46 protein-coding genes, 5 tRNA genes, 1 pseudogene and 1 riboswitch (1 of these 53 running past the window's edge) are annotated in these 56,579 nt (G+C 73.8%); of the genes and pseudogenes, 24 read left to right on the forward strand and 28 right to left on the reverse strand.

Annotated elements, in window-relative coordinates:
• The coding region (locus tag ACFVVA_RS13095) for a hypothetical protein (RefSeq protein ID WP_387688775.1) at positions 1–1,220 on the forward strand (1,220 nt) is incomplete at its 5' end.
• Between the two features lie 94 nt (positions 1,221–1,314).
• On the opposite strand, the gene ACFVVA_RS13100 is transcribed toward ACFVVA_RS13095, so the two are convergent.
• Together ACFVVA_RS13100 and ACFVVA_RS13105 are read right to left on the reverse strand one after the other, a co-directional pair.
• Positions 1,315–2,814, reverse strand: a complete 1,500-nt coding sequence (locus tag ACFVVA_RS13100) for an aminopeptidase P family protein (RefSeq protein WP_387688777.1) — start codon at positions 2,812–2,814, stop codon at positions 1,315–1,317.
• Between the two features lie 126 nt (positions 2,815–2,940).
• A complete protein-coding gene (locus tag ACFVVA_RS13105; protein WP_387688779.1) occupies positions 2,941–4,392 on the reverse strand; it encodes a PP2C family protein-serine/threonine phosphatase in 1,452 nt (483 codons plus the stop codon).
• A 605-nt stretch (positions 4,393–4,997) separates the two neighbouring features.
• Between ACFVVA_RS13105 and ACFVVA_RS13110 the strand changes: the two genes are divergently transcribed.
• Positions 4,998–5,642, forward strand: a complete 645-nt coding sequence (locus ACFVVA_RS13110) for a bifunctional DNA primase/polymerase (RefSeq protein ID WP_387688781.1) — start codon at positions 4,998–5,000, stop codon at positions 5,640–5,642.
• A 275-nt stretch (positions 5,643–5,917) separates the two neighbouring features.
• Here the strand turns inward: ACFVVA_RS13110 and ACFVVA_RS13115 are convergent, their stop codons facing one another.
• The 4 genes from ACFVVA_RS13115 to ACFVVA_RS13130 form a co-directional block, all read right to left on the reverse strand.
• Positions 5,918–6,901, reverse strand: coding sequence for a DUF5926 family protein (locus tag ACFVVA_RS13115; protein ID WP_387688783.1), 984 nt, complete (start codon positions 6,899–6,901; stop codon positions 5,918–5,920).
• Between the two features lie 69 nt (positions 6,902–6,970).
• The gene (locus ACFVVA_RS13120) at positions 6,971–7,546 is read right to left on the reverse strand and encodes an ATP-binding protein (RefSeq protein WP_387688785.1); all 576 of its coding nucleotides are present in this window, start codon (positions 7,544–7,546) and stop codon (positions 6,971–6,973) included.
• Positions 7,547–7,921: 375 nt separating this feature from the next.
• Entirely contained in the window at positions 7,922–8,746 is an 825-nt protein-coding gene (locus tag ACFVVA_RS13125; RefSeq protein WP_387688787.1) for a glycerophosphodiester phosphodiesterase, read from the reverse strand.
• Positions 8,747–8,888: 142 nt separating this feature from the next.
• Positions 8,889–10,307 (reverse strand): purine-cytosine permease family protein, encoded by a 1,419-nt coding sequence (locus ACFVVA_RS13130; protein WP_387688789.1) that lies wholly within the window; start codon positions 10,305–10,307, stop codon positions 8,889–8,891.
• Positions 10,300–10,444: riboswitch (TPP riboswitch) on the reverse strand. It overlaps the preceding gene by 8 nt.
• Positions 10,445–10,700: 256 nt before the next feature.
• On the opposite strand from ACFVVA_RS13130, the gene ACFVVA_RS13135 reads away from it, so the two are divergent.
• The 5 genes from ACFVVA_RS13135 (at position 10,701) to ACFVVA_RS13155 (ending at position 16,641) form a co-directional block, all read left to right on the forward strand.
• Positions 10,701–12,581 (forward strand): S1C family serine protease, encoded by a 1,881-nt coding sequence (locus ACFVVA_RS13135; RefSeq protein WP_387688791.1) that lies wholly within the window; start codon positions 10,701–10,703, stop codon positions 12,579–12,581.
• Between the two features lie 63 nt (positions 12,582–12,644).
• Positions 12,645–12,732: transfer RNA gene (locus tag ACFVVA_RS13140), tRNA-Ser, on the forward strand.
• 163 nt (positions 12,733–12,895) lie between these two features.
• Positions 12,896–13,723: a MerR family transcriptional regulator gene (locus ACFVVA_RS13145; RefSeq protein ID WP_387688793.1), complete on the forward strand. Its 828-nt coding sequence runs from the start codon at positions 12,896–12,898 to the stop codon at positions 13,721–13,723.
• 209 nt (positions 13,724–13,932) lie between these two features.
• Entirely contained in the window at positions 13,933–15,150 is a 1,218-nt protein-coding gene (locus ACFVVA_RS13150) for an MFS transporter (protein WP_387688795.1), read from the forward strand.
• Between the two features lie 126 nt (positions 15,151–15,276).
• Complete coding sequence (locus tag ACFVVA_RS13155; protein ID WP_387688797.1) at positions 15,277–16,641, forward strand: FAD-binding oxidoreductase; 1,365 nt, start codon at positions 15,277–15,279, stop codon at positions 16,639–16,641.
• A 304-nt stretch (positions 16,642–16,945) separates the two neighbouring features.
• On the opposite strand, the gene ACFVVA_RS13160 is transcribed toward ACFVVA_RS13155, so the two are convergent.
• Positions 16,946–17,101, reverse strand: coding sequence for a hypothetical protein (locus ACFVVA_RS13160; RefSeq protein ID WP_387688799.1), 156 nt, complete (start codon positions 17,099–17,101; stop codon positions 16,946–16,948).
• Between ACFVVA_RS13160 and ACFVVA_RS13165 the strand changes: the two genes are divergently transcribed.
• Together ACFVVA_RS13165 and ACFVVA_RS13170 are read left to right on the forward strand one after the other, a co-directional pair.
• Positions 17,100–17,429, forward strand: coding sequence for a hypothetical protein (locus ACFVVA_RS13165; RefSeq protein ID WP_387688801.1), 330 nt, complete (start codon positions 17,100–17,102; stop codon positions 17,427–17,429). The genes ACFVVA_RS13160 and ACFVVA_RS13165 overlap by 2 nt on opposite strands.
• Positions 17,430–17,873: 444 nt before the next feature.
• Positions 17,874–18,662 (forward strand): pyridoxal 5'-phosphate synthase, encoded by a 789-nt coding sequence (locus ACFVVA_RS13170; RefSeq protein WP_387688802.1) that lies wholly within the window; start codon positions 17,874–17,876, stop codon positions 18,660–18,662.
• Between the two features lie 81 nt (positions 18,663–18,743).
• On the opposite strand, the gene ACFVVA_RS13175 is transcribed toward ACFVVA_RS13170, so the two are convergent.
• Positions 18,744–19,811, reverse strand: coding sequence for a DMT family transporter (locus ACFVVA_RS13175; protein WP_387688804.1), 1,068 nt, complete (start codon positions 19,809–19,811; stop codon positions 18,744–18,746).
• 152 nt (positions 19,812–19,963) lie between these two features.
• Between ACFVVA_RS13175 and ACFVVA_RS13180 the strand changes: the two genes are divergently transcribed.
• The 6 genes from ACFVVA_RS13180 (at position 19,964) to ACFVVA_RS13205 (ending at position 26,183) form a co-directional block, all read left to right on the forward strand.
• On the forward strand, positions 19,964–20,836 hold the full coding sequence (locus ACFVVA_RS13180) for a glycoside hydrolase domain-containing protein (RefSeq protein WP_387688806.1): 873 nt from the start codon (positions 19,964–19,966) through the stop codon (positions 20,834–20,836).
• A 44-nt stretch (positions 20,837–20,880) separates the two neighbouring features.
• A complete protein-coding gene (locus tag ACFVVA_RS13185; RefSeq protein ID WP_387688808.1) occupies positions 20,881–22,131 on the forward strand; it encodes a hypothetical protein in 1,251 nt (416 codons plus the stop codon).
• A gap of 119 nt (positions 22,132–22,250) precedes the next feature.
• On the forward strand, positions 22,251–22,649 hold the full coding sequence (locus tag ACFVVA_RS13190; protein ID WP_387688810.1) for a hypothetical protein: 399 nt from the start codon (positions 22,251–22,253) through the stop codon (positions 22,647–22,649).
• A gap of 2 nt (positions 22,650–22,651) precedes the next feature.
• Positions 22,652–23,833 carry a hypothetical protein gene (locus ACFVVA_RS13195; protein WP_387688812.1) on the forward strand — a complete coding sequence of 394 codons (1,182 nt, stop codon included), beginning with the start codon at positions 22,652–22,654 and terminating at the stop codon, positions 23,831–23,833.
• Complete coding sequence (locus ACFVVA_RS13200; protein WP_387688814.1) at positions 23,830–24,393, forward strand: hypothetical protein; 564 nt, start codon at positions 23,830–23,832, stop codon at positions 24,391–24,393. Before ACFVVA_RS13195 ends, ACFVVA_RS13200 begins: the two co-directional genes overlap by 4 nt.
• A 128-nt stretch (positions 24,394–24,521) precedes the next feature.
• On the forward strand, positions 24,522–26,183 hold the full coding sequence (locus ACFVVA_RS13205; RefSeq protein WP_387688816.1) for a long-chain fatty acid--CoA ligase: 1,662 nt from the start codon (positions 24,522–24,524) through the stop codon (positions 26,181–26,183).
• Positions 26,184–26,283: 100 nt separating this feature from the next.
• Here the strand turns inward: ACFVVA_RS13205 and ACFVVA_RS13210 are convergent, their stop codons facing one another.
• Positions 26,284–29,832 carry a PAS domain-containing protein gene (locus tag ACFVVA_RS13210; RefSeq protein WP_387688818.1) on the reverse strand — a complete coding sequence of 1,183 codons (3,549 nt, stop codon included), beginning with the start codon at positions 29,830–29,832 and terminating at the stop codon, positions 26,284–26,286.
• Positions 29,833–30,009: 177 nt separating this feature from the next.
• Between ACFVVA_RS13210 and ACFVVA_RS13215 the strand changes: the two genes are divergently transcribed.
• The 6 genes from ACFVVA_RS13215 to ACFVVA_RS13240 all read left to right on the forward strand — a co-directional run bounded on the left by ACFVVA_RS13215 (position 30,010) and on the right by ACFVVA_RS13240 (position 36,439).
• Positions 30,010–30,103: transfer RNA gene (locus ACFVVA_RS13215), tRNA-Ser, on the forward strand.
• 232 nt (positions 30,104–30,335) lie between these two features.
• Positions 30,336–30,411 (forward strand) — tRNA-Arg (locus ACFVVA_RS13220).
• A gap of 31 nt (positions 30,412–30,442) precedes the next feature.
• A tRNA-Arg gene (locus tag ACFVVA_RS13225) sits at positions 30,443–30,518 on the forward strand.
• Positions 30,519–30,879: 361 nt separating this feature from the next.
• Positions 30,880–33,954, forward strand: a complete 3,075-nt coding sequence (locus ACFVVA_RS13230) for an Ig-like domain-containing protein (protein ID WP_387688820.1) — start codon at positions 30,880–30,882, stop codon at positions 33,952–33,954.
• A gap of 257 nt (positions 33,955–34,211) precedes the next feature.
• Complete coding sequence (locus ACFVVA_RS13235) at positions 34,212–35,423, forward strand: SPFH domain-containing protein (RefSeq protein WP_387688822.1); 1,212 nt, start codon at positions 34,212–34,214, stop codon at positions 35,421–35,423.
• Positions 35,420–36,439 (forward strand): C40 family peptidase, encoded by a 1,020-nt coding sequence (locus ACFVVA_RS13240; RefSeq protein WP_387688824.1) that lies wholly within the window; start codon positions 35,420–35,422, stop codon positions 36,437–36,439. Before ACFVVA_RS13235 ends, ACFVVA_RS13240 begins: the two co-directional genes overlap by 4 nt.
• Before the next feature lie 100 nt (positions 36,440–36,539).
• Here ACFVVA_RS13240 and ACFVVA_RS13245 read toward each other — a convergent pair whose 3' ends face one another.
• Positions 36,540–37,493 (reverse strand): aldo/keto reductase, encoded by a 954-nt coding sequence (locus tag ACFVVA_RS13245; protein ID WP_387688826.1) that lies wholly within the window; start codon positions 37,491–37,493, stop codon positions 36,540–36,542.
• A gap of 154 nt (positions 37,494–37,647) precedes the next feature.
• Between ACFVVA_RS13245 and ACFVVA_RS13250 the strand changes: the two genes are divergently transcribed.
• Complete coding sequence (locus ACFVVA_RS13250) at positions 37,648–37,848, forward strand: hypothetical protein (protein WP_359913925.1); 201 nt, start codon at positions 37,648–37,650, stop codon at positions 37,846–37,848.
• Between the two features lie 54 nt (positions 37,849–37,902).
• Here the strand turns inward: ACFVVA_RS13250 and ACFVVA_RS13255 are convergent, their stop codons facing one another.
• The 8 genes and pseudogenes from ACFVVA_RS13255 to ACFVVA_RS13290 form a co-directional block, all read right to left on the reverse strand.
• Entirely contained in the window at positions 37,903–38,934 is a 1,032-nt protein-coding gene (locus ACFVVA_RS13255; protein WP_387688828.1) for an endo alpha-1,4 polygalactosaminidase, read from the reverse strand.
• A 22-nt stretch (positions 38,935–38,956) separates the two neighbouring features.
• Entirely contained in the window at positions 38,957–39,652 is a 696-nt protein-coding gene (locus ACFVVA_RS13260) for a spherulation-specific family 4 protein (RefSeq protein ID WP_387688830.1), read from the reverse strand.
• The gene (locus tag ACFVVA_RS13265; protein ID WP_387688832.1) at positions 39,649–40,566 is read right to left on the reverse strand and encodes an NAD-dependent epimerase/dehydratase family protein; all 918 of its coding nucleotides are present in this window, start codon (positions 40,564–40,566) and stop codon (positions 39,649–39,651) included. The genes ACFVVA_RS13260 and ACFVVA_RS13265 overlap by 4 nt, the downstream gene beginning before the upstream one ends.
• Before the next feature lie 125 nt (positions 40,567–40,691).
• Positions 40,692–41,393 (reverse strand): annotated as a pseudogene (locus ACFVVA_RS13270) (NDP-sugar synthase); the annotation flags it as partial.
• A 75-nt stretch (positions 41,394–41,468) separates the two neighbouring features.
• On the reverse strand, positions 41,469–42,461 hold the full coding sequence (locus tag ACFVVA_RS13275; protein WP_380547479.1) for an SDR family NAD(P)-dependent oxidoreductase: 993 nt from the start codon (positions 42,459–42,461) through the stop codon (positions 41,469–41,471).
• A 136-nt stretch (positions 42,462–42,597) separates the two neighbouring features.
• The gene (locus ACFVVA_RS13280; protein ID WP_387688834.1) at positions 42,598–44,124 is read right to left on the reverse strand and encodes a hypothetical protein; all 1,527 of its coding nucleotides are present in this window, start codon (positions 44,122–44,124) and stop codon (positions 42,598–42,600) included.
• Between the two features lie 100 nt (positions 44,125–44,224).
• A complete protein-coding gene (gene pelF / locus ACFVVA_RS13285) occupies positions 44,225–45,742 on the reverse strand; it encodes a GT4 family glycosyltransferase PelF (protein WP_387688836.1) in 1,518 nt (505 codons plus the stop codon).
• A gap of 121 nt (positions 45,743–45,863) precedes the next feature.
• Positions 45,864–48,230 carry a hypothetical protein gene (locus tag ACFVVA_RS13290; protein ID WP_387688838.1) on the reverse strand — a complete coding sequence of 789 codons (2,367 nt, stop codon included), beginning with the start codon at positions 48,228–48,230 and terminating at the stop codon, positions 45,864–45,866.
• A 353-nt stretch (positions 48,231–48,583) separates the two neighbouring features.
• Between ACFVVA_RS13290 and ACFVVA_RS13295 the strand changes: the two genes are divergently transcribed.
• Positions 48,584–49,570 (forward strand): tyrosine-protein phosphatase, encoded by a 987-nt coding sequence (locus ACFVVA_RS13295; protein ID WP_387689143.1) that lies wholly within the window; start codon positions 48,584–48,586, stop codon positions 49,568–49,570.
• On the opposite strand, the gene ACFVVA_RS13300 is transcribed toward ACFVVA_RS13295, so the two are convergent.
• The 8 genes from ACFVVA_RS13300 to ACFVVA_RS13335 all read right to left on the reverse strand — a co-directional run bounded on the left by ACFVVA_RS13300 (position 49,557) and on the right by ACFVVA_RS13335 (position 54,593).
• Positions 49,557–50,462 carry an RNA polymerase sigma factor SigF gene (locus ACFVVA_RS13300; RefSeq protein ID WP_380550902.1) on the reverse strand — a complete coding sequence of 302 codons (906 nt, stop codon included), beginning with the start codon at positions 50,460–50,462 and terminating at the stop codon, positions 49,557–49,559. The genes ACFVVA_RS13295 and ACFVVA_RS13300 overlap by 14 nt on opposite strands.
• A gap of 144 nt (positions 50,463–50,606) precedes the next feature.
• Positions 50,607–51,524: an RNA polymerase sigma factor SigF gene (locus ACFVVA_RS13305; RefSeq protein ID WP_380358919.1), complete on the reverse strand. Its 918-nt coding sequence runs from the start codon at positions 51,522–51,524 to the stop codon at positions 50,607–50,609.
• 255 nt (positions 51,525–51,779) lie between these two features.
• Positions 51,780–52,073, reverse strand: coding sequence for a Dabb family protein (locus ACFVVA_RS13310; protein ID WP_360351558.1), 294 nt, complete (start codon positions 52,071–52,073; stop codon positions 51,780–51,782).
• A 79-nt stretch (positions 52,074–52,152) separates the two neighbouring features.
• Entirely contained in the window at positions 52,153–52,293 is a 141-nt protein-coding gene (locus ACFVVA_RS13315) for a hypothetical protein (RefSeq protein ID WP_359913966.1), read from the reverse strand.
• 478 nt (positions 52,294–52,771) lie between these two features.
• A tRNA-Ser gene (locus ACFVVA_RS13320) sits at positions 52,772–52,858 on the reverse strand.
• Positions 52,859–52,938: 80 nt separating this feature from the next.
• A complete protein-coding gene (gene tadA / locus ACFVVA_RS13325) occupies positions 52,939–53,466 on the reverse strand; it encodes a tRNA adenosine(34) deaminase TadA (RefSeq protein ID WP_387688843.1) in 528 nt (175 codons plus the stop codon).
• Between the two features lie 50 nt (positions 53,467–53,516).
• Positions 53,517–54,074, reverse strand: coding sequence for a tRNA adenosine deaminase-associated protein (locus tag ACFVVA_RS13330; protein WP_387688845.1), 558 nt, complete (start codon positions 54,072–54,074; stop codon positions 53,517–53,519).
• Positions 54,075–54,389: 315 nt separating this feature from the next.
• Complete coding sequence (locus tag ACFVVA_RS13335; RefSeq protein ID WP_387689145.1) at positions 54,390–54,593, reverse strand: hypothetical protein; 204 nt, start codon at positions 54,591–54,593, stop codon at positions 54,390–54,392.
• A gap of 196 nt (positions 54,594–54,789) precedes the next feature.
• On the opposite strand from ACFVVA_RS13335, the gene upp reads away from it, so the two are divergent.
• Entirely contained in the window at positions 54,790–55,425 is a 636-nt protein-coding gene (gene upp, locus ACFVVA_RS13340; RefSeq protein ID WP_049650159.1) for a uracil phosphoribosyltransferase, read from the forward strand.
• Between the two features lie 99 nt (positions 55,426–55,524).
• On the opposite strand, the gene ACFVVA_RS13345 is transcribed toward upp, so the two are convergent.
• Both ACFVVA_RS13345 and ACFVVA_RS13350 read right to left on the reverse strand, forming a co-directional pair.
• Positions 55,525–56,199, reverse strand: a complete 675-nt coding sequence (locus tag ACFVVA_RS13345) for a LytR C-terminal domain-containing protein (RefSeq protein ID WP_387689148.1) — start codon at positions 56,197–56,199, stop codon at positions 55,525–55,527.
• Between the two features lie 270 nt (positions 56,200–56,469).
• Positions 56,470–56,579: the 3' portion of a type II toxin-antitoxin system VapB family antitoxin gene (locus tag ACFVVA_RS13350; RefSeq protein ID WP_030061387.1), read on the reverse strand. It continues 187 nt past the right edge of the window; the window shows 110 of its 297 coding nt (coding positions 188–297); its start codon lies beyond the right edge, outside the window; it ends in the stop codon at positions 56,470–56,472.

Consider the following 56,579-nt stretch of genomic DNA (forward strand, 5'->3'; position numbering starts at 1 on the left):
GTCACATGAACGCGTCCGTTATCGCCCGTATTGCGAAGATTGTCCCGCTGGCCGTCGTCGCCGCCGTCGGTGTCGCCGCCTGCGGCCCGACGAACAGCGGAGCGTCCGTCGCCGCCTCCGCTCCCGCCTCCACCCCGGCCGTCACCTCCTCGGCCACCCCCGGCGCGGGCGCCGTCCCGACCACCCCCGCCCCGGCCGCGCCGACCACCGAGGCGGCTCCGCCCGCCGCCGCACCCGCCGCCGACGCCCCCGCGGCACAGGCCCCCGCCGCCGGGACCAAGCCGGCCGCGAAGGCCCCGGCCAAGCCGGTCGCCGCCAAGCCGGCGCCCGCCAAGCCGGCCAAGCCCGCCGCCCCGAAGGGCGCCCAGCCCGGCGGAAGCGGTGTCGGCATCACCTTCGGCGGCCTGAAGGAGAACCAGCAGATCGAGCTGAACGACCTGGTGTCCTTCTCCGTGACCTGGAAGAACAACGACGCCACCGGCACCCGCAACGTGGCCCCGGTGGTGTCGACCCAGCTGTACGAGGGCGCGCCCTGCTCGATGATCGCGATGGCGGAGGGCACCCTGGAGCGCAAGGACGCCTCGGGCTGGAAGAAGCTGGACAACCTCAGCGCGGGCACCGGGATGGACTACGTGATCAACCGGAAGGACGGGGCCTTCACGCTCGCCGCCGGTGAGAGCCGGACCATCGAGTACCGGATGCAGCTGTCCTCGGCCAACCGTCCGGGCCGGATCACGATCGAGGCGGACGCCCCCGTGCCGAACTCCGCGGACTACCGCGACATGGCGAAGGCCGAGCTGAACGCCGTGGTCGTCGACCGCCACGCCCCGGAGGTGACCGGTGTGTCGGCGTCGAGCCTCAAGGTCGGTACGACCCCCGCCGAGTTCGGCTTCGTGGTCGCCGCGCCCGACGGCACCGCGAACCTGCACCCCGTGGTGGGCCTGTCGAGCGCCAACTGGCTGACCCCGGACGACGTCACGCTGGAGGTGATGGCCGGCGGCGCCTGGAAGCCGGTCGAGGTGCGCGAGGACTGCAACGGTCTGACCGCGGTCACCCCGACCGGGCTGGAGGCCAACCGCTGGGGCGACTCGGTCGAGTACTCCTTCCGGATCACCATGAAGCAGGCCCCGCAGTTCGACGTGGACGTCCAGGTGGGTGCCGAGGCGAACGGCCACCAGGCCGCCCGCCGGCACGCTTTCGACCCCCAGGGCCGCCGGTAACAGCCGCCCGCACCGAAGCCGAAGGGCCCGGCCTCCCACTGCTCGGGAGGCCGGGCCCTTCACCGTGACCTCGTCACGGCCGTCGTGCGGCGGCTCAGGCGAGCGAGGCCATCCAGGCCTCGACGTCCTCGGCGCTGCGGGGCAGGCCGGCCGAGAGGTTCTCGTTGCCGTCGGCGGTGACCAGGATGTCGTCCTCGATCCGGACGCCGATGCCGCGGTACTCCTCCGGCACGGTCAGGTCGTCCTGCTGGAAGTACAGGCCGGGCTCGACGGTCAGCACCATGCCGGGGACCAGCAGCGCGTCGACGTGCTCCTCGCGGCGCGAGTGGGCGCAGTCGTGGACGTCCAGGCCGAGCATGTGGCCGGTGCCGTGCAGGGTCCAGCGGCGCTGGAGGCCGAGCTCCAGGACCTTCTCGACGTCGTACACCGAGGCGTCCAGCAGGCCCCAGGCGAGCAGCCGCTCGGCCAGGACGCGCTGCGAGGCCTCGTGGAAGTCGCGGAACCGGGCGCCGGGCCGCACCGCGGCGATGCCGGCCTCCTGGGCGTCGTACACGGCGTCGTAGATCCGGCGCTGGAGCCCGGTGAAGCGGCCGTTGATCGGCAGGCTGCGGGTGACGTCGGCGGTGTAGAGGGTGCTGGTCTCCACGCCCGCGTCCAGCAGCAGCAGCTCGCCGGGGCGCACGTCGCCGTCGTTGCGCACCCAGTGCAGGGTGGTGGCGTGCGGGCCGGCCGCGGCGATGGTGCCGTAGCCGACGTCGTTGCCCTCGACCCGGGCGCGGCGCCAGAAGGTGCCCTCGATCCAGCGCTCCGAGGTGGCGACGGCCTGGCCCAGCTCGCGGACCACGTCGGTGAAGCCCTTGACGGTGGCGTCGCAGGCGGCGCGCAGCTCGCCGATCTCCCACGCGTCCTTGACCAGCCGCAGGCCGCTCAGGAACTCCTTGAAGCCGGCGTCCTTGTCCTCGTCCAGGGCGTCGGCGAGCGCGGCCTCCAGGCCGGCGTCGTAGCCGCGGACGATCCGGGTCGGCACGGCGGGGTCCGCGGCCTTCGCGGCCAGCTCCTCGGCGGCCTGGCGCACGTCGCGGGCGGGCAGGCCGAGCAGCTGCTCCTGCTCGCTCAGGCTGTGCCGGCGGCCGACCCACAGCTCGCCGTTGCCGTCCAGCCAGAACTCGCCGTTCTCGCGGTTCGAGCGGGGCAGCAGGTAGAGCACGAACGCGTGGCCCGCGTCGCCGGTCGGCTCGCCGACCAGCACCGCGTCCTCGGTCTGGTCACCGGTGAGGTGGACGTACTCGCTGGAGGCGCGGAACGCGTAGTCGGTGTCGTTGGAGCGGACCCGCAGGTTGCCGGCCGGGACGACCAGGCGCTCGCCGGGGAAGGCGGCGGAGAGCGCGGCGCGGCGCTCGGCCGCGTACGGGGCCTGGGCGACCGGGGAGAGGCCGTGCAGCTCGGTGTCGGCCCAGCCGGACTTCATCGAGGCGGCCAGCTCGTCGGAGATCTCGCCGTAGAGACCGTTCTTGCGGCCCTTGTGCTGCTCGGGCTCCTCGCCGCCCTCGGCCTCGGGGTTCTCGGCCACCGCGGGGGTACGGTCCTCGGTCACGTGCAACGCCTCCTTGGGGGGTGGTACCGCCGCCCCTCGGGGGAGGTGTCGGATCGCGACACGCGCGGGCGGCCGTGCGTCCATGGTACGGACGCCGGGCCGCCCGCCCCTTTCGGGTCCGAACCTTCACTCGAAGCGGGCCGCCAGCAGCATCAGGTCGTCGGTGGCGGTGCCCGCGGCCGGCGGGGCCGGGCAGACGGCCAGCAGGTGGGCGCAGAGCCGGTCCGGGTCGATCCGCACGTCGCGCGGGGCGTCGGCGGCGGCGCGGCGCAGGTTGGCCTGCCCGGCGTGCAGGGTCGGGCCGAAGCGGCGGGCCAGGCCCTCGGTGTAGAGCAGCAGGGTGTCTCCGCGCTCGGCGGTGAACTCGACCCCGGGGGCCTCCCAGCAGGCCAGCATGCCGAGCGGGGCGGAGAGCGAGGTCTCGACGAACTCGGCGCCGTGCCGGCCGACCAGGACCGGCGGGCAGTGCCCGGCGCCGGCCAGGGTGACCCGGCGCTCCTCGGGCTCGACCCAGGCGTAGACGGCGGTGGCGGAGCGGCTCGGCTCGGTGGTCTTGAGCAGCAGTTCCAGGTCCCCCAGGACGGAGACCGGGTCCTCGCCCTCCAGCACCGCGTACGCCCGCAGCGCGGCCCGGACCCGGCCCATCGCGGCGGCCGCGCCGGGGGCGGAGCCGGGGCCCGCGCCGGGGCCGTCGCCGGAGACGGAACCGACGGTGAGGCCGATGGTGCCGTCCGGCAGCGGGATCGCGTCGTACCAGTCGCTGCCGGCGGAGCGCTCCAGCCCGGCGGGGACGAGCCGGGCGGCCAGCCGCAGCCCGGCGGCCTGGGGGAGGCGGTCCGGCAGCAGGCCGCGGCGCAGCGCCTCGGTGGTGCGCGCGATCCGGTCCGCCTCCAACTGCTTGGCGAGCAGCGGGGCGGCGATCTCGCAGTAGTGGCGGGCCAGTTCGCGCTGGCATTCGGTCGGTTCGGCGGGCTCGTCGTAGAACCAGAGGGCGGCGGCGAGCGGGCCGTCCTCGGCGGTGGCGAGCGGCAGGCCGTAGGCGCCGCCGAGGCCGAGGTGGACGGCGAGTTCGCGCAGCCGGGCGCCGATGGCCGGGTCCTCGGCGAGGTCGCGGGAGTGCAGCCGGGCGGGCCGGTCCCGTTCGCGCAGCAGCCGGGCCAGCAGGCTCTGCTCGGTCGGGACGGTCTCCAGGGCGCCGAGGCTGGCGCGGTCGAGGCCGAAGCCGACCGGCTGTCCGGGACCGCCGCCGGGCCGCCTGGTGACCAGCACGCCGCGCCGGGCGCCGAGCAGGGCGGCGCCGGAGGCGAGGACGGTGTCCAGGGTGGCGGCCAGGCCGCGGGTGCGGGCGAGCCGCTCGGTGTGCTCGTGCAGGCTGGTGATTTCGGACAGGCGTCCGGCCAAACGGTCCTGCACGGCGGCGGACGGCGCCGTGCGGGCGTCCGTGGTGCCGTCCAGGGCGTCGACGGGGCCGGGCAGGTCCGGCAGGTCGAGGACGGTGAGCCCGCCTGCGCAGCCGGGTTCGCCCGGCTCGGCGGTCGTCGTCGACGGGAGGGCCGTCGACGGGTGGGACTCGTTCATGCCGTCACTCCTGACGCGGTGCTACGTGCCATGCGAAACCCCCAGATACGGCCAATGTGGAGCGAGCACGGCCTTAGGGCGCGTTTCGCCTCGATTCGCTACTACTCGTCATTGATCGACAGCAATGCCACCACTTCTACACAGGCCATTCGGGGCATGTCCAGATCCAGGACGACGCGGTGGCCTGTTCCACATCCATCGCGACCCGGTCGGGGGGCGCGCGGGGTTGGTACGCGCGCCGGTCGGGCCGGGAGGCATGGAGCGGGCCGCGAACGGGCAGAACCGGGAGGACGGCCCGGGCGGCCGTCCGGATCGTATGTCCGTGCCGCCCGTGAGCCGGGCTGGCCGGAACTCTCTCACTCGTACGGTGGAACCAAGCGTGCCCGGGCGGCGTCCATCCGTCGCGTACGGGATTCTCGTTCCAAGGGCTGTGCCGGTGCGCGGCCCTTTCATGTCGTGCTCCACACCCGCTCCACGTCGAAGCCGCGCCGCCCGCCCCGCGCCGCGCCGCCCGGGAACCGTGCCGCGGCGGGCCCGCACGGAGGATCCCGACGGACGCCGGCGGGGCGGAGCGAACCGAGCGGTCAGGGAAAGGAACGAGCGCCATGCGTGAGAATCCGAAGGACCGGTCGGAGGAGCGTTCCGCCCGGCTCGCCGCGGCCCTGGCGGCCGCCGTCGACCACCGCTGGCCCGTGGTGCCGGGCGCCGTGCTGCGCGACGGCCGGTGCTCCTGCGGCGACCTGGACTGCACCGTCCCCGGCGCGCACCCCCATGACCCCTCGCTGCTGGCCGCCACCACGGACGCCCGGATGGTGCGCTGGTGGTGGGAGCGGCAGAGCCCGGACGCGCCGGTGCTGGCCGCCACCGGCTCCACGGTCTCGGCGGTCAGCCTGCCCGCGGCGGCCGGCGCCCGGGCGCTGGTCTACCTGGGCGCGCTGCGGCTGCCGCTCGGACCGGTGCTGGCGATGCCGGGCCGCTACGCGCTGTTGGTGGCCCCGTACTCGCTGGACGTGCTCGGTGAGATGCTCGCCCAACTCCCTTGGGTGCCTGGCTCGTTGCGCTATCACGGGCCGGGTGGCTTCCTGGCGCTGCCGCCCGGCGGCGCGGCCGGGGGCCGGGGGAGGGTGCGCTGGGTGCTGGCACCGCGGCCGGGCGCCGGCGGCGGGGTCTGGCTGCCGCAGGTCGGGCCGCTGCTGGGGGAGTTGGTGGAGGCGGCGGTCCGGTTGGACAGCGGACGCTCGGCCTACTGAGGACCGCGGGCGCCGGGCGGGGCGCCGGGGTCGTCCGCGGGGCGGGTCCGGGGCCTGTGCGAGGGCTCGCGCCGGGGCCTCCGTCGGGGCCTTCACCGGGGCGTTCCGGAAAAACAAAAGATCCGGCCGCTGGCGACGGGGGATGCACCAGCGGCCGGACTCTTTAGACAGTAACAAGGATCTGCGCCCGCGCCAATTTCCAAGACGCCCTCCACGCCCGGAAATTGCGCGTTCACCGCGACAATGTGACGCGTATCACGCGGATCCTGCGCGCTTTAGTTCAGGGTGACCTGACGGTTCACCAGGTTCGCGCGGGCGCGCCGCTCCTCGGCGGTCAGCGGGGTCCCGTCGGCGAGCACGGCGGCGAGCCGCTCGGCGAACTCGGCGGCCGGCTTCTCGCAGTCGTCGGCGGTCATCGCGAGCGGGAGGTCCCACACCGGGACGGTCAGGCCGTGCGCGCGGAACGAGCCCACCAGGCGGGTGTCCGCGCCGAGCGAGGCCTCGCCGGCCGCGTTCAGCCGGGCCAGCGCGTCCAGCAGCTGCTCCTCCGGCACGGTCATCACCCAGCGCAGGTGGTTCTTGTCCGGAGTACCGCACCAGTAGGCGGAGTCCACGCCGGCGAGCTTCTCGGTCGGGATGGCCGAGGCGTTGGCGCGCTCCAGGGAGGCGGCGACCTCGCCGGTGGCGGCCTCGGCGTCCTCCAGCCAGAACTCGAAGCCGGTGTGCACGGTGGGCGTGAACGCGGCCCCGGCGTCCAGCAGGTCCTGCAGGCGGCGCCCGCCCGGGACGGTCCGGCGGGCCGGCACCGGGCTGCCCGGCTCGGTGGCCAGGGCCAGCTCCAGGGCGTCCGCGAGGTCGCGGCTGAGGTCGCCGGAGGCGGACTGGGTCTGCAGGCCGAGCAGGATCGAGCCGTCCTGGCGGCGCAGGGCCGGCCAGGCCAGCGGCAGCACGGTGGCCAGGGTCACCGACGGGACGTCACCGGTGGCGCCGTCCGCCACCCCGGCGGCCAGCGTCAGCGGCACCGTGGCGGCGGGCACCAGCTCGCGCAGCGCCACCCAGTCGGCCTCGCCCGACAGGCCCTCGAACGGGCGGTGCACCAGCTCCTGCACCGCGTGCGAGGCCTCCCGGCCGTGACACGCCTTGTACCGGCGGCCGGAGCCGCAGGGGCAGTCCTCGCGGGCCCCGACCACGGGGATCTCGCCCGTGACGGCGGTGGTGGACTGGCGCTGCGGCGCCTTCTTGGCGGCCTTCTTGCCCATGCTGCGGCTCTCCCGGAAACGGTGGTCCTGTGTTCCGGGAAGCCTAACGACACATTCCCCGCGCCCGGCTCACGCGCTACGGGCATCGCCCCCGGTGCGCCGGGCGTGCCGGGCCCGGGCGGGCAGCGCCGCCCAGACCGTGACCTCGCCGGGGGCGTCGCGCACGCCCCAGTCGCTGGCCAGCTGGTCGACGATGCTCAGGCCGCGGCCGCCGCGCGAGGTCAGCGAGGGACTCGCGGGCAGCGGCCGGGTGGCCGCCCCGCCGTCCGTGACCTCCAGGGTGAGCACCCCGTCGGCGTGCATCTGCCAGCGGACCAGCACGCCGCCGTCCGGCTCGTCCGAGCCCTCGGCGGACTCCCGGCCGCCCGGTGCGGCGCGCGTCCCGGACGGGACGCCGACCAGCATCTGCCCGAGCACCTCGGCCCGGCCGCTGCGGCCCAGGGCCGGCAGCGGGCCGAGCGGACGGGCGTATCGACAGGCGTTGCTCAACAGCTCGGAAAGGATCAGAACAGCATCATCGATGACCGGTTCCGGTATCTGCCGGTCACCCAGATCTCGACGCAGTCGGCGCCGTGCGACCCCGACACTCGCTGGGCCGTGCGGCACTGCCATGGTCGATGAAGTCGGCACTTCACGCGCCACCATCAACGCCACCCCCGGACCTCCTTCAGCGTATGCCGAGGGAGAGATGCCCCTTGGTAATGCGTCGGAAACGAGCACCGGACGATCCCGCGAGCCCATTTCGAGTGCGGCGACCGACAGTCGACATCAGGTCATTCCGTGCTCACCCTCTGTCGCCCGGGTGCAAGAATTCCGGCAATTTCGCGCAAGGAAGGTTTGACTGCCGACCAGAGTGATCGGACCGGAGTGATCGGATCGGGAGGATCCGACCGGGCCGACCGGACGCAAGTGACCGGACGGAGCGACCGGTTCGGGCCGACCGGTTCGGGGCGACCGGTTCGGGGCGACCGGTTCGGGGCGACCGGTTCGGGCGGGTGCGGCCCCGGACGCGCCGGCGGATCACCGGCCGAGCTGCGCCAGCACCTCCGCGGGCCGGTTGGTGATGATCGCGGACACCCCGAGCTCCAGGCAGAGCTCGACGTCGGCCGGCTCGTCCACCGTCCACACGTGCACCTCGTGCCCCAGCTCGCGCAGCCTGGTCACCAGCTGCGGGCGGGCCCGCACCAGCTCGATGCCCGGGCCGGCGATCCGCGCCCCGCCCGGCAGCGGCGAACCCTCGCGCAGCCGGCCGAGCAGCGGCAGGGTCCGCTCGAACAGGAACACCCGCCGGTACTGCGGCGCGGCGGCGGCCACCCGGTTCAGCGCGATCGAGGAGAAGCTCATGATCCGGGCGGACGGGCGGTCGCCGCCCCGGGTCGCGCCGATCCCGAACCGCTCCAGCGTCCGCAGCAGCTCGGCCTCCACCCGGCCGCGGAAACGCACCGGGTGCTTGGTCTCGATCGCCAGGTCCACCGGGCGGCCGCACTCCACCACCAGCTCCAGCAGCCGCTCCAGCCGCAGCACGCCGCGCAGCTCCGGGTCGACGCTGGGGCGGCCGGTCTTCCAGGCGCCGAAGTCGTAGGCCTCCAGCTCGGCGAGGGTCATCGCCGAGACGGTGCCCCGGCCGTTGGAGACCCGGCCGATCCGGCGGTCGTGCACGCAGACCAGCGCGCCGTCGGCGGTGACCCGGACATCGCACTCCAGCGCGTCGGCGCCCTCGTCGAGCGCGCGCCGGTAGGCCGCGAGGGTGTGCTCGGGCAGGGCGTGGGAGGAACCGCGGTGGGCGATCACCTGGACGGACGGCACGGTGCGCGCCGCCGGCGAGGACAGGTCTGGGCTGGTCACAGGCCCAACGATAGGCGGCACAGGTGAAGCGCGGACAAAGACGGCCCCAACCTGTGGGGCCGTCTTCCTGCCGGCGGGGCCGTCCCGGCCGGGCCCGCGGGGCCGGGCGGCCCCCGCTTCGCCCGGTGCGGGGCGGGGGCGCTCAGTGCCGGTCGGCGCGGCGGGAGAGCGGGGTGAGCGCCCAGGTGACCAGGGCGGGCACCAGGAAGGCGAACAGCGAGGCGGAGGTCCACTCCTGCGGGGTGAAGTGCAGCGACTCCTGGGCCGAGGTCCAGAAGTCCGTCCACCAGCCGGCCACCTTGGTCGGCGCGATGAACTGGTAGACCGCGAAGCCCAGGGCCCACGGCAGCAGCATCGGCCAGCGGGACGGCGCGTCGGCGGAGAGGTCCCAGCCGCGCCGCCCGGCGCCGAGGAAGTAGTCCACCACGAGCACCGCCAGCAGCGGCACGAACACCGAGCCGATCAGACCGAGGAAGCCGTAGTAGGTGTCGGTGAACTCGTCGATCCGCAGCGCCAGCACGGTGATCAGCACGCCGATCGTGCCGGAGAGCACCCGGCGGTCCACCTTCGGCAGCAGGTTCTGCACCGACATCGCCGTCGAGTACACGTTGGCGAAGGACTGGTCCGTCTCGCGCAGCACCAGCACCAGCAGGAACAGCCAGCCGGCCCAGACCCCGAGGAAGGAGTCGAAGATCCGGTTCGGATCGCCGTCCGACTGCAGCAGCGCCATCAGGCCGAGCACGTAGCACCAGACCTGGGCGATCGTGTAGCCGGAGAAGCTGCCCCAGAACGCCGAGCGCGGGGTGCGCGAGTGCCGGGTGTAGTCGGCGGCCAGCGGGACGAAGGAGACCGACACCGCGATCATCGCGTCGGTGGCGCCCAGGAAGCCGTGCCAGTTGCCCGCCCCCGGGTCCGGCACGCCCTGGCGGCCCAGCTGGACGGTGAAGTACACCATCGCCACCGCGACCGCCCCGGCCACGAAGCGGCGCAGCACCGCGATCGAGCCCAGCGGCCAGATCGTCAGCGCCGTGGTCAGCGCGCCCGCGAGCAGGACGAACAGCCAGCGGTAGCCGGTGGTGTGCGCGACGGTCTGCGCGCCCGCCGAGATGGTCAGCAGCTCGAACACGCCCCAGCCGATGCACTGCACGATGTTCAGCACCGTCGGCAGGTACGACAGCCGGGTGCCGAACAGCCCGCGCAGGTTCGCCATCGCGGGGGCGCCGGTGCGGGCGCCGATCAGCGAGGCCACGCCGAGCATCGCGGTGCCGACCGCCGTACCGACCGTGATCGCGGTCACCGCGGCGGCGAGCGACAGCTCGCTGCCGGGGGCGCCGAGCACGGTGGCGGCGGTGGAGAAGCCGATCAGGCTGACGCCCAGGTTCATCCAGAGCGCGAAGTGGTCCCGGAAGCGCAGCGTGCGCGGCGGCTCGGTGTCCAGCACCAGGGGCGCTTCGACGTGCTCGGGGCGCTCCAGGAGGGCGGTCGCGCCCGCGGCGGAGGCGTCCGCGCCGGGGGCGGGAACGTTCGCGCCCGAAGAAGAGGATGGCGAAGCAGGCGGCATGGCCGATACTCCCTACGCCGGCATTACCCGGACAGGTTCCGGCGGTCAGCGCCCCCTCGACCGTCCGTCACTCGTGTGGCGTACGGTCGACATGCGCACTCTCAGCCTGGTGGGTCCAAGCTCCCGCGTGTCAGTTTGGAGCGACAGGCTAACCGGCACGGGGGCGATCGCCCAAGGCCGAGGGTGCGCGGTCCGCATCGCGGGACGCCCGGCGGGGGAGGGGAGCCTCGGCCGTCGGTACCGGCGTCGGTGCCGGTGTCGGTGCCGGTGTCGGGTGCCGGCGTCTGCGTCGGCTAAGGATTCTTATGAGTTCTTCAGAGGGGTCCTTACGGCAATCGAATCGACAGTGCGAAAAACTATGGTCCTTGGTTCTGCCAGCTATGGAGGTCGTCCGTGAGCACCGAGCGCGAGGTTGGGCCCACCGGGCCGCAGGGGGAGCAGCCCGCCGGGCCGGGGGCGGCCGAGTCCGCTTCCGAAGGCCCCGCTCAGGGTGGGCACCAGCCGACCATGGCCTTCCGGCGGGTGCCCGAACCGGAGTCGGGCGCCGTCGAGGCCGCCCCCGTCGAGGCGGCGCCGCCCGTCGACGCCGTCGCGGCCGAGGGTGTCCCGGCCGAGGGTGTCCCGGCCGAGGGCGGGCACAAGCCCACCGTCGCCTTCACCAAGGTGCCCGCACCGGAGGCCCCCGCGGCCCCCGCGGCGCCCGCCGCCGAGCAGCCGGCCGTCGACCCGGCCACCGGCTACATCGACGCGCCGCCGCCGGTCCTGCCGCCCGCCCCGCAGGCTCCGGTGGCCCCGGCCGCCGCGCCCGCCCCGGCCGCCGCGTCCGCCCCGGCGCTGCCGCCGACGGCCGACAACCCGTACGCCACCCCGACCCACGGCGTCCCGGCGGCCGGCCCGCACGAGGGCTACGGCGCCGCTCCGGCCGTGCCCGCCGCCCCCGCCGCGCACGAGGGCTACGGCGCCGCTCCGGTCGCGCCCGCCGCCCCCGCCGCGCACGGCCACCACCCCTTCGGGGCCGGTCAGCCGCTCGGCGGCTGGGGCCCCACCCACGACTCCACCTCCGGCGGCGCGGGCTACCCCGGCGGCCCGGCGGGCCCGCTCGGCTACCCGGCGGACTACCCCGGCGGTCCGGCCGGCCCCGGCGGCCCGCGCAAGAAGCGCGGCGGCCTGGTCGCCCTGATCGCGGCCGTCGCGCTGGTCGCCGGTGTGGCCGGCGGCGTGCTCGGCGTGACCGCCACCGACAACGCCGACCGCGACAGCTCCGCGAACGACCACCGCAGCACCACCGTGCAGGCCAGCGACACCCAGAAGAACGAGCCCGCCCCCGGCTCGATCGCCGCCATCGCGCAGAAGGCGCTGCCCAGCGTCGTCACCATCAAGGCGCAGGGCAACGGCGAGTCGGGCACCGGCACCGGCTTCGTCTTCGACACCGAGGGCCACATCCTCACCAACAACCACGTGGTCGCGCCGACCCTCAACGGCGGCAAACTGACCGTCAAGTTCGCCGACGGCAGCTCCTACAGCGCCTCCGTGCTGGGCCACGCCGAGGGCTACGACGTCGCCGTGGTCAAGATCGACAACCCGCCGAAGAGCAAGCTGACCCCGCTGCCGCTGGCCGACTCCGACAAGGTCAACGTCGGTGACGCCACCGTCGCGATCGGTGCGCCGTACGGCCTGGAGTCCACCGTCACCAGCGGCATCATCAGCGCCAAGGACCGCCCGGTGGCCTCCGGCGACGACACCGGCTCGCAGGCCTCGTACATGAACGCCCTGCAGACCGACGCCTCGATCAACCCCGGCAACTCCGGCGGCCCGCTGCTCGACTCCGGCGGCGCGGTGGTCGGCATCAACTCGGCGATCCAGTCCAACGCCTCCGCCAACGGCCGGGCCGGCAGCATCGGCCTGGGCTTCGCCATCCCGATCAACCAGGCCAAGTGGGTCGCGGACACCCTGATCAAGACCGGCAAGCCGGTCTACGCCAAGCTCGACGTGCTGCGCAACGACGACTACAAGGGCGACGGCGCGCAGATCCAGACCAAGGACATCCAGGGCCAGCCGGCCGTCACCCCCGGCGGTGCGGCCGACAAGGCCGGCCTCAAGCCGGGCGACGTCATCACCAAGCTCGGCGGCGTGCCGATCGACAACGGCCCGGCCCTGGTCAGCCGGATCTGGACGCACAAGCCCGGCGAGACCGTCGACGTCGAGTACACCCGCAACGGCCAGACCCTCAACACCAAGGTCACCCTCGGTCAGCGCGAGGGCGACCAGCCGTGACCCCCGCCCGCACCGAAACGTGTGCGCCGAACCCCGCCGGACCCGTTAGGCTGACCTCCGCCTGGAGAGCTGCCCGAGCGGCCTAAGGGAACAGTCTTGAAAACTGTCGTGCGGTGACCCCGTACCGTGGGTTCGAATCCCACGCTCTCCGCCGGTAGGAGAACCACCTGCTCAGGGCGGGTGCCGAGTTCGCTCGGCACCCGCCCTCGGTGTTTCCCGGGCGGTCGCGGGCGCAGGCCGCGGAACCGTCGTGGAACGGATGCGGGCGGCCGGGTTGACCCTGACACGGTGGCAGGGGATGGAGTGGTCGCACCATGTTGAACATCGGAGACTTCGCCAGCCACGGCCGGGTGTCGGTACGGATGCTGCGCCACTACGACGCGATCGGGCTGCTGCGGCCCGCCCGGGTGGACCCGGTCAGCGGGTACCGCTCCTACGAGGCGTCCCAACTGGCCCGGCTCAACCGGGTGATCGCGCTCAAGGAGCTCGGCTTCACCCTGCAGCAGGTGCGCGCCGTCCTGGACGAGCAGGTGGACGCGGCCGAACTGCGCGGCATGCTGCGGCTGCGGCGGGCCCAGCTCGCCGAGGCGATCGCCGCCGACGAGCTGCGGCTCGCCCGGGTGGAGGCGAGGCTCCGAACGATCGAGAGCGAGGGGACCATGTCCGCACACGATGTCGTGGTGAAGCCGGTGCCGTCCGTCCGGGTGGCCCAACTGGCCGGTGCGGCCGCGAGTTACGAGCCGGAGGACATCGGCCCGGTGATCGGGCCGCTGTTCGCCGAACTGTGCCGGAGGCTGGCCGCGGCCGGGGTCGAGGCGGCCGGCCCGTCCGTCGCCCGCTACCAGGACGCGCCGGAGGGCAACGGCTCGGTGCTGGTCCTGGTGGCCGTCCCGGTGGGCCCGTCGGTGCGGCCGGGTGAGCACGACTTCGAGGTGCTCGACCTGCCGCCGATCGAGGAGGCGGCGACGATCGTGCACCGTGGCCCGATGGACGACGTGCTGGGCACCGGCCAGGAACTGGCCCGCTTCATCGAGGAGAACGGCTACCGCTCGGCCGGCTACGCCCGGGAGCTGTACCTGGAGTGCCCGGAGGACCGGGCCGGGTGGGTCACCGAGCTGCAGGAGCCGGTGGTCCGGCGGTAGCCGCGCTTGCCCTCGACCGGGTCGAGGGCCCTAGGCCCTCTCTTTCGGATCACGCCAGGCGGTCGCCGCCGGAGCACGCACCTCGTCGGCTTGTCGTCGGTCGCCGATGCTCCGCATGGACTCCCTCCTCCGCACCGCCGATGCACGCACTCCAACGACGCCCACTGGTCCGACGTGATCCGAAAGAGAGGGCCATAGCGTCGCCCGGCATGACCACTGCCACTGCCACTGCCACTGTCGGTTCGTGGGCCGCGCTGCCGCGGAGGTACCTGCTCTGGCTGGCCGGTGTCCAGGCCGGACTGCTGGGCGACGCCGCGCTGTACTTCGCCCTCGGCTGGGCCGCCTCCGCGCACGGCGGCGGCGCGGCCGGGCTGGTCCTGACGGCGATCACGGTGCCGCGCACCGCGCTGGTCCTGCTGGGCGGCGCGGTCGCGGACCGCTTCGGCGCCCGTCGGGTGATGCTCGCCGGGGACACGGTGATGCTGGTCGCGACCGGTGCGCTGGCGCTGGTGGCGGCCTCCAGGGGGACGCCGCTGTGGCTGCTGGTCGCGGCGGCGGCCGTGATCGGGACGGTCGACGCCTTCTACCTCCCGGCCGGCGGTTCGATGCCCCGCCGGCTGGTGCCTGCGGACCGGCTGCCCCGGGCACTCGCCCTGCGGCAGGCCGGCGGGCAGAGCGCCGTCCTGCTCGGCGCACCGCTGGGCGGCCTGCTGGTCGCGGCCGGCGGGCTGTCCGGCGCGGCGCTCGCGGACGCGGCGAGTTTCGGGGTCGTGCTGCTGGTCCTGCTGCGGGTGCGGCCCCCGGAGGACGGGCAGCCCGGTCCGCGGGCCGGACTGCTCCGCGAGGCGGCGTCCGGCGTCCGGCTCGCCGTGGCCGACCCGCTGCTGCGGGCCGCCCTGCTGTTGACCGGCGCGGCGGCCGGGGCGCTGCTGCCGGTGGTGTCATTGCTCGGTCCGCTGCTCGCCCGGACGCACGGCTGGGCGGCCGGGACGGCGGGACTGGTGGGCGGCGGCCAGGCGGCCGGGGTGCTGGCGGTGGCCGGCCTGATCGCCCGGCGGGGCACCTCGCCCCGGGCGGGGGTGGGGGCGGCGGCCGGGCTCTGCGTGGCCTCGGTGGGGATCGCGCTGCTGGCGTCGGCCGCGGGGCCGGTGGCGGCGGTGGCCGGCAGCGCGGTGGCGGGCCTCGGCTCGGGGCTGTTCGCCTGCCACGTCGGCCCGCTCGTGCTGGCCGGCGCGCCGCCGACCCATCTCTCCCGGGTCCAGGCGCTGCTGACGCTCGTGCAGAGCCTGGCACTGGTGCTCTCGAACTCCCTGCTGGGCCTGCTCGCGGACGCGGCGGGCGCGGCCCTGCCCACCCTGCTCTGCGCCCTGGCCACCGCCGCCGCCGGGCTCGCCGCCCTGGCCGCCCCGGCCCTCCGCCGGGCCTGAGCCACCCCGCGTTCCCCGGTCCGTTCGCCTCCTGTTCCCCGACCGCCCCGCGGCCCACTTGCTCGGCCCCGGTCGTCCGGGCAGAGTGCGGAGGTGGAGGCGGGCGGGCGGCGAGTGGAGGCGGCGATGAGTGATCTGACGGACCGACTGGCGCAGGGCCTCCCGGAGGGGGCCGTCGTGGTGGATCCGGACGTGACCGCCGCGTACCGCCACGACATGGCGGGCTTCTGCGCGGCCGGGCAGCCCGCGGTGGTGGTGTTCCCGGAGACGGTCGAGCAGGTGCAGCACGTGCTGCGCACCGCGACCGGGTTGCGCGTGCCGGTGGTGCCGCAGGGGGCCCGGACCGGGCTGTCGGGTGCGGCGAACGCGGTGGACGGCTGCGTCGTGCTGTCGCTGGTGAAGCTGAACCGGATCCTGGAGATCGACCCGGTGAACCGGATCGCGGTGGTCGAGCCCGGTGTGGTGAACGCCGAACTCTCCCGTGCTGTCCAGGAGTTGGGGCTCTCTTATCCGCCGGACCCGTCCAGCTGGGAGTCCTGCACGATCGGCGGCAACATCGGTACCGGGGCGGGCGGGCTCTGCTGCGTGAAGTACGGCGTCACCAGCGAGTACGTGCTCGGGCTGGACGTGGTGCTGGCGGACGGGCGGCTGCTGTCCACCGGGCGCCGGACGGCGAAGGGCGTGGCCGGGTACGACCTGACCAGGCTGTTCGTCGGCTCGGAGGGGACGCTCGGTGTGGTGGTCCGGGCGGTTCTGTCGCTGCGGCCGGCGCCCGCTCCGCAGTTGGCGCTGGCGGCGGAGTTCCCGAGCGCGGACGCTGCCGGTGCGGCGGTCTGCGAGGTGATGGCGCGGGGTCTGACCCCGTCGCTGATGGAGCTGATGGACGCGGTCTCGGTGCGGGCCGTCAACGAGTTCGGTCGGATGGGTCTGCCGGAGTCCACCCGGGCGCTGCTGCTGGTGGCCTTCGACGGGCCGGACCGGGTGGCCGAGCTGGCGCGGGTCGCGGAGCTGTGCCGGGAGGCCGGGGCGGCGGAGGTGGTGCCGGCCGAGGACCAGGCGGAGTCCGATCTGCTGCTGGCCGCCCGGCGGATGGCGCTGCCCGCGCTGGACCGGCTGGGCACCACGATGATCGACGACGTGGCCGTGCCGCGTTCCCGGCTGGCGGAGATGCTGAACGGTGTCGCGGCGATCGCCGAGCGGCACGGGCTGACCATCGGGGTGGTCAGTCACGCGGGGGACGGCAACACCCACCCGATCGTCATCTTCGACGCCTCGGACGAGGAGCAGACGGCCCGTGCCCAGCGCTCCTTCGACGAGATCATGGCGCTCGGGCTGGAGCTGGGCGGCACGATCACCGGGGAGCACGGGGTGGGGCTGCTGAAGCGGGACTGGCTGGCCCGTGAGCTGGGCCCGGTGGCACTGGACCTGCAGCGGCAGCTGAAGGCGGTCTTCGATCCGCTGGGAATTCTGAATCCCGGCAAGATGATCTGATTTCCACTGAGTCATCTCGTCGGATCGGGCGAAGTCTTCACTCCTGCTGCCCTGGTGTGACATTCCGATGGTCGGTGAATGGTCGGAAAGTCGACATGGAAGGGTGACCGAACTTTTCGGGGGCGCGTTCACGGGTTCGCATGCGCCGGGGTGGTGCGACCGGCGGACCGTGTGACGCCGTTTGCGCCGCTCGCCGAGGCGCCCCGATCCTCGGCCGTCCGGGTGAATTCCCAGCTCGGACGGGGTGCATCGACGCATGGTCCGGTTTTGCGGCCCGCCATGCGCCGCTCGGCTGGATATCACGCTAACGGGGGAAAATCACTGCGGGAGCTAGTGCTTTGTCGATTTGTTGCGGAAGGCTGTGTTCCGGCGTCGCAGCCCGCAGGTGTTCGTCCGGTCGACGAACCTTGCACACCTTGATCGACCATTGCCCGGTGAACAGCTCCTTGGAGGCATTCATGGCTCGCATCCATACCCGTCGAACAGTCGGACTACTGTTCGCCGGCCCACTCGCGGCCGGTCTGCTGCTGGCCGGTGCCGGTGGCGCCGCCGCCGCCGACGGTGCGGGTGCCGAGGGCGGCTCCAACGCCGGAGCGGTCTCCACCACCGGTACCGGCAACGTGTTCGGCGGGGTCGACGGCAACTACGTCTCCACCCAGCAGACCGCCACCGGTTCCGGCGGCTCGAACCAGGACAACACCGTCGCGGTGAAGGACAACGCGGGGAACGTCCAGGCCGGTCAGGGCAACAAGGACGTCAACGTCGTCGTCGCCCCGACCTTCAACTGACCGCCGTGATGCGGCACCGGGCACCACGGAAGGCGGGGGCGCCGGACGTGGGTGGCCGCGGCTGAGCTGAGCAGCCGCGGACGGGCCCGGACCGGGTCGGAACGGCCGGATCGGTTGGAACGGTTGTAACGGAAACCGAGGTACCACCGCAGGACAGCAGAGGGAACAGCGCATTCGACCGGCCGCGGAAAGGGTCACCGCGAAACCGGCCTCGTGGGCGGTGCCGACACCGGCACCGCCCACAAGCGTGTCCGGTGCCGGCGCGTCCGGCGCCCGCCCCGGAACCGCCCGCCGACCGGCCCGGATCCGTCCACGGAGGGCCCGCGCCCGGAGCCGTGGGCGTACGGCGGTACGGTTGCGCTCCGACAGCGCACCACGTGCCCGGGCCCGAAGGGCCGGCCCGGCCGGGGCGGCGACCGCGGCAATCGGAAGGAAGGGCGCGCGATGGCGGCGGAGGAGGAGGGCCTGACGGGCCCGGGCGAGGCCAGGCCTGCACCGGAGCCCGCGGCGGACACGCGCCCGGAGCCGTCCGCCGAGCCGGTCCACGAGCACCGGCCCGGGCCCAGGTCCGTCCCCGAGCTGCTGCTCGGCCGCCCGCCGATGGCCCGCCCGCTGCCCTCCTTCGACCATGCGGCCGCCCCCACCGAGCCCGGCCCGCTGTTCGTGGACTGGCTCGCCACCGCGCTGCACGCCGGAGTACTGGACCCGCAGGCCTTCACCCTCTCGACCGTCGACGCCGACGGCATGCCGGACGCCCGGGTGCTGGTGCTGCGCGACGTCGACGCGGCCGGCACCGGCTGGAACTTCTCCGCGGCCGCCGACAGCCCCAAGGGCCGTCAGCTCGCCGGTCACCCGGCCGCCGCGCTGACCGTCTACTGGCCGCAGCTGGGCCGCCAGGTCCGGGTGCGCGGCACCGTCGAGCGGGCCGCCGACCTGGTCGCCGCCGCCGAGTTCGCCACCCGCTCGCCCGCCGCCCGGGTCGGCGCGCTGGTCGGGCGGCAGAGCGAGCCGCTGGGCTCGGTCGACGAGTACGACGAGGCGGAGGCGGTCGCCCGTCGCCGGCTGGAGACGTACCCGGACGCGGTCGCGCCGGGGCACGCGGTCTACACCCTGTGGGCGCACGAGGTGGAGTTCTGGCAGGGCGACGCCCAGCGCCGGCACATCCGGCTGCGCTACACCCGTACCGGCCCGGTCAGTTCCCCGGAGTGGTCGCGCACCCTGCTCTGGCCGTAGGGCGTCCCCGGGGCAGGCCGTCCCGGAGCAGGCCGTCCCGGGGCGCGCCTCCCCGGCGGAGGACCCCCCGGGGAGGCGCGGCTACCGCCGCCCGGTCAGCGTGGCGCCCACGCTGGCCGCGACCACACAGCCGATCCCGGCCAGCTGCGGCACGCCCAGCAGCTGGCCCAGCACCACCAGCCCGACCAGCGCGCTGACCGCCGGCTCCAGGCTGACCAGCACGCTGAACACCCGCTGCGGCATCCGTCGCAGCGCGGTCATCTCCAGCGCGTACGGGATCACCGGCAGCAGCAGCGACACCCCGGCCACCGCGGCGAGCAGCCCCAGTGGCGAGGCGCCGGGCGCGGTCAGCCCGTCCCAGGCCTGGCCGAGCCCGAAGGGCGCCAGCGCCAGCGCGCCGACCGTCATCGACACCGCCAGGCCCTGGAAGCCCTGGAAGGTCGCGCCCACCTTGTCGGTGAACAGGATGTACAGGGCGTAGCAGGCGGCCGCCCCGAAGGCGTAGAGCAGGCCGACCGGGTCGAGCGACCCGCCGCCGTCCCCCTCGCCGAGCAGGGTCAGCAGCACCACGCCCGCGGCCGCGAGCAGCGCCCAGAGCAGGTGGCTGGCGCGCCGGGCGAAGACCAGGGCGACCGCGAGCGGGCCGAGGAACTCGATGGTGGCGGCGGTGCCCATCGGCAGCCGGTCGATCGCCCCGGCGAACAGGAAGGTCATCCCGGCCGAGGCCACGCCGAGCAGTGCGGCCGCGATGAGGTCGCGCGGGCGCTTGTCGCGGAGCTTGGGCCGGGTGACGGCGAGCAGGATGACGGCGGCGAAGCCGAGCCGCAGGAAGGTCGTGCCGCTGACGCCGAGCGGGCCGAACAGCGGCTTGGACAGGGCGATGCCGGTCTGCACCAGGAACATCGCGGTCAGACAGAGAAGCGGCGCCGGGATCCTCTCCGGGCGCCGCAGGGCCTTGCCGAACCGGCCGGTGGACCGGCCGGGGTCGATCCCGGGTGGCGCCGAGGGGCCGGAGGCCCCACCTCGTCGCCAGCTTCCCCGCTCGCCGGCAGGCTCGCCCTTGGGGGCGGGCGGCATGGCCAGGGCCTCGGCGACGGCGGCGGCCGACGACGAGGCGGCAGGGGTTTCGCTGGTATGGGAGGTGGGCATATTTGTGAGTTTGCCGTAAGGAGTGATGAACGGGCAAGCTCGTTACAAAAATCGGGACGGATGCGGACGGGTGCGTCCGAAAGGGTGGGCTCGCGCGGGTGCTGCGGCGTGGTTGCGGCAAACCCCAGACGGACCGTCAGTATCAAGGCGGGGTGCGCCTTCTCCGCCCCGCCGCCCTCTTCGCCGCCGCCCTCGTGCTCCTGCCGGCCACCGACGGGACGGGCGTGAACGCCGAAGCCACCGTCCCGGCCGCCGTCGCCGCCCCCCGCGTCCGGGCCGTCACGCTGCCCGACCGGTCCGGCCCGCCCCGGGTCCGCGACACCTGGAGCGGCCCCGCCTTCGACGCCTGCACCGCACCGTCGCTCGACACCCTGAAGACCTGGCGCGACGCCTCCCCGTACGGGGCGGTCGGCATCTACACCAGCGGCTCCCAGCGCGGCTGCGACCAGCCCCGGCTCACCGCCGAGTGGGTGCTCCAGGCGCGGGCACTGGGCTGGCGGTTCCTGCCGGTGCACGTCGGACTGCAGGCGCCGTGCGCCGAGCTGAGCCACAAGCCCCGGCGGATCGACCCGGCGAAGGCCGCCGAGCAGGGCCGGGAGGAGGCGGAGGAGGCCGCCCGGGCCCTGCGCGCGCTCGGGCTCGCCAAGGGCAGCCCGGTCTACCTGGACATCGAGGCCTACCCGGTGGGCGACCCGGCGTGCGGCCAGGCCGTGGTCGACTTCACCCTCGGCTGGACCGCGGCCCTGCACGACGCCGACTACCGCTCCGGCTTCTACTCCAGCCTCGACTCCGGCATCGCGGACCTCGCCGCCGCCGCCCGCGCCGGCAGCTCCCCGCTGCCCGACGCGCTCTGGTACGCCCGCTGGGACGACCGGGCCGACACCGACGGCTCCGGCAGCCTCGCCCCCGACCTCTGGAGCCTGCACCAGCGCGTCCACCAGTACCACGGGAACGTCGAGGAGACCTTCGGCGGCGCCACCCTCACCGTCGACCGCAACCACGTGGACGGCCCGACCGCCCACTGAGCCTCGCCGGTAGGGTGGCCCCCGATCGAGCACGGGGGAACGGCATGGCGAACGGGCAGGGGCACGGCGGCAGCACCGGCGGGTACGGCGCGCCGCCGCCGCAGAACCCGTACGGACAGCCGCCGTACGGAGAGCACCCCTACACGCAGAACCCGTACGAGCAGAACCCGTACGCGCAGCCGGTGCCGCCGCCGCAGCCCTACCCGCCCCGGCAGCCGCAGGCCGTCCCGCCGCAACAGGCCCACCCGGCCCACCCGGCCCACCCTGCCCCCCAACAGCCGTACGCCGCCGACCGGTTCGGCGCCCCGCCGGAGCCCGGAGCCGCCCGCCCCGGCGGCTTCCCCGGCCCCGCGCCGCGCCGCAACCGCCTGGCCGTGCTGGTCCAGTTCGTTCTCCAGTGGATCTACGCGCCGCTCTGGATCCTCGGCCTGGTGCTGCTCTTCGTCGTCCTGCTCCTCGCGGACTACAACGGGGGAGGCCCCGACTCCGACGGCTGGCTGAAGGTCAACCGCAGCTTCGTCCCGCCCCGCCGGCTGCGGGCCGAACTCTCCGGCCGGCCGGAGCACTGGGAGCGCTACGTCGCCCCGATCCTGGCCCGCCGGATCGCCGCCGCCGAGGCGGCGCACGCGGCCGGCGACGGCGAGGTGCGGGCCGACCTCGGCCGGGTGATGCGGGTCGGACTCCCGCTGCGGTTCTACCGCGGTCTCGGCGCGGCCGGCGTGGTCCGGCTCGCGGAGCGGCACGGCTGGCACGGCGTGGCGTCCGGGACGGACACCGGGCACGTCCGCCTCGCCCGCCACTTCCCCGCCCCGGCCGCCCTGAACGCCCCCTCCCCGCAGGACCCGCCCGCCGCCCCCGGCACCCCGTGGGGCCCGCAGCCGGTCCGCTTCGCGCCGCTGCTGCCGTTCGTCCTCCTGCTCCAGGTCCTCTACGTCCCGGTGTACGGCCTGCTCACCTGCTGGGTGAGCCGCCCCGAGCCCGACCACTGGGACCGCTGGGGCGCCCGCTGGACCGTCGGCCCGCGCGCCTTCCGCGCCGAGTTCACCAACAGCCCCGCAGCCTGGGACCGCCACATCCGCCGCATCCTCGAACGCGACGCCGCCCGCATCCGCGCCGCCGCCCGCACCCCCGGCACCACCCCCGCGCACCGCATCCAGCTCAAGCGCGCCACCTACCGCGGCGCCGGCGCCCACCAGGCCCTGCGCATCGCCGCCGAACAGGGCTGGACCCTCGACCCGGCCTACCTCCCCGATCCCGCCAACTCCCTCCGCCTCACCCGCCCCGACCTCCCCTGACCTCCCCGCCGCCGCACCGAGCCGTTCACCGCCGGTTCTCGACGATTCCCCGGATCACCGCCCGCGCCCCGGCTAGATTCGTCCGGACGGCGTGGAACCGGAAGAACCGGGGGGATCGGGTGTCGAACAGGATCTGGGAGGCCTTCGGCGGCGGGCCGGTGGCCAAGGCCGGCACGCCGGTACCGGCCCCGGCCCCGTCCCCGGGACCGGCGCCGACAGCGCCCGATGTCGAAGTGCACCCGGACAAGCTCCGTCCGATCGGCGAGCACGCGGACGGGCTGTTCAACCGGCTCCAGGCCGGTTCGGGCGAGGTGTCGGAGAAGACCAGGGACGCGCAGAAGCAGCTTGAGGCCTGGCCGTCCGGCGCGGTGGTGGGGTCGGCCCTCGACGCTTGGGAGAAGAACCTCAACGCGCTGAAGAGCGACCTCGGGCAGACGGCGGAGAACATACGGCAGACCGTCAACGCCTACGTCGCCCACGAGCGGGCGACATCGGGGAACTTCGGCGGGGGGAACTGACGGTGGTTTCCGTTCCACAGCTCCGCGGGCTCTCGCTCGGCCCTCTGCTCGGCGCCGCCGAGGCCTGGGACGCCGAGGCGACCAGGCTGGACGGCGTCGCCAGCGACGCCGATCGCGACCTCAAGGCGGCTCTCGACGGCGCGCAGTGGAAGGGTGATCCGGCTGAGGCCGCCAAGAAGCGGGTCGGCGCGATCTGCGAAGCGCTGCATGCCGGAGCCAGGGCCACCCGGGCCAACGCCCAGGCGCTGCGTCGCGCGCACAGGGCGCTCTCCGTGGCCCAGAAGGGGCTCAACGACGCGCTGGAGAGCGCACGGAAAGCCGAGTTCACGGTCCGGGACGACGCCTCCGTCGAATGGCCGAAGGCGAGCTACGCGGACCAGCACGACACGGAGTACGAGCCGGCCATGCGTCGTGCGGCGACGGCCGTCCGCGACCGGGTCGTCGCCGTGCTCACCCTCGCCGCCCAGGCGGACCAGGAGCTCTCCGCCGCCCTCTCCTTCAACCTCGCCCAGCCCGACACCTCGTCGAACACCAACGGCTGGCTCCGTGGCAGCGACGAACGCGGGGGCCGCAGGCAGGAGAGCGACCGCGCCTCCGGCCGGGAACAGGGAGGCGACGGGAGCAACGACAATCTCAACAGTGACTGGGCGGGCCGGGCGATTCTGGAGCGGTATCTGACCGGCGGTGGAGACTGGTCGATCGTCAATGACAGGTCCTGGAGCGACTACATGAGCGCGAACACCACCCTCAACGGCAAGCTGGACAAGAAGTTCGAGGACATCGCGCAGGAGGCGGTCCGGAAGCATCCAGACGGCGGTACGGGAGGCTTCGACCTCACGACGGCCATGGAGATCCAGAACGGTGAAGGAATGGTCGGCTACCAATACCTCCACGGTACGGACAGCACCGCCGGGGGGTTCGGGATCAAGGGGAACCGCCAGGTGGTCAAACTGCCCGACGGGACGTACGAGGTCCACATCAAGTCCGCGTGCACCTGGAACGACGTCATGGACCCGAACCCCAAGTACTCGACGGACAAGGAGAAGGCGGGCATCGGGGACGTCATCTCGCTCGGGCAGGCGGAGTCGTTCCGGTTCCACCTGACGTGGCCCCGCGAGTCGGTGGTCCGGCTCGACGCGGACGGGAACGTGCTCACGACCGTCAGTGGGCAGCCGAAGAAGTGACGGAGCACCGGAAGTCGCATCGACGGAGCGGAGCGCTGGCGGCCCTGGTGCTGACGTCGGCGTTGGCCGGCTGCGGCGGAGGGGCGGACGAGGCGCCCGCCGAGCACACCAACCGGATCCACACGGGCAGCGAGGCCCGGCCCGACTACTGGGTGCGCGCGCCGTACGACCGGTACGCGCTGCTGGTCGAGGAGAGCTCGGACGCCGGCGGGAGCAAGCGGTGGCGCGGGGTGGTGCGGGCGTACACGCCGGCGAAGCGCGGCGAGGGCGCGCTGAAGGACGTGCTGTGGCGGGACGACACGCTCTACGACAGCGGTAAGGACCAGCCGGAGTACCGGTGGCAGGCGGGCGGCGGACAGGTGTGGATCTTCACCGATCGGCATCGCGCCGCGGTCGGGGCCGAGGACGAGGTGCGGGTGGTCGAGCCCGGCCCGGACGGGGTGTGGCGGAGCCGGACCCTCACCGCCGGCCAGTACCGGGCCGTCCCGGAGGACGTGCGGGTCCGGCTGCCGGAGGGGGTGCGGCAGCGGGCGGAGGGCGGAACCGGGACGAATCCGTGATCCGTGCAACGGGGCCGGGATACTGACAGCGGGAGGTGGGGGCGGCACAATCGGGCACGTCCGCGCGCATTACCGCCCGGTAGGTGCCGCAGGCGCAGCCCCCAGTGCCGCCAGGTCGAGGAGGACCCGTGTTCAGCACGATGCAGGACGTACCGCTCACCGTCGCCCGAATCCTGGAGCACGGGTCGACGATCCACGGCCGCTCGACCGTGACCACCTGGGACGGCACCGGGCCGGTCGTCCGGACCTATGCCGAGGTCGGCGCGCGGGCCGCGCAGCTCGCGTGCGCGCTGCGCGACGAGCTGGGGGTGACCGCGGACGACCGGGTGGCCACCTTGATGTGGAACAACACCGAACACCTGGAGGCGTACCTCGCCGTCCCCGCGATGGGGTCCGTGCTGCACACGCTGAACCTGCGGCTGCCCTCCCAGCAGCTGTCGTTCATCGTCAACCACGCCGCCGACCGCGTGATCATCGTCAACGGCACCGTCCTGCCGCTGCTCGCCGCCGTCCTCCCGGACCTCGCGCCGACCCTCAGGCACATCGTGGTGAGCGGCCCCGGCGACCGCTCGGTGCTGGCCGGTTTCGCGGGCGCCGTGCACGACTACGAGGAGCTGATCGCCGGCCGGCCCACCGAGTACCCGTGGCAGCACGACATCGACGAGCGGCGGGCCGCCGTGCTCTGCTACACCTCCGGCACCACCGGGGACCCGAAGGGCGTGCTCTACAGCCACCGCTCGGTCTACCTGCACTGCCTCCAGGTGAACACCGGCGACAACTTCGCCTTCACTCCGCGCGACACCGCGCTGCCGGTGGTGCCGATGTTCCACGTCCAGGCCTGGGGCATCCCGCACGCGGCCTTCATGTCCGGCGCCAACCTGCTCATGCCGGATCGTTTCCTCCAGCCCAAGCCGATGGCCGAGATGATCGCCGCCGTCCGCCCGACCGTCAGCGCCGCCGTCCCCACCATCTGGGCCGGTCTGCTGGACGAACTCGACGCGGGCGACTACGACACCTCCAGCCTGCGCATGGTGGTCATCGGCGGCAGCGCGTGTCCGCCGTCGCTGATGAAGGCCTACGAGGAGCGCCACGGCATCCGGGTGCTGCACGCCTGGGGCATGACCGAGACCTCCCCGCTCGGCTCCTTCGCCCAGCCGCCGGGCGGCCTCACCCCCGAGCAGGAGTGGCCGTACCGGGTCACCCAGGGCGTCTTCCCGGCCTCCGTCGAGGCCCGGCTGATCGGCCCGGGCGGCGAGCGGATGCCGCACGACGGCGTCTCGGCGGGCGAGTTGGAGGTGCGCGGCCCGTGGATCGCCGGGGCGTACTACGGCGGCGCCGGCCAGGACCCGGTCCGCCCGGACGACAAGTTCTCCGAGGACGGCTGGCTGCGCACCGGCGACGTCGGCACGATCACCGCGGACGGCTACCTGACCCTCACCGACCGGGCCAAGGACGTCATCAAGTCCGGCGGCGAGTGGATCTCCTCGGTCGAGCTGGAGAACGCCCTGATGGCCCACCCCGACGTGGCCGAGGCCGCCGTGGTCGCCGTCCCGGACGAGAAGTGGGGCGAGCGCCCGCTGGCGACCGTGGTGCTGCGCCCGGGCGCGACCGTCGGTCTGAAGGAGCTGCGGGCCTTCCTGGGCGAGCGGATCGCCTCCTGGCAGCTGCCGGAGCGCTGGGCGATCGTGGAGTCGGTGCCGAAGACCTCGGTCGGCAAGTTCGACAAGAAGGTGATCCGGGCCGGCTACGCGGCGCAGGAGCTGGACGTCACGGTGCTCGGCAAGGAGTGACCGGCCGAAAGGGCCGGCCGCCCCCGTACGGAACGGGGGCGGCCGGCCCTTTCACGTGCCCGAGTGCCCGGGAGTCGCAGAGAGCCGACCCGCGGCGGAGTCAGCCTGCGGCGGCGACGCCCGCCTCGCCCATCGCACCGATCCGCCCGAGCAGGTCGACGATCCGGGACTGGACGTCCTCGCTGGTCGAGCGCTCGGCGAGGAAGAGCACGGTCTCGCCGGTGCGCAGCCGGGGCAGTTCGCGCGGGTCGAGGTCCACGGAGGTGTAGACCACCAGCGGGGTGCGGTGCAGCCGGTCGTTGGCGCGCAGCCAGTCCAGCAGGCCGACCCGGCGACGGCGGATCTGCAGCAGGTCCATCACCACCAGGTTGGGCTGCACACTGCTGGCCCGGGCCACCGCGTCGTTCTCGTCCACCGCGTGCTCGACGTGCATGCCGCGCCGCTCCAGGCTGCTGATCATGGCGGCGGCGATGTCCGGGTCGCCCTCGACCAGCAGCACCCGCGGGGCGTGGTGCTCGCCGTCGCGCGGTGCGAGGGCGCGCAGCAGGACGGCCGGGTCGGCCCCGTACGCCGCGTCCCGGGTGGCCTGGCCGAGGCCGGCGGTGACCAGCACCGGGACCCGGCGGTTGAGCGCCGCGGTGCGCAGCGACTGGAGCGCGGTGCGGGTGATCGGACCGGTCAGCGGGTCGACGAAGAGGGCGGCGGGGAAGCCGGGGACCTGGGCGTCCACCTCCTCGCGGGAGCGGACGATCACCGGCAGGTAGCCGCGCGCCTGGAGGGCCTGCTTGGTGGCGGGGTCGGGCTCGGGCCAGACCAGCAGCCGACGGGTGTTGGCCAGTTCGCCGGTCGGGGCGGACGGCTGCTCGTCTGCGGGCCGCTCGTCGGCGGGCGGGAGCTCGGCCATCGCGCGCGGCGCGGTCCGGTGGGCCTCGGCCGGTACGGGCGGCTGCGGCGCGGTGGCGGGCACGGGCGCGGGGCCGAGCTGGCGCGGCGGGGCGAGCTCGCCCAGGCCGGTGCCGACCGGGCGGGGGCCGGACGGCTCCTCGGCGGCGGGCAGGGCGGCGCGGGCGGGCGCCAGCGCGGTGCCGGGGGAGGGCAGTGCCTGGCCGACCTGGCCGACCTGGCCGACGTGCTCGACCTGGCCGACCGGACCGGCCGGAACGGAGGCGTTCACCAGGGCCTCCGGGTCCGGTCCCGGCGGGACGGCCAGTCGGCGGCGGCGTCCGGTCGGCGCGGCGGCGCCCGGTTCGGGCAGCGCGGGCGCGGGACCGGCGGGCAGGGCGTGCTCCAGGCCGGGGTAGACCGGGGCGTCGGCCGCTCCGGGCAGGGCGAAGCCGCCGGAGGACTCCTCGGTCGAGGGCAGCGCGCGGCGGCGCCGGTGCTTGGTCTCGCCCGGGGCCTGCTCCTGACCGGCCTCGGTGGTCGGGGCGGTCGGGGTGCCGGTCGGCGGGGTGCCGTCCGGGGCGGTGGGCGCGGGGGCCGGGCCGAGCGCGAGCGGCTCGCGCCCGCCGGGGCGGTTCGGCGGCGCCCGGTGGCCCTCGACGGGCACGGCGTAGGCGGGGCCGGAGCGGCCGTCGTCCTTGCCCCACGGGTCGCTCTGGGCACCGTCCGGTCCGGGCAGGCCCTGGCGGCCGTACGCGGGGTCGTTGCCGGTGCCGTTCCACTGCTCGGGGACGGCCCGCTCGACCCGGGCGGGGGCGTTCGGCCACTGGTCGGCCGGAATGTCGGGGGCATCGGGAGTGCCGGGAGTGCCGGGGACGCCGGGGGTGTCGGCCTCCGGGGCCTCGGCGGCCGGTCGGCCTCGGCGGCCGCGCCGTTCGGCGGGAGGCTCCTCGGCGGGTGCCCGCTCCGCGGCGGGGGCTGCGGGGGCCTCGGCGCCGGGCTGTTCGGCGGTCGCCGCGGGCTCGGTGCTCTCACCGCTGCTGGGCAGCTGCGGGATGCCCGGAAGTTCGGGCAGGACGGCGCTGTCGCTCTCCTTGGGCCGGTCGGAGCGGCCTTCGGCGGCGGCGCGCTCGGCGGCGGCCTTCGCGGCGACCGGGTCCAGCGGCAGCTCGACGACGTACGTGGTGCCGGCCTTGCCGGGCAGCTCGTGCGGCTGGAGCACGCCGCCGTGGCGCTCGACCACCGCGCGGGCTATCGGCAGGTGGACGGGGCTGCCGCCGACGCCGGGGCCGCGGATCTCGACCCGGGCGACCTCGCCGCGCTGGGCGGCGGCCAGCACGACGGTCGGCAGGTCGGGTGCGGGCGGCAGCGCGGGAGTGGCGGCGCCGTTCAGCCCGGGCACGGCCAGACCGGGGGAGGGGGCGTCGGGGGGGTCCAGGGCCAGTCCGATGCCGCTGACGTCGGCGACCAGGTGGGCCAGTGCCTGGGCGAGCCGCCGCTCGTCGGCGATCACCTCGACCGCGGCGGCGTGCACCGAGAACCGCACCCGGCCGGGGCCGACCAGCTCGCCGGCCACGTCGACGGCCCGGCGGACCACCTTGTCCAGGCCGACCGGCACCCGGGGCGCGGGCGTCCGCCCGTCCTTGGCGTCCTTGCCGGCCTTGGGCTCCTTGCCGTCCTTGCTGTCCTTGCCGTCCTTGGCCTCGCTGCCGGCGCTCTCGCCGGCCTCGCAGCGCTGGTGGTCGAGCACCCCGTCGATCAGCTTCCCGAACCGGCGGCACTCGGCGGCCAGCCGGCGCAGTGTCCAGTTGGCCTCCGGCCAGAGCTGGCCGGCCGGGTCGGCGGCGAGCGCGTCGAGCCGCTGGTTCAGCGCGTTCAGCGCGCCGCCCAGCTCGCTCTCCAGGACGGCGGTGAGGTGCTCGTTGCGGGCGACCAGGGCGAGTTCGCGGCTGCGGTCGGTGAAGGTCATCACCGCGCCGACCAGTTGGTCGCCGTCCCGGACCGGGGCGGTGGTGAGGTCGACGGTGACCGGCCGGCCGTCCTTGCGCCACAGCACGGTGCCGCGCACCCGGTGCTTGCGGCCGGAGGTCAGAGTGTCGAGCAGCGCCGACTCCTCCAGCGCCAGCGGGGTGCCGTCGGCCCGGGAGTGCTGGATCAGCGGGTGCAGTTCGCGCCCGCCCAGCTCGCTCGCCCGGTACTCCAGGATGTGCGCGGCGGCCGGGTTGACCAGCACGCAGCGGCCTTCGAGGTCCACGCCGAGCACGCCCTCGGCGGCGGCGCGCAGGATCATCTCGGTCTGCTTGTGCTGGCGGCGCAGCTCGGCCTCGACGCCGAGCCGGCCGGAGAGGTCGCGGACCAGCAGCAGGAGCAGGTCGGAGGAGGAGGGCGAGTTCTCGCGGTACGAGTCGTACGGGGAGCGCGCGTAGCCGCGGCCGTCGCCGTCGTCGGCGAAGTCGTTGCCGGAGACCTCGACCGGGAAGGTGGTGCCGTCGGTGCGGTGGGCGGTCATCCGGACCGGGCGGTCGAGGGCCTCGTCGTCGCGGGTGGCCGGGCGCATCGAGCCGGGGATGCGGCTGGGGTCGAACTCCGGCAGCAGACCCAGCACGCCCATGCCGACCAGTGAGGTGCCCGGCGCCTGCAACGCCTGGACCGCCGCGCTGTTGGCGTCCACGACGGTGCCGTTGCTGTTCACCAGCAGCAACGCGTCGGGCAGGGCGTCGAGTATGGCGGCGAGGCGAGCAGCGCCTCGGATCGGCCTGCTGCTCACGTCGACAGGTCTCCTCGGCTCGGGGCAGCTCCTCCGGAGACGGCAGTATCTCATTCTTCTTTGCGGCGGGGTCGACCCGCCTAGTAACGTTGGCGGTGGTTGGTGCCGAGCCCCACGGTTGTGGCATCATCACTGACACACGGAACGGGTCCGCTCGCGCGGATGCGATCCATGTGGGGAGGCTTCGCCTAGTCCGGTCTATGGCGCCGCACTGCTAATGCGGTTTCGGGGTTATTCCTGATCGAGGGTTCAAATCCCTCAGCCTCCGCCAGTCGGGAGCCCCCGTCGACGATCTCGTCGACGGGGGCTCTTCGCGTTCCCGGACACAGTGCGGGTACGGGTGCGGGTACGGGTGCGGCTGCGGCCCGGAGCGGGGCCCCGAGCGCGGCCGCGGCGGGGCCGGAGGGGGCCGGCGGGGGCCCGGATCAACCGATTTCGTCCTACGCCGCAGGTCATGTAATGTTGTCCCCGCAACGCCCCGGAGACAACGTTCACCAGGGCGAGCGCTCATAGCTCAACGGATAGAGCACTTGACTACGGATCAAGAGGTTGCAGGTTCGAATCCTGCTGAGCGCACCAACCTTCGCAAGATCGGGTTCGCCCGTTCCTTGCGCTCATAGCTCAACGGATAGAGCACTTGACTACGGATCAAGAGGTTGCAGGTTCGAATCCTGCTGAGCGCACCATCGAGAAGCCCCCGGCCACCGGCCGGGGGCTTCTTCCGTTCCCCGGCGCGCCGAACCTCTGATTCGAACAGAGCCTTGCGGTGGATGGTTCCGTCCCGGAGGCCGGTGTCCCCCGGATGGGTCCGGAGTTCCCGTTCTTGCGTCCGTTCGAGTGGTGCCGATTGCCGCCTAATGGATGAAATGCAGCTGTTTCGGGTACATCCCGTCCTGCCGCCCGAATGACCGCCGATCGGGTGGGACACGGCCAAAAGCACAGGTGTCGCCGTATGCCCGGCCCAGGGTCGTGATTCCTTTTTGTCGGATCTTGTGCAGCCTGCCCGCCTGCCCGCCAGCCCGGCAGCCGACCGCGAAGGAGAGCCGGATGAGCCGACAGTTTTCCCTTACGGCTGCCGCCCTGGCCGTCCTCGCGACCGGGCTGCTGACCACGTGGAACGCCCCGCTCTCGGAGGCCCGCCAGTCCCCCGACACCTGGTCTTCCGAGCACCGGGCGGTGCTGCCCTCCGGGCTTTCGGTCCGGTTCGATCTCGACGCCGCCCCGGGCACCAGCGTCACCGCCGCACCGGGCGAACTGGCGGACCGCTCCGCCGCCGGTCTCCCCGCCGCCCGCTATGCCGACGGAATGCGGCCGGGAGATCCCGCGCAGACCTTCGACCTCGCCCCCGACCGCCCGCAGGCGGACGGCTCCTGGCGCACCGTGGGAACGCTCCGGCTGGATTTCTCCCGCCCGGTCCGCAATCCCCGGCTGCACCTCAGCGGCCTGGCCGCGCTCGCCACCGGGAATTCCGGTAGCACCAGCACGGCAACCCGGCTGACCGTGACCGGAGGCTCGCCGGCCGCCCCCGCCCTGGTCGACCGCACGGACTGGCCCGGCTGGACGGTCGAGGGCAACGTCCTCGCCCCCACGAGCCCGGACGGGGCGTCCGACGGCGATCCCGGTTCGGCGGCCGAGGGCTCGCTGGAGCTGGCCGGCACGGTCCGCACCGCGGTGTTCCGGGTCGAGCAGCGCTCCGTCGCCCGGGCCGGCAGCACCACCGCCCCGCCCGTCCTGCGCCAGGCCTACACCGTCACCGTCGACGAGGGCCTCGGCACCGCCCCGCAGGACTACGGCAACGCCTCGCACGTGGTCACCGACCTCTTCCTGGGCGCCGACGCGGCCGCTCCGGCGCGCACCGCCGGCAGTCGTTCCGCCAAGGACCCGGGCAGCGGGCCGCTGGTCCGGCCCGACCACGGGGCGGCCCCGCACAGCCCGTTCGACGGCCCCCGGGCCGGGCTCCAGCCCGGCCGCGGCGAGTACCAGGGCGCCGACCCGGCGATCGTCTTCCCCGCCGAGGCCGCGATCGGCAGCTACTACCGGCTCACCGTCCCGGTCGCGGTCGGCGACCAGCCCGCGACCCTGGCCGGCTGGATCGACTTCGACCGCACCGGCCGGTTCGACCCCGCCGAGCGGGTGCAGACCGAGGTCCCGCCGGGCGCCGACACCGCCACCCTGGAGTGGACCGTCCCGGCCGGTGCGGCCTCCGGCGGGACCTGGGCCCGGCTGCGGATCGGCCGCGACGCCGGCCAGCTCGTCTCCTCCGGTGGGTTCGCCGACTCCGGACAGGTCACCGACCAGCGGATCGAGTTGACCGTCGGCGCGGCCCTGCCGGAGATCGCCGAGCCGGTCGACGGGGCCGTGCTCGCCGACGCCCGCCCGCGGATCGCCGGCGGGGGCGCGGTGTCCGGTGCCACGGTGGAGGTCGTCGAGGGCGACACCGCGCTCTGCAAGGCCAAGGTCCTGCGCGGCGGCGACTGGTCCTGCCGCCCCGACACCGGGCTGGCGGCCGGTCCGCACGCCCTCACCCCGGTGGAGACCACCATCGGCGGCGTGGTGCTGCGCGGCGAGCCGGTCGGGGTCAGCGTGAAGAGCGTGCCGCCGGGCGCCCCCACGCTCACCGTCCCCGCCTACACCAACGACCCGGGGCTCCGGCTCACCGGCACCGGCGAGGCGGGCAGCACCGTCTCGGTGGCCGAACGGGGCTCGGGCGACGACCTGTGCATCACGGGGGTGCCGGCGGACGGCCGGTGGTCGTGCCTGCCGGTCGAGAACCTGACGGACGGGAAGCACCTGCTCACCCCGGTCGCGGTCGACGCGGCGGGGAACCGGACGGCCGGGCCGCCGGTGGAGCTGGTCGTCGACACCGGCCTGCCGCAGCGGCCGGTGCTCACCTCCCCGGCCCCGGGGGAGACCGTGCGGGTCAGTCGGCCGAAGCTGGCCGGCCGGGCGGAGCCGGGAGGGAACGTGCTGGTCACGGTGCGGCCCGGGGCGTCCTCGGAGACGGAACGGCGGACGGTGCTCTGCGGGGCCACGGCGGCGTTCGACGGGAGCTGGAGCTGCACGGCCAACCGGGACCTGACGGACGGGGACCAGTGGCTGCTCGTCACGGCGACCGACCGGGCGGGCAACGAGGTCGCGGCGGAGCCGGTGCCGGTACGGGTCGCCGCCGCGGGGGCGGTGCCCGATCCGGCGGCGCCGGGCCCCGCGGTGCCCGGTCCGGCGGCGTCGGGCCCCGCGGTGTCGGGTTCGGTGTCGCCGAGCCCGACGGCACAGAGTTCGACGGCGGTCGGTCCGACGGCTTCGGCTCCGGCCACGGGGGTGTCGAGCCCGGTGGCCGGGAGCCCGACCCGGTCGGCCTCGGCCTCGGCCCGGCCCAGCCCGACGACGGCAGCGACGACGGTGACGGCGTCCGGTCCGGCGGCGAGTCCTGTGGCACCCGGGTCGGCGGCGCCGAGCCCGGTGGCGGCCGGTGCGTCGGCGGTGGCGTCCGGTGCGTCGGCGGTGCCGTCGCACCTCGCCGGGTCGGGCCCGAGTGCTCAGGGTTCGGCGGTGGCCTCGCCGAGTCCGTCGGTCGCGGCGGTGCCTTCGCAGGTGCCCGCGGCGCTGCCGATCGTGGTTCCGTCGGCGGGAGCCCGGCCGGTGACGGCGGGTCCGGTGACGGCGTCGTCGGTGGCAGCGAAGTCGCGTCCGAGCGCTTCGGTCCCGGCGGCGGCCACCGTGACCACCGCGTCCGTCGCGTCCACCGGGCCCGTCGCCCCGATCCCCTTGCCCACCGCGACCGTCTCGCCGGCTCCGCCTCCGGCCCCGGCCCCGGCCGACGGTGTCGGCGCCTTGCCGGCCGCCGTCGCCGCGGTGCAGTCCGCGCCCTCGCCGGCCGGAAGCGCCGGAACGGCCGCCGGAGTTGCCGACTCGGCCGGGGCCGCCGCCGAACCCGTCGCGTCCACCCGGGACGCGGCCCGGCCGTTGGCGGCGCCTCCGGCGGAGGCGTCGCAGGGCGCGTCCGGACCGCCCGGGGAGGCCGGCCGGCGCGGTGGACTCGCCGGAGTCCTGCTGGTGCTCACCGGCCTGGGGCTGATCACCCGTCGGGTGTTCGCCCGCAGGGCCGGTGCTCCTCGACGCTGATCGGCGCCGAACTGTCCCGACCATCCGCTCATGTGCCTGCGCGTCAGGTCGGCTTTGGATGATTCGTCAGTAAATGTCGACACACCTCGGTTCAAATGTCGCATTTGATGACGTATGAACTTAGCCTGACCCTGGCACTGCCCGTCAGATCCGGGCCGCCCGTTGCGCGACACACCGACCCAGAGGATCCGTGCATGGACGTCACCCGCGATTCTTCGCAGCGACCCGACAATCTGCCCAAGGTGCTTCCGCCGGCAGTGCCGGAACGTTCCGCCTTCGGCTCCAGCCCGCTGGCCAGAACCACGGCCATCAGGACCGTCACGGCGGACGGCCCGGCCGACAGCGGGCCGGCGACCACCCCGCTGGCCGTCGTCCCGAGCCCCGCGCAGGGCGGCCCGGCGGACCGGCGCGACCCGCTGGAGACGGCCGCCCCCGAGACCGTCGAGCTGCTGGACGCCACGGCGGCCGGAACCGCGACCGCCACCACCTCCCGGCGCCCGCCGCGCGCCGACCAGGCGCTGCGCGAGCACCGCGCCGCCGCGCTGCCCGGCTGGATCGCCCTGCTGGCCGTGCTGATCGGCGTGTCCGGTGTGCTGTCCGTGCTGCTGCGCACCGGCGTCATCCCGTACTGGGACGCGCTGCCCGACCTGCGCGGCACCGCCGCACAGGAGAGCGGCCGGGTGGAGGTGGACGCGCAGTGGATCGCCGCGGCGGCCGCGGCCGGCCTGCTGGTCCTGCTCGCGCTCGCCGGACTGCTGGCCAACGCGGGTGGCGAGACCCGGGTGCTGACCCGCTGGGGCCGCTACCGGGGCACCGTCCGCCGGGCCGGTCTGGTCTGGGTCAACCCGCTGCTGCGCCGTCGTCGGGTGGACGTGCGGCTGCGGCACTGGCGCAGCGAGCCGGTCAAGGTGGTGGACCGCACCGGCACGCCGATCGTGGTCCGGCTGCTGATCGTCTGGCGGGTCAAGGACACCGCGCGGGCGCTGCTGGCGATCGAGGACCACGAGAGCTACCTGCGCGAGCAGGTCCAGGCGGTGCTCACCCGCACCGCGTCCACCCTGCCGTGCGACAGCAACGCGGCCCCCGGTCCCGCGCTGCGCGACGGGCAGTGGTTCGCCGACGAGATGACCAGGGCGCTGGCGGCCGAGGCGGCCCCGGCCGGCCTGGAGGTCTACTCGGTGCAGCCGCTGGCCCTGGAGTACGCGCCCGAGGTGGCCGAGTCGATGCGCCGGCGCCGGCTGGCCGACCTGGACGCGGGCCTGCGCACGGTGCTGGTGGACGACGCGGTGGAGGCGGCGGCGCTCGCCGTCCGCCGTCTGGAGCGGGCGACCGCGCACGAACTGGACGAGGCCGCCCGCAGCGCGCTGATGGAACAGCTGCTGGTCGCCTTCGTCGCCCCGGCCGGAGTGGCCGCCTCGGTACCGTCCCCGGCCGCCCGCGCCGGGCGGAAGGAAGGACGACCCGCATGAGGATAGCCACCGGCGCGTATGCCGAACCCGTCGTCGCCATCGGCTCCGGCGGTCCCGACGGTGATCCCGGTCTGATCGGCTTCGAGGAGCGACTCGGCAGCATCCCCGCGATCGCGGGCTGCGGCTGCCCGAACTGCGTCGTCCGGCCGCGCGCCGCCCGCTCCGCGGCGGCGGCCGGCGGCAGCCGAATACACCGGGCCGTGCGGAGCACCTGTCTGGCCACCACCGTGCTGGCGGGCGCCGGCGTCGTCGGCCTGACGGCCGGCGCCGGATCCGCGCACGCCGCGGCCGGGAAGCAGGGCTGGGACGGGTCGAAGTACTGGTTCAAGAACGGCTCCGGCGAGTGGCGTTGGACCAGCCACTACGACGTCTACGCGAGCCGCACCGGGCAGTCCGCCGGCTCGGCCGGCGCTTCGACCCGGGCCGGCGCCACCGCCCAGGCCGCCTCCAACGGTTCGGCCTCCTCCGCCGGGATGCGCCAGGGCTGGGACGGGTCGAAGTACTGGTTCAAGAACGGCAGCGGCGAGTGGCGTTGGACCAGTCACTACGACGTCTACGCGAGCCGCACCGGGCAGTCCGGCGGCTCGGCCCAGGCCCCCGCGCAGCCCGCGCCCCCCGCGAGCCGTCCGTCGGCCAAGTCCTCGCCGGCCCCCGGAAACATGGAGGCGGCCATCGACTACGCGCTCGCCCAACTGGGCAAGCCGTACGTCTGGGGCGGCAACGGCCCGTCCGGCTACGACTGTTCGGGGCTGGTCCAGCAGGCCTACCGGCGCGCGGGGATCAGCCTGCCGCGGGTGGCCGACGACCAGTACGCGGCGACCACGCCGATCAGCGCCGGGCAACTGCGCCGCGGCGACCTGGTGTTCTGGTCCGACAGCGGCCGGGCCTCGGGGATCCACCACGTGGGGATCTACCTGGGCGGCGGCACCTTCGTGGAGGCGCCCCGGCCGGGGACGACCGTCCGGATCTCGACCCTCAGCCCGGGCTACTACCCGACCCACTTCGGGCGGCCGTAGCCGCGGAACCCGAACCGGGCCCCGACAGCGCGCCGCTGTCGGGGCCCGGACCGTGTTCAGGGCGGCTGCGGGGCGGAGCAGCCGTGGCCGCCGGGCCGGCTCAGGCGGAGGCGGCGTCCAGCAGGGCGGTCTGCTCCGGGGTGAGCTCCAGGGTGGCGCCGGCCAGCAGCGGCGGGAGCTGCTCGACGGTGCGGGCGCTGGCGATCGGGGCGGCGACCGTCGGACGGGCGGCGAGCCAGGCCAGGGCGACGGAGGCGAGCTCCACCTCCAGCTCCGCGGCGACGGAGTCCAGCGCCTCCAGCACCTTGGGGCCGCGCGGCTCGGCCAGGTAGCGGGCGGCGCCCTCGGCGCGGGCGCTGTCCACGCCGTCGACCCCGGGACGGTACTTGCCGGTCAGGAAACCGGAGGCCAGCGCGTAGTACGGGACGGTGGCCAGACCGTGCTCGGCGACCGCGTCGGCCAGCGGGCCCTCGAAGGTGCCGCGCGAGACCAGGTTGTAGTGCGGCTGGACGGCGACGTACTTCGCCAGGCCCTCGCGCTCGGCGAAGGCCAGCGACTCGGTGAGCCGCTCGGCGGAGATGTTGGAGGCGGCGACCGCCCGGACCTTGCCCTCGCGGACCAGCTCGTCCAGCGCGGTGACGAACTCCTCGACCGGGGTGTCGTCGTCCCGGTGGGTGTAGTAGAGGTCGATCCGTTCGACCCCCAGGCGGCGCAGCGAGTCCTCGGCCGCGGCCTTGACGTTGGCGGCGCCGAGGCCGCTGCGCTCGGCGTGCATGCCGACCTTGGTGGCGATCACCACGTCCTCGCGGTTGCCGCGGCTGCGCAGCCAGTTGCCGAGGACGGTCTCGGACTCGCCGCCGGTGTTGCCCGGGGCCCAGGCGGAGTAGACGTCGGCGGTGTCGACGAAGTTGCCGCCGGCTGCCGCGTAGGCGTCCAGGACGGCGAAGGACTGCTGTTCGTCGGCCGTCCATCCGAAGACGTTGCCGCCGAGGGAGAGCGGGAAGACGGACAGGTCGGAGGTGCCGAGGCGGACCCGGCTGTGGTTTCCGGTCATGGGAGAAGTCAACCGGATTGCGCGGCTGGGCATTCCGTGAACCGCGCGGTCTTCACGGAGCCGTCGTACCGCCGTCGCACGTGGGGGTGGTGTGTTCCGCGCGACGGGGGTCCGGGGTGTGCCCGAGGTGGGCGGATTCGTTAGAGTCCGTGCCATGGCTGACAACGACTACGACCCCGCCGGCAGCACCCAGATGTTCCGGGCGTTCGTCGACGAGAGCCCGGCGCCCCAGGCCCCGGGCAACGTTTCCACCTACGGCAGCAGCAAGAGCGGCAGCCGCACCGGCGTGATCGCGCTGATCGCCGTCGTCGTGCTGGTCGCCCTGGGCGGCGTGATCTGGCTGGCGGTCAAGTGACCCTCGCGCGGGTGACCCTCGTCCGGGTCACCCGCGCGACGGGAGTTGAGCTCCTCAGCAGGGCTTGCGCCAGGCGTCCAGTTCGAGCTTCTTGCGCATCGAGCTGAACCCCAGCGACTTGGCCTTGCCGCAGAACCGGTCCGTGTCGAGCTTGTACTCGACGTGGAAGACCGCCTTGCCCGCCTTGACGAAGGGGGCGACGCGGTCGCACTCGTCGAACTGCGAGCACTCCTCGTTGACCGCGAAGTCGAAGTCCGCGAGCAGCGCCGGGATCTGGTCCAGGTCGTTCTTCAGGCCGATCGCCAGGCCGCGTTCGTGGGCGAGCTGCGCCAGCATCCGGTTGTACTTGAGCTGGTCGTCGGCGGTCAGCGGGAAGCCGCTGTTCTGGTTGTAGGCCTCGATGGTGTCCGGCTCGATGGCGTCGAAGCCCTTGCTCCGGCACATGTCGAAGCGGGCGGCCATCAGCGGCCTCAGCTGGTCGAGCTTGCGGATGTCGAACCACTTCTCGCCCTTCCAGCCGGTGTCCGAGCCCTGGAGGGACTTGGCGAAGGCGGCGGAGTCGGGGCGGAAGTTCTCCCAGGAGCCGGCGTTGATGTAGCAGATCACCTTGCGGCCCTTGGCGTGCAGCGCGGCCACCACCGAGGCGTCGTTCTCGAAGCCGTCGATGTCGTAGACCGGGACGTCCACCGACTGGTCGACGGCGCCGCCGAGTTGCCACTGCCAGGCCAGGCCGGGGGTGGGCTGCCAGCGGGCGCCGGCCGGTGGCGGTGCCGGGTTGCCCGGCGGGGTGCCGGTGCCCGGCGGGGTGACGGGCGGCGGGCTGCCGGCGGGTGTGCCCGGGGCCGGCGCGCCGGTACCCGGGGTGGTGGGCCCGGGGGTCGGGGTGTCCGGGGCGGTGGTGGCCGCGTCGGGGGTGCCGGGGGTGCCGGGGGTGCTCGGCGCGGTGGCCGCGGGGGAGTTGCTCGGGGTGCCGTCGGCCGAGTCCTGGTCGTCCTCCGATCCCGAGCTGCTGCACGAGCTGACCAGCAGGGCGGTGGCGGTGGCGAGGGCCAGGGTGGCCGGAAGCAGCCGGTTGCGACGGTTCACGGTAGTCGAACTCCGGATCGGGTCAGGTCAGTTCAGCGGCGTTCAGGCCGTACGGCAGGGTGCGCCAGGGGTTCTCCCCGGCTCCCGGTACGGCGCAGCCGACGCCGGCTCGCCGGGCGGCGATCAGGGCGGCGGCGTCCTGGGCGTTCTCGGTCGGGACGTCGTAGACCAGGTGGCAGAAGCGGGAGGCCGCGTGCCGGCCGGTCCACAGCGGCAGTGTCATGTCGCGGTAGGCGTCCCAGTCGCCCTCGAAGGTCACCAGCAGGTCGGCCAGGCCGACCTCGGCGTAGCCCGGGTCCGGGTGCTCGCCGTGGCCGAACACCACGGTGCCGCAGCCGGCCGCGCGGGCGGCCGTGGCCAGCCGCCGGTAGTGCGCGAGCGCGCCCGGGTGGGTGGTGACCTGGTCGAAGTAGACGCCGGTGATGCCGTGGCGCTGACGGTAGGTCAGGATGTCGGCCACCACGGCCGCGTGCGGCCGGCGGCCGTAGTCGGTGTCGGTGTAGCCGACCAGCGGCAGTCCGGCGGAGCGCAGTCGGTCGGCCGCCTCGGCGAAGACGTGGTCCGGGACCTCGCCCGGACCGTCGGCGAGGTTGAGCACGACGGCGGCGATCCGGGCGGGGTCGGCGGCGGCGACCGCCTGCCAGGCCGCCGGGTCCACCGCGGGGTGGACGTACAGCGGCACCAGCAGGCGGCCGTCGGGGGTGTGCCCGGTGGTCATGCGACCACCGGGTCGGGCGTGGGCCCGGCGGTGCCGAGCCACAGGTCGCGCAGGGTGTCGGCGAGGTCCGTCTCCGGTCGCCAGCCGAGCTCCCGGGCGGCGGCCGACACGTCGGCCTGCTGCCAGGAGACCGCGGCCGAGCGTTCGGAGCCCGCCCCGCTCTCGTCGATCCGTCCGGTGAAGCCGGCCGCGGCGACCAGCCCGTCGGCGATCGCCCGGACCTGCCGGGCCCGGCCGGAGGCCAGGTTGAGCACCCGGGGCAGCGGACGTTCGGCGGTGACGGCCAGGCCGACCGCCCCGGCCACGTCCCGGGCGTCGACGAAGTCGCGGTAGGCGGAGAGGTCGCCGACCGTGATCACGCCGTCGGCGCCCTCGGGCGCCACCCGGCGCAGTTCGGCGGCCAGCCGGCCGGGCAGCGAACCCGCCGGGGCGCCGGGGCCGACCGGGTTGAACACCCGCAGCACCACGGCGTCCAGCGGCGAGCCGGCCACCGCGAGGGAGCCGGCCAGCTTGGTCGCGCCGTACACGCCGACCGGGCGCGCGTCGGCGTCCTCGGCCAGGGACTCGCCCTGCCCGCAGACGCCGTACTCGCCGGCCGAACCGATGTGCACCAGGCGGGCCTTCGGGGCGCCGAGGGAGAGCGCCTCGCAGAGCACCGCCGGGCCGCGGGCGTTCACCTCGGCGAGCTTGACCGCGCTGCCGGCCACCGCGCCGGCGAAGTTGACCACCGCGTCGGGGGCCAGCGCGGACAGTTCCTCGCCGAGCGGGCCGGCCTGGGCGGTGGCCAGGTCCAGCCGGAGATCGTGGGCGGGCCGCCGCCCCGCGGTCAGCACGGTGGCACCGGGCAGTGACCGCAGGACGGCGGTGGCGTGACGGCCGAGGAAGCCGTCGCCGCCGAGGAGCAGAATTCTCACGCGGCCCGTCCGTCGCTCTCGGCGCCCGCGGTGGCGGGCTCGGCGTGCTCGTCGTCCGGGGCGGTGCGGGCGGCCGGGATCGGCAGTTCCGCGACGCTCGGCGTGGTGGCGGTCGACTCGAAGGGCATCAGGACCGGGCGGATGGTCGAGAACTCGGCGTTGGCCCGGTCGTAGTCGTCGGGCCGGCCGATGTCCAGCCAGTAGCCGCCGAACTCGTACGCGGACGGCGGGGTCCCGGCGGCCAGCAGGTCCAGCACCAGCTCGTCGAAGCCCAGCGGCAGGCCGGGGGTGTACTTGGCGAGCGCCGAGCGGGAGACGCCGTACACGCCCATCGAGACGCGGTAGTCGATGCTGGGCTTCTCCTGGAAGCCGGTGATGGTGCCCTCGTCGGCGGTCAGCACGCCGAAGTCGATCTTGACCTGACGGGCGTAGGTGGCAATGGTCAGCGGGGCACCGGACGCCTCGTGGTGCTTGAGCACCCCGGCGAAGTCCAGGTCGGTCAGGATGTCGCCGTTCATCACCAGGAAGTGCTCGGGCAGGCGGTCCTGCATGGTGAGCAGCGGGCCCATGGTGCCGAGCGGGCTGTCCTCGACGGCGTAGCCGACCCGCAGGCCCCACTGGGAGCCGTTGCCGACGTAGGCGCGGATGATGTGGCCGAGGTGGCCGATGGCCAGGGTGACGCTCTGGAAGCCCGCGGCGGCGAGCTGACGCATCACGATCTCCAGGATCGCGTGCTGGTCGCCGATCGGAACGAGCGGCTTGGGAAGCGCGGTGGTGTACGGGCGGAGACGGACGCCCTTACCGCCGGCCAGGATCACTGCGTGCATGGTGTTTCCCCCACGGAAAGGATGTGCAGGACACGAACCTTGGTTACCAGGACGAGCAAGCTCGGTTACGGCGGGTCAGACGTTGTAGATGTCGGTCTTGTAGCGGGCCAGGTTGGCCGGGTCGCGGAAGAACTCGATGGTCTGCTCCAGGCCCTGCTCCAGGCTGAAGCCGGGGGCCCAGCCGGTGGCCCGGCGCAGCCGGGTCGCGTCCGCGACCAGGCGCATGACCTCGGAGTTGGTCGGACGGATGCGCTGCTCGTCCTCCTTGACCACCAGGTCCACGCCCATCAGCTTGCCGACCAGGGTGACCAGGTCGCCGACCGAGATCTCGCCGCCGGTGCCGGCGTTGAAGGTCCGGCCGACCACCGACTCGGCGGGCGCGGTGCCCACCGTGCGGAATGCGTTGGCGGTGTCCTTGACGAACGTGAAGTCGCGGGTCGGGCGCAGGTCGCCGAGGGTGATCTCGGTCTGGCCGGCCGCGACCTGGGCGATCACGGTCGGGATGACGGCGCGCATCGACTGGCGCGGGCCGAAGGTGTTGAACGGGCGCAGGGTGACGACCGGGGTCTCGAAGCTGGCGTGGTAGCTGTCGGCCAGCCGGTCCCCGCCGGCCTTGGAGGCGGCGTACGGGGACTGGGTGTTGATCGGGTGGTCCTCGGTGATCGGCACGGTCTGCGCGGTGCCGTAGGTCTCGCTGGTGGAGGTGTGCACCAGGCGGGGGATCTCCAGGTGGCGCACCGCCTCCAGCACGTTCAGGGTGCCGGTGACGTTGGTGTCGACGTACGAGTGGGGGGCGCGGTACGAGTACGGGATCGCGATCAGGGCGGCCAGGTGGTAGACCGCCTCGGTGCCCTTGACCAGGCCGTTGACCGAGCCCGGGTCCCGGACGTCGCCGAGGACGATCTCGACCGAGTCCAGCACCTCCTCGGACAGGGTCTCCAGCCAGCCGAAGGACGAGAAGGAGTTGTACTGGACCATCGCGCGGACGTGGTGCCCGTCGGCGACCAGGGTCTCGACGAGGTGGGAGCCGATGAAGCCCTCGGCTCCGGTAACCGCGACGCTGCTCATGCGGATTTCGCTTTCTCGATCTGCCGGGGCGGCCGGACGCCCTGCATTGGCCGGCCGCCGCAGGCCCGGTGGGTGTCTCAGGTGAAACGGGTACGGCGGTGCACGCGAATGGAGGCGTGCGGGATATTCGATGTGTTCAGCGGTGCTGGGTGGTGCGGCCGAGCGCGGGCCCGGCGAGTGCGGTGAGGACACCGGCGGCCGCCCCGCAGCCGATCAGCTGCAGGACGATCGGGTCCGCACCTGTCAGCAGCCCGGCGCTCTCGGCGACCGCGGCGGCCAGACAGACGAGGGCGGTGCTCCAGCTGAACCCGAAGGCGTTCAGCAGCAGCGCCAGCCAGAGCGAGCCGCCGAGGAGCAGCATCGCGCCGAGCTGCGGCACGCCGAGCGCGGGGGCGCCGGGCCACAGCACGGTCGCGGCGGCGTCCAGCGCGGCCACGGTGGTGAGGTAGATGAACAGGCAGCCGAGCAGGATCGCGCCGGTGCGGCGGGAGAACTGGCCGCTGGTGTGGCTGGTGCGCAGTGCGGCGACCGCCAGTGCCCGGTAGCGGAAGAGCAGCCACTCGGCGAGGCCCAGGCTGAGCGTCAGCGCGATCATGGCCGGTCCGGTCGGGGTGGTCGAGGTCTCCTGCGCGGGGTGGCCGCCGGACTGCACGGCCTGGTGGATGGTCCCGCCGAGGCCGGCGATCAGCGTGAGCGCGCCGCAGGCCAGGCCGAACAGCAGGTGCGGGATCTCCTGGCGGACCGGCAGCCTCAGCTCCACGGACTCGCGCTCGCCGCCGCGGACGCAGACCAGCAGCTCCCGGGCGGCCAGTCCGACCGCCAGTGCCACCGAGGCGAGCAGCACGACCGTGCGGACCAGCTGCGGAACGTCCACCGCCAGCACCACGCCCGCGCCGACCGAGGCCGGGGCCAGCGCCAGCAGCAGGAACTTCTCCCGCCCGAGCACCAGCAGCACGGTGGCCGCGCCCAGGTAGCAGGACTGCCCGGCGGCGAAGGACAGCGCGCCGAGCGGCCCGCCGACCACGTACGCGGCGGCGGACGCGACCAGCGCGCCGACCGGGGCGCCGACGGCCAGGCAGACCGCGGCCTCACGGCGGCGCATCCGGCCCAGCCAGCGGTAGGAGCGGTGTGCCAGCGCCTGGTTGAAGCCCCAGCTGACCAGCGTGGCGACGGACAGCGCGAGCATGCCCGAGGGCAGGCCGAAGCGCATCCGGGTGGTCGCGAACAGGCTGGCGCCGAGCAGGTAGCCGAGCCCCGGCAGGGCGAACACCAGGCCGCGCACCACGCAGCGCCAGGGATCGGCCCGCCAGGGGTTGGCGAACTCGGAGCTCGGGCCGGGGTAGCGGCGCTGGACCTTCTCGAACAGCTCCTCGGCGACGGTGAACGCGTCGGGGCGGCCGTACAGCAGGGCGGCCTGCTCGTCCGAGAGGCCGTCGGACTCCAGGAAGGCCGCGATCTCGTACGGGTGGACGGCGTCGGCGCAGACGTCGCGCAGGCGCTCGGCGAGTTCGTCCAGCGGGTCCGCGGAGAGGTGGAGCGACTCCTCGGGCTCCGGCTCCTGCTCCGGCGGGGCGGGGCGGCGGCGCTTGAGCGGCAGGGTGCGCAGCTGCATGGTGTGCTCGGGTCCGGCTTCGTCCGGAACCAGTCGCAATGGACCGCTCATGCTCCGACCTCGTTGTGCTCGGCGGCCGCTTCGCGGGACACGCGCTTCTCCATGGTTCTCTCTCCCCCGGCCGCCGGCCGGGGGTGCTCCGGACGCCGGTTCACGCTCCGACCTCGCTCGGCTCGGGGCGGGCGGCGGAGGCCAGCTGCTGGTCCCAGTCGGGGCTGGGGACCTGGTCGGTGACGGCGACCATGCCGCCGGGCATCCAGCGGGCGGTGCCCAGGAGTTCGGTGTAGATCCCGCGGAAGCCGTCGATGTTCTGGCGGAGGGTGAACTGCTCGATCACCCGCAGCCGGGCGCCTTCACCGAGCCGGGCGCGCCGTTCGGCGTCGCGCAGCAACTCGATCGCGGCGGCCGCCATCGGCTCGGGCTCGCGCGGCGGGACGACCAGTCCGGTGTCGCCGACGGCCTCGCGCACGCCGCCGACGTCGGTGGAGACGGTCGCGCGGCCGCAGGACATCGCTTCGATCAGGGTGAACGGGAAGCCCTCGCTGATGCTGGAGAGCATGACCACGTTGCCCGCCGCGTACGCGTCGGTGATGTCGGCGACGCGGCCCTCGAAGGCCACCGACTCGGCTATGCCGAGCTCGGCGGCCAGGGCTATGCAGCGGTCCCGGTACCCCTCGCCGCCCTTGGGAGTGCCGCCGAAGAGCCGCAGCCGCGCCTCGGGGATCTCGCGCTGCACGATGGCGAAGGCCTGGATCAGCGTCTCCAGGTCCTTGATCGGGTCGACCCGGCCGGCCCAGCTGAGGGTCGGCGTCTCGGGCTCGGGACCGGCCGGCGGGAAGGCGGCCGGGTCCACCCCGTTGTAGACGGTGCGGATGTGCGAGGACGGCGTGCCGCCGCGCTCCTCCCAGCGCCGGTTGTACCGGTTGCCGGGGGTGACCAGCGCGGCCTGCCGGTAGCTCTCCTCGGCGAGCATCCGGTAGAAGCCGAGCAGCAGTGCCTTGACCGGCCAGCGGTACGGGCCGGTGCGGTAGCCGAGGTAGCGCTCGCGCAGGTAGATGCCGTGCTCGGTGAGCAGAAACGGTACGCCGTACTGCTGGGCGGCGATCAGCCCGGGCAGGGTGGCGAGCCCGCCACTGGCCGCGTGCGCGACGCCGTCCTTCGGCGGCTCGACCGAGAGCGGCCGCAGGGCGTGCTCCAGCAGGTCGGTGGCGTTCAGGGCGTCGTGCAGGGTGGGCCGGGAGACGGCGGTCGGCAGGTAGTCGCGGGTCCAGACGTGCTGGAGGGTGCGCAGCGCGCGCTCGCTGCGCAGCGCCGGGCTGAGCAGCCCGTGCCGGGCGAGGTCGGCGAAGTTGTACAGCTCGGTGCCGAAGTGGGTGGTGTACACCGGATCGAGGATGGAGTGCAGGAAGCGCTCGTACGCGTTGAGGAAGCGCCGCATCTCCTTGCCACGGGGCGGTCGGCCTTCCGAGGCCGGCCCCCACAGCGGTGCGGTGGTGACCGACCGCACGTTGGCGGGCAGCTCCCAGGCCAGTGGTTCGTGCCCGGTTCCGGTGACGGCGATGACGTCGAACTCGACGTCCGGCATGCCTTGAACGAGCTGGTCGCACCAGACGCTCACGCCGCCGTGCTGGTGCGGATACGTCCCCTCGGTGAGCAGGGTGACGCGCATTCCTGTCCCCCCTCCTGTTCTTGCGTCGGTTCCGGCCTGGATGGCCGGAACGGGAGCCGTGGCGGGGGGGGGGGGGGGGGGGCGCCCCCCCCCCCCCCCCGCCGGCGGCGGATCGTACCGGTTACCGGTTGCCGGAGCGTCCGGTGGTGCTGCTCGGCGTGGCCGTCCCCCCAGACGGCTTGCCGTTCTTCGTCGCAGCGGTGCTGTCGTGTCGGCCGTCGCCGCCCTGACCGATGGTGCCAGCGGTGACGTCCTTGCCCGGCACCGGGGTTCCGCTACCCGGGACCAGGGACGGGGCGGGCTTGCGCGTGGTGTCGCTCGGGCCCACCGGGACGGGGGTCGCGACGCCCTGCGGCACGACCTTCTTGTCCGCCGGCACCGGGGCCGGGACGGACTTGGCCGCGACGCTCGGGGCGACGGCGGCCGGGGCGGCCGGCGCGGACGGCAGCTGCAGGGTGACGCTGCTCTGCAGCGCGCCCGGGGACACCCAACCCGAGAGCGTACCGGCGTAGGACGAACCGAACCCGCCCGTTCCGATGGCCAGCTTCTGAGCAGTTCCGGTCGGCATGGTGGCCTGGACCTGAACGCCGGACGGCGCGTTCACGGTGATGGTGTTGCCGACCCGGTAGGCGGTGACCTGGCCGGAGGCGACCGCGTTGTTCCAGGCCGCGCGGCGCTGGAACTCCTGGCCGATCTCGCGCTGGCTCAGGTTCACGATCGGGGCGCTGTCCGCGTGCAGCGAGCGGTAGGTGCCGAGGATCTTCTCCAGCACCGGGTACAGGATGCGGTCCTCGGACAGGTTCGACTGGTGCACGAAGTGCGGCCGCGGGTCGTTGTTCAGCACGTGGCCGAGGTCGATCCGGGCCTCCAGCGGCACGATGTACGACTGGTAGCCGGTGTTGACGTCGAGCGGCTGCGGCAGGCAGGTCGAGTTGGCGTTGTTCTCGCAGACGCCGCTGCCGCCGTTGGCCTTGCTGGTGTAGATCCAGTTGTACTCGTCGGTCTCCTCCTTCGCCGTGGCGGCGTTGTAGAAGACGTTCATCGGGTACCGCGGCACGGTCAGCACGGACGAGCCGACGGTCCGCTGGCCGGTCTCGCGGGAGGCGTCGCTGGCGGTGAACTTGATGCCGTTGGCGACCAGCGCCGGGGCCAGGTACGGGTTGTCGCTGGTCTCCTGCGGGGCGGTCAGCAGACCGGAGTGCTCACCGGTGACCAGGGTCTGCGCGTCGAACTGGAGGCCGCGCGCGGTGGCCCAGTCGGCGTTGTTCTTGATCTGGGTGGAGATGGTGTTCTGGTCGACCCAGACGGTGCCGCCCGCGCTGTTCTTGGAGCAGACCCACGGCACCACGGTGACGTTCTGGACGCAGCCCAGGTACGGGTGGGTGTAGGTGTGGTTGACCCACCGGTAGCTGCTCTGGTCGGCGATCATCCGGTCCGCCGTGGGGTCGGCGGTGGTCTCGTGGTCGGCCTTCCAGTCCTCGCTGCCGCCACCGTTGAACACCATGTCCAGGGTGAAGTTGTTGGCGGCCTGCCACTGCTTGAGGTGGTCGGCGTCGTCGACGGTCATCCGGATCGGGCTGGCGGTGTCCGGGGTGCCGGGCGGGCAGGTGACGTCGCCGGGGGTGCACTTGAGCGTGGTGTCCCAGCGGTCGTCGGCCAGGAAGACGTCGTCCACGTGGGTGGCGAAGTAGTTGCGGTCGTAGCCGAGGTGGACGCCCTGGGTGAGCCAGTCGACCATGCCGCGGGCCAGCAGCCGGTACTGCTGCTGGTACTGGTTGTAGACGAACGTGACGACCAGTTCCTTGCGGCCGTCGTGGGTGTACTCGCCGACCAGCGAACCGCGGGCGGTCGCATTGGGTATCGGCGCGTCGACCAGCGGGACGAACGAGGCGCCGGCCGGCAGGCTGGCGAGCGGGGTCGCCAGGTAGCCGTAGCTCTCGCTGACGTTCGTGTCGTTGTCCTCGAACGGGACGCTGCCCTTGAGGTACCCGAACGGGCCCGAAGTGCCGGCCGCGGTGGTGGCGCCCTGGAATCCGTCGAGAGTGCCCACGAATCCGGGATTCTGAGCGTAGTTCAGACCCACCGCGGGGTTGGCCCACGTGTACGCGTCGATCTGACGGACGTTGAATGCGGCTTCGTAGCTCGCGATCGCCGTCATCTCGGCGGCACTGTTGGGGAAGGGGTTTTCGTTGGGCAGCACGATGCCCTGGAACTTCCCCCGGGGCAGGCCGTTCACCGTGTCGCTCAGGAAAGCGGAGTTGATCACGGGACGGTTGGGGTCATTGAGGCTGACGACCTTGTAGGGCGTGCCCTGGCTCTTCAGCTCGGCGGTGATGGCGGCGACGGACGGGCCGCCGTCGTCGACGACCAGGACGGTGAGGTCGATCCTGGGCGGCGTGGTGTCGCCGTGGGCCAGGGTGGTCTGCAAGCCGCTGGCCAGCAGGACTGCCGCCGCGCACGCGGCGACTCTTCGGGTCGCTCGACCCATGGTGATCCTCCCCTTGGGGCCGGCGCGGCGCTCCTCGGCGCTCGCCTGCCCGTGTAGCTGTTCGCGGGCAGCAGGCTGCCCGGGCCCATCCTGGTCGAGGGACGGCGGTGCGAGGGACCAATTGGGCGAGAGTGCAGCGAACCTGTTACCAACGTTCATGGCGAAGCCACGAAGGCGCTGATTGTGACCGGAACCGTCCCGGCGGCGCAAATAGTGAATTGAAAATGAAAAACCGGAAGCTGAGTGCTACACGTGGTTACCGAGGGTGTGCCCGGTGGGGTGGGCGGGGCACCTACACTGTCGTCGTTGCGCATGACACTCTTGCACATCCCGCCGCCCCGTTGGGCAGGTTCATGCAATATCGGGCACCGCTGTGCCATGTGACAGTCCGAATATGCAATGGAGGCGCTCGCGTGGTCGATCAGCATACCGAGCCGGAGGGATTCCTGAGCGTACGGAATGCGTCACCGAAGCCCTCCGGAACGCCGCTGGTCGGACGCAGTCTCGGTTTGCGCGGCGCGTTGAATGCCCGGGATCTGGGCGGGTACCGCGCGGCTGACGGGCGGATTCTGCGCCGCAGGGTGGCACTGCGCAGCGATGGCCTGAACCATGTCACCACCGAGGACCTCGGCCCGCTCGGCGCACTCGGCCTGCGCAGCGTGGTGGACCTGCGGAGCATGGACGAGGTCCGCGGCGCCGGACTGGACCGCCTGCCAGGCGGTGTGACGCTGCATCATCTACCGCTGCTGGCCGCGGACTTCGACATCTCGCTGCTGGTCCGCGACGCGCTGGCCGACCAAAGTCCGCAGCGCCAGCGGGCGTTGCTCGGCGACGGCCGGGCTTCCGCCCTGATGGCCGGTCTCTACCGATGGTTCGTCACGGATCCGGTGGCGCGCGAGCGCTTCGCGGCCCTGCTGCGCCTGCTGGCCGCCCCGCAGGGCCCGCCACTGCTGTTCCACTGCTCGGCGGGCAAGGACCGCACCGGCTGGGCCGCCGCGCTCCTGCTGACCGCCCTCGGGGTGGACCGCGGGACCGTCCTGGCCGACTACCTGCTCACCAACGAGCGCTCGGCTCCGGTCGTGCGCGGGGTGCTGGGCGACTTCGCCGCCCGTGGCCTGATGCGCGAGCCCGAGCTGCTCCTGCCGGTCTTCCGGGCCGACGGCGGCTACCTGGACGCGGCCTTCGCGGAGGTCGAGGCCGGCTGGGGCGGGTTCGACGCGTTCTGGCGGGACGGGCTCGGGCTGGACGACGAGGTGCTGGCCGGGCTGCGCGCCAACCTGCTGGACGAGCCGGGGGCCGGGCGGGGCCCGGCCCCCGGTGGCGGGCTCAGCCCTCGTTGATCAGCCCCTCGCGCAGCTGGGTGAGCGTCCGGGTCAGCAGCCGGGAGACGTGCATCTGGGAGATCCCGATCTCCTCGCCGATCTGCGACTGGGTCAGGTTCCCGAAGAAGCGCAGCATGATGATCCGGCGCTCGCGCGGCGGCAGCTTGGCCAGCAGCGGCTTGAGCGACTCCCGGTACTCGACGCCCTCCAGCGCGAGGTCCTCGTAGCCGAGCCGGTCGGCCAGCGGCCCGTCGCTGTCCTCCTCGCCGGTGCTGGAGTCCAGCGAGCTGGCGGTGTACGCGTTGCCGACCGCGAGGCCCTCGACCACGTCCTCCTCGCTGACCCCCAGGCAGGCCGCCAGCTCGGCGACGGTGGGGGAGCGGTCCAGCCGCTGGGAGAGCTCGTCGCCGGCCTTGGTGAGCGCCAGCCGCAGCTCCTGGAGCCGCCGCGGCACCCGGACCGACCAGCTGGTGTCCCGGAAGAAGCGCTTGATCTCGCCCACCACGGTGGGCATCGCGAAGGTGGGGAACTCCACCCCGCGCTCCGGGTCGAAGCGGTCGATCGCCTTGATCAGGCCGATGGTGCCGACCTGGACGATGTCCTCCATCGGCTCGTTGCGGCTGCGGAAGCGCGCCGAGGCGTACCGGACCAGCGGCAGGTTGAGCTCGATCAGGGTGTCGCGGACGTAGGTGTGCTCCGCGCTGCCCGGGTCCAGTGCGGCCAGCCGCAGGAACAGCGAGCGGGAGAGCGTCCGGGTGTCCAGCCCGGAGCCGGGCGGCGTCTGCGTTCCCGCGGCGGGGCCGGGTGGCCGGACCGTCTCGACCCGCTGCAGCGGGACCAGGTCCTCGGCGACGGCCGTGCCGGTGGCCCGGCCGGCGTGGATCTCCGCAGTGCCCAGCTCTCCGGACATGCACCCACCCCCTTGTGACTGTCGGTTGAACGGGGGCCGTCGCGCGGTGGTTCCCGGCGAGGGCCTTCCCCCTCCATACCGGAACACGGTCCACGGCAAACCCGAACGTCGCAAGATGTCACGCCGGGGTAACTGGCTGCAATCTCACTCTTCCCAGGAGTTGCCGGTCCGAAGCCTGGTCAGGATCCGTGAGAGCAGCCGGGACACGTGCATCTGGGACATCCCCAGCTCGGTGCTGATCTGGGACTGGGTCAGGTTGGCGAAGAACCGCAGCATCACGATCCGGCGCTCCCGCTCGGGGAGCTGGACCAGCAGGTGGCGGACCATGTCCCGGTGCTCGACCTCGGCCAGCGCGGAGTCCTCGTAGCCGAGCCGGTCGAGCAGGGCGAGCCCGCCCTCGTGCTCCTGCGCGGCCTCCAGGGAGGCCGCGTTGTAGGCCCGCCCGGCGTCCAGGCAGGCCCGCACGTCCTCCTCGGGGATCCGCAGGCTGGCGGCGATCTCGGGCACCTTGGGCACCCGCCCGTGCAGCACCGTCAGCTCCTCCATCGCACCGCTGACCTGGACCCACAGCTCCTGGAGCCGGCGCGGGACGTGCATGGTGCGGACGTTGTCCCGGAAGTAGCGCTTGATCTCGCCGAGGATGGTCGGCAGCGCGTAGGTGGGGAACTGGACGCCGCGGCCGGGGTCGAAGCGGTCGATCGCGTTGATCAGGCCGATGGTGCCGACCTGGACGACGTCCTCCATCGGTTCGCTGCGGCTGCGGAAGCGGGTGGCCGCGTAGCGGACCAGCGGGATGTTCACCTCGATCAGGGCGGCCCGCACCCGCTCCCGCTCGGGGGCGTCCGGGGGCAGCTCGGCGAGCCGTTCGAACAGCACCCGGGTCAGCGTCCGGACGTCCACGGCGGGGCGGCCGCCGGGGCCGCGCAGCCGGTCCGGGCGGAGCTCGCCGGCCGGGCTGGTGATCGCAGCCAGCACTTCGTCCACGGACACCTCACCCCTCCCAAAGTCGTCAACGGCGGGCCCTGCGGATCGGGTGTCGCGGCTGGCTCGGTATCTCGCCATGTCCGGCAAAACCGGTCATAGCATCACAAGGTGGGCACACATCGGGCAAGCACCCGACGGAGGTGTGTTGGTGGGCTGTTCAACCTTTCCCGGGCCGGCCGACGAAGTGCCGCACGGATCGTTCCGGGACGGAGCAAGGGCGCCCCGCCCGGAGGCCGGGCGGGGCGCGACGGTCCGTCCGGGGGACGCGTCCGGGGCGGGTTCCGGACGCGCGGGGTCGGACGGACGGGGACCGGACGGGTGCCGGACGGGTGCTCAGACCTCGATGTCGGCGATCACCCAGGTGGCGAACTCGCGCCAGAGGCCGGCCGCGGCCTGGTGGTCCGGGTGGGTCAGGTAGGCCTGGAGGGCGTCGCGGTCCTCGACCAGGCTGTTGATCGCGTAGTCGTACGCGATGTCGCGCTCGGTGGTGTTCCAGCCGCACTCCCACTCGCGCAGCTCGGGGATCACCGCGCCGAGCGCGTCGAAGGCCTTGGCGCCGGCGAGCACGCGCTCTTCGTCCTTGCTGACGCCTTCGTTGAGCTTGAACAGGACCAGGTGGCGGATCACGATTGCCGCTCCTCGCGGACGGGGACAGAGGGTCCCGCTCACCGTAGCCGGTGCGCCGGGGCCGGTCGCGGGCCGTCCGTCACTTGATCAGACCGGTCATGAAGGTGCCGACCGCCTTGGCGGCGTTCGAGATCCCCTCGAACCCGAGCTGCACCAGCTCCGCCGACCGGGAGGGCGAGGTGATGATCGAGTAGAGCACGAAGATGAGCAGGAGGGCCATGCCGATCCTCTTCGCCTGCGCCATCGGGTGACCTGCCTCCCAGCCGTGGGCCGCCGTCATCCGGTCCCCGAGCGGCCTGCAGGGGGCAGCTTATCCACCCGGACGGGCTATCAAGTGTGCGACGCGTTCGGCCGGCGGGACGAAGGTCCCCGCGAGTGGGGCCTTTCTCCGGATGCCCCGTCGCGGGCCGGGCGGCAGGATGGAGGACGTACCGAGGATCTGGCAGGAATCCCCGGTGCGTGGATCCGGAGCTCCCCGCTGTGGGACCGGTCGCCGCGGCTTCCCCCGACGCGGCGCCGGTTGTGGGACTCCGCCGGGGGAGCGGTCAGTCCCCCCGAGCCGCTCCCCCTCCAGGCTCCGTACGGACCGGGCACCGGTGGTCATCGGCCCGGGGTACGGAGCCGTTTTTCGTGCCCGGACACCGGCCGGACAAACGCCGAGGGCCCGTCCGGATCGGACGGGCCCTCGGGCTTTCGAGCGGTAGCGGTGGGATTCGAACCCACGGTGGAGTTGCCCCCACACACGCTTTCGAGGCGTGCTCCTTTGGCCGCTCGGACACGCTACCGAGAGGAACTCTACCGGAGGGGTGCGCAGTCACGAAATCCGTATCGCCACGGCGGTCGGCGGGCTCTCGGCGGCGGGCTCTCAGCGGTGGGTGTCGAAGAAAGCGCGCAGCTGTTCGCCGCACTCGTCGGCGAGGACGCCCCAGATCACCTCGGGGCGGTGGTTGAGCCGGCGGTCGCGCATCACGTCGAAGAGCGAGCCGGCCGCGCCGGCCTTCTCGTCGAGGGCGCCGTAGACCACCCGGTCGATCCGGGACAGCACGATGGCGCCCGCGCACATGGTGCACGGCTCCAGGGTGACGACCAGTGTGCAGCCGCTCAGCCGCCATTCCCCGATCTTCTCGGCCGCCTGCCGGATCGCGACCACCTCGGCGTGCGCGGTCGGGTCGCCGACCGCCTCGCGCTCGTTGTGGCCGCGTCCGATCACCTCGCCGTCCGGGTCCAGGACGAGCGCCCCGACCGGCACGTCCCCGGTGGCCGGCGCCAGCGCGGCCTCGGCCATGGCCAGGCGCATCGGCGCCGCCCAGCGGTCGCGGACCGGGTCGGGGCGGACGGGGGCGGGCAACGGGGGGACGCGCGGAACGGTCAGCGGGGTGGATGCGGGCTGCATGGCATCCAGTGTCGGGTATCCGGCGGCGGGCACCGGTACGACCGACCCCTCTACCGGACGGCCTCCAGGACCTCGCCGCAGCCCAGGGCCTCGGCGATCTCCTCCAGGGCGTCGCCCGGCACCGCGCCCTCGCCGCTGAGCGCGAGCAGGGCCTCGGAGGCGAGGCCGAACTCGGTGAGCAGGTGGGCGTCGCCCAGCGGGCCGACCGGGACGCCGCCGCGGGCGTCGGCGTCCTCCTCGTCCTGCTCCTCGGCCTCCTCGGTCTCGTCCAGCAGGTGGTCCAGGTCGCCGAACTCGCTCTCGCCGGCCTGGTCGACCAACTCGTCGGTGAGTACGGACCCGTAGGAGCTGCGGGCGGCCGCGGCGCCGTCCGACACGAAGATCCGCGGGTCCTCCTCGCCGTCCACGCGGACGACGGCGAACCAGGCGTCCTCCTGTTCGATGAAGATCAGGACGCTGTCGTCGTCCTGGGCGGAGTCGCGGGCCAGGTCGGCCAGATCGGCCAGGGTTTCGACGTCGTCGAGCTCCGTCTCGCTCACATCCCACCCGTCCTCAGTGCGAGCAAGCACTGCAGCGAAGTACGCCACCAGGGACACTCCCAAGATCATCGGTCTCGGCTGCCGGCGCGCACGGGCGACGCGAAAATCTGGCCGCCCCCGCGCCAGGGGCGGTCCGCTTGTTCGGACCGTCCCATCGGAATCGTGACAGAAAGCCCGCCCTCGCGGGGGGTGTTCGGCAGCGCGTCTTTGCAGGTCGTGTCGGAAGGGCCGGGTGGCGGACGGCGAAGTCGGGCGTGGCGGTCCGAAGCCGGTCGAAATTTGCTCCGAACGCCCGCCGGGGGCCGCCTCGGGCCGCTCCCGGGTCCGCGCCCGGGGTTCGCCCCCGGGCGCGCGGCGGGGCGGCGCGGGGCCGTCCGGGCCTTGTCAGATCCGGAAGGTTCGCATCCGCATGGCCTCGCGCATCCGCCGCTCCTTGGTCCGCCGGGGCTGGACCCGCTCCCGCAGCTCGCGCGCCTCGGTGAGTTCGCGCAGGAAGACGGCCCGCCGCCTGCGGCGCTCCGCCTCGGTCTCGGGGTGGTCGTGCGGCGGGCCCGGGCTCCGGCCCGACCCGTCGACGGGCTCGTCCATCGAGCCGTCCCCGGCGTTCGGGTTGCTCGTCATAAGAGGTGACATTCCCAGAACGGCCCGGTTGATACCACAGGAGGCACTTCCGTCCGGACATTCGCGACAGGTCACGGCGTGTCACGGGCACGTCACCCGGACCGCCGCCCGGCTGGGGCACGGCGAGTCGTACACCCCTCCGGACCCGGGCTAACCTCGACACATGCGTCTCCACGTCGTCGACCACCCCCTGGTCGCCCACAAGCTCTCCACCCTGCGCGACGAGCGCACCGACTCGCCGACCTTCCGTCGCCTGACCGACGAGCTGGTGACCCTCCTCGCCTACGAGGCCACCCGCGACGTCCGCACCGACGAGGTGGAGATCACCACGCCCGTCGCGGTCACGCTGGGTACCCGGCTCAGCTACCCGCGCCCGCTGGTGGTCCCGATCCTGCGGGCGGGCCTCGGCATGCTGGACGGGATGACCCGCCTGCTGCCGACCGCCGAGGTCGGCTTCCTCGGCATGGTCCGCAACGAGGAGACCCTGGAGGCCTCCACCTACGCCACCCGGATGCCGGACGACCTCTCCGGCCGCCAGGTCTACGTGCTCGACCCGATGCTGGCCACCGGCGGCACCCTGGTCGCCGCGATCAGGATGCTGATCGAGCGCGGTGCCACCGACGTCACCGCCGTGGTGCTGCTGGCCGCGCCCGAGGGCGTCGAGGTGATGGAGCGGGAGCTGGCAGGTCTGCCGGTCACCGTGGTCACCGCCGCCGTGGACGAGCGGCTCAACGAGAACGGTTACATCGTCCCCGGCCTGGGCGACGCGGGCGACCGGCTGTACGGCACGGCCGGCTGAGCCCCCCACCCGAACCACCCGAACCACCGAACACCGAGAGCCCCCGGCACTGCGTCTGCCGGGGGCTCTCGGTGTTCGGCTCCGGTGTCCGGTGGCGGTTCAGCAGCTGCCGGTGGCGGTCGGGGTGGGGGAGGGCTTGGTGGCCAGGGCGAGGGCGGCGGCCGCCTGGGTCTCGTCCAGCAGGGCGTTGTAGCTGTCGCCGATCACGAAGTCCACGGTGAGGTCGGTGCGGGCGTCGGCGGTGACGGCGGCACCGGCGATCTGCGAGCCGACCAGGGTGCCCGCGCCGGCACCGGCCGGACCGGCGATCACCTGGGCGGTGCCGGGCACCTTCTTGTCCAGCTCGGCCGGGGCGTTGCCGACCTTGCCGATGACGAAGCCGCGCTTCTTGAGCTCCTCGGCCGTCCGGCCGGCCAGACCGGCCTTGGTGGTGGCGTTGTAGACATTCACGGTGACCGCGGTGGCCTGCGGGACGGCGTGCGGGTCGCCCTGCGCGGCGGCGGGCGCGTCGGCGGCACCCGGGGTGGCGCCCGGCGTCGGGGCTGCCAGTGCCTTGCCGGACGGGGTCGCGCAGGCCTGTGCCGAGGCGTTCTTGTTCCTGCCGGTGAAGATGTCGTACAGCTGCACGCCGCCGAGCGCGATCAGGGCCAGGGCGAGCAGGCCGGCGAGCGCGGCGATCACCTTGCGGCTCTTCTTCGGAGGCCGGCCCAACCGCGGGTAGGTGTTGCCGGTGACGCGGTACTGCTTCCCCTTGAGGCCTTGGGGAGTCAACATGCTCACGGTTTGTCTCCCCCTCGTACCAGGGCGGGGTCGGGATGACGGATCGGCCGGGTGGGGACTTCCCCGGTGCGGGCGGAATCCCCTGGTCGCGGCCGTAGTCAGCAGCGTAGTGCCGTACGGCCTCGAAGGTACTAAACGATCATCATCTGGCGTACCCCGGTACCCGAAAGGGGGTACCGGGGTACGCGCGGACCGCCCTTCGCCGGATGGCGAGGGGCGGTCCGGAAAGCCCGTGGCGGCCCGACGGCCCGATGACCGGGTCCGTCACTCCATTTCGAGGACGCGGGCGTGCAGCACCTGGCGCTGCTGCAACGCGGCCCGGACGGCCCGGTGCAGGCCGTCCTCCAGGTAGAGGTCGCCGTGCCACTTCACCA

This window comes from Kitasatospora sp. NPDC058048 (genome assembly GCF_042885555.1).
Lineage (GTDB): Bacteria > Actinomycetota > Actinomycetes > Streptomycetales > Streptomycetaceae > Kitasatospora > Kitasatospora lactacystinica.

Excerpts from the sequence above, each read along its gene's own strand:
- ACFVVA_RS13105 (WP_387688779.1), bottom strand. The coding sequence starts at position 4,392 with ATGAACGAGTCCCACCCGTCGACGGCCCTCCCGTCGACGACGACCGCC.
- ACFVVA_RS13110 (WP_387688781.1), top strand. The coding sequence starts at position 4,998 with ATGCGTGAGAATCCGAAGGACCGGTCGGAGGAGCGTTCCGCCCGGCTC.
- ACFVVA_RS13115 (WP_387688783.1), bottom strand. The coding sequence starts at position 6,901 with ATGGGCAAGAAGGCCGCCAAGAAGGCGCCGCAGCGCCAGTCCACCACC.
- ACFVVA_RS13120 (WP_387688785.1), bottom strand. The coding sequence starts at position 7,546 with ATGGTGGCGCGTGAAGTGCCGACTTCATCGACCATGGCAGTGCCGCAC.
- ACFVVA_RS13130 (WP_387688789.1), bottom strand. The coding sequence starts at position 10,307 with ATGCCGCCTGCTTCGCCATCCTCTTCTTCGGGCGCGAACGTTCCCGCC.
- ACFVVA_RS13145 (WP_387688793.1), top strand. The coding sequence starts at position 12,896 with ATGTTGAACATCGGAGACTTCGCCAGCCACGGCCGGGTGTCGGTACGG.
- ACFVVA_RS13150 (WP_387688795.1), top strand. The coding sequence starts at position 13,933 with ATGACCACTGCCACTGCCACTGCCACTGTCGGTTCGTGGGCCGCGCTG.
- ACFVVA_RS13155 (WP_387688797.1), top strand. The coding sequence starts at position 15,277 with ATGAGTGATCTGACGGACCGACTGGCGCAGGGCCTCCCGGAGGGGGCC.
- ACFVVA_RS13165 (WP_387688801.1), top strand. The coding sequence starts at position 17,100 with ATGGCTCGCATCCATACCCGTCGAACAGTCGGACTACTGTTCGCCGGC.
- ACFVVA_RS13160 (WP_387688799.1), bottom strand. The coding sequence starts at position 17,101 with ATGAATGCCTCCAAGGAGCTGTTCACCGGGCAATGGTCGATCAAGGTG.
- ACFVVA_RS13170 (WP_387688802.1), top strand. The coding sequence starts at position 17,874 with ATGGCGGCGGAGGAGGAGGGCCTGACGGGCCCGGGCGAGGCCAGGCCT.
- ACFVVA_RS13175 (WP_387688804.1), bottom strand. The coding sequence starts at position 19,811 with ATGCCCACCTCCCATACCAGCGAAACCCCTGCCGCCTCGTCGTCGGCC.
- ACFVVA_RS13185 (WP_387688808.1), top strand. The coding sequence starts at position 20,881 with ATGGCGAACGGGCAGGGGCACGGCGGCAGCACCGGCGGGTACGGCGCG.
- ACFVVA_RS13230 (WP_387688820.1), top strand. The coding sequence starts at position 30,880 with ATGAGCCGACAGTTTTCCCTTACGGCTGCCGCCCTGGCCGTCCTCGCG.
- ACFVVA_RS13240 (WP_387688824.1), top strand. The coding sequence starts at position 35,420 with ATGAGGATAGCCACCGGCGCGTATGCCGAACCCGTCGTCGCCATCGGC.
- ACFVVA_RS13245 (WP_387688826.1), bottom strand. The coding sequence starts at position 37,493 with ATGACCGGAAACCACAGCCGGGTCCGCCTCGGCACCTCCGACCTGTCC.
- ACFVVA_RS13250 (WP_359913925.1), top strand. The coding sequence starts at position 37,648 with ATGGCTGACAACGACTACGACCCCGCCGGCAGCACCCAGATGTTCCGG.
- ACFVVA_RS13260 (WP_387688830.1), bottom strand. The coding sequence starts at position 39,652 with ATGACCACCGGGCACACCCCCGACGGCCGCCTGCTGGTGCCGCTGTAC.
- ACFVVA_RS13275 (WP_380547479.1), bottom strand. The coding sequence starts at position 42,461 with ATGAGCAGCGTCGCGGTTACCGGAGCCGAGGGCTTCATCGGCTCCCAC.
- ACFVVA_RS13280 (WP_387688834.1), bottom strand. The coding sequence starts at position 44,124 with ATGAGCGGTCCATTGCGACTGGTTCCGGACGAAGCCGGACCCGAGCAC.
- pelF (WP_387688836.1), bottom strand. The coding sequence starts at position 45,742 with ATGCGCGTCACCCTGCTCACCGAGGGGACGTATCCGCACCAGCACGGC.
- ACFVVA_RS13290 (WP_387688838.1), bottom strand. The coding sequence starts at position 48,230 with ATGGGTCGAGCGACCCGAAGAGTCGCCGCGTGCGCGGCGGCAGTCCTG.
- ACFVVA_RS13295 (WP_387689143.1), top strand. The coding sequence starts at position 48,584 with ATGCAATATCGGGCACCGCTGTGCCATGTGACAGTCCGAATATGCAAT.
- ACFVVA_RS13300 (WP_380550902.1), bottom strand. The coding sequence starts at position 50,462 with ATGTCCGGAGAGCTGGGCACTGCGGAGATCCACGCCGGCCGGGCCACC.
- ACFVVA_RS13305 (WP_380358919.1), bottom strand. The coding sequence starts at position 51,524 with ATGGCGAGATACCGAGCCAGCCGCGACACCCGATCCGCAGGGCCCGCC.
- ACFVVA_RS13315 (WP_359913966.1), bottom strand. The coding sequence starts at position 52,293 with ATGGCCCTCCTGCTCATCTTCGTGCTCTACTCGATCATCACCTCGCCC.
- tadA (WP_387688843.1), bottom strand. The coding sequence starts at position 53,466 with ATGCAGCCCGCATCCACCCCGCTGACCGTTCCGCGCGTCCCCCCGTTG.
- ACFVVA_RS13330 (WP_387688845.1), bottom strand. The coding sequence starts at position 54,074 with ATGATCTTGGGAGTGTCCCTGGTGGCGTACTTCGCTGCAGTGCTTGCT.
- ACFVVA_RS13335 (WP_387689145.1), bottom strand. The coding sequence starts at position 54,593 with ATGGACGAGCCCGTCGACGGGTCGGGCCGGAGCCCGGGCCCGCCGCAC.
- upp (WP_049650159.1), top strand. The coding sequence starts at position 54,790 with ATGCGTCTCCACGTCGTCGACCACCCCCTGGTCGCCCACAAGCTCTCC.
- ACFVVA_RS13345 (WP_387689148.1), bottom strand. The coding sequence starts at position 56,199 with ATGTTGACTCCCCAAGGCCTCAAGGGGAAGCAGTACCGCGTCACCGGC.